Source organism: Gemmatimonadota bacterium (genome assembly GCA_016719105.1).
GTDB lineage: Bacteria > Gemmatimonadota > Gemmatimonadetes > Gemmatimonadales > Gemmatimonadaceae > SCN-70-22.
Genome location: JADKAQ010000003.1, coordinates 1 through 57,671 on the forward strand (window position 1 = coordinate 1; position 57,671 = coordinate 57,671).

The following is a 57,671-nucleotide window of genomic DNA, read 5'->3' on the forward strand; positions in this document are numbered from 1 at the left end:
TCAGCAGCCAAGGCGTCATATAATGCGGCCGCAGGCCTGCAGTCCGACGATGCCTTGGTCTGCTGCAACGCATGTTAGGCGACATAATTTCACATGCTCAATCCGGGTGAACCGCGGGAACTGTCGGCGGGTCTCCGCTCTGCACGCTTACCACCACGCGTGACGCCACTGGAGTCCGACGTCGAGGTGCCCCCGCGTGGTGCCCAATCGCCGCGCAAACATACCGTTCCGCACCTCGACGGCCCACGCCCCGCGTCGGATCCCCCCGCCGGTCGCGAGCACCCAGGTACCTCCGCGCGCGGGTACCGGCCCAGGCTGACCCGCCACCTGAAACCACTCGGGGCCCGCGAACAGGTAGGCCGGCCCGTGCGACACCAGCGCGTGCGTGGCGAGCGAGAGACCGTTCTCTGTGGACCCGGCGCGCGGCGGATACGAAGCGTCGTACCCATACGGCCCCCGCCTGCCGAGCCGGAGCGTCGTCAGTGCACGCACGGTGCCACAAGCGGTCACGCGGCGACGAACTGAGCCCCTCAGTACCCCGAGGGTCCCTGCAACGAGGGCTCGCGAAGCGTTCCGCTTGCGCAACGCACCTGTCAGTGTCGCCTAACGAAGATTCGACCGCCCGCAATACTCCCATCAGGTCGGTCAGTATCCGGTCCGTTCGACAGCACGCGTAGTCGCGTCGCACCGGTCAGCATAAGTCCTTCGGTACTGCCCAGCCGAACGTATACCTCGCTCACCTTACCACCGCTTCCCCGCGCTCGCCAGCCACACCGGCCACGCTGGGGCCCTTCGGGGGGGCCCTATGGGACGGCTCTGGGGACCGCACGGGCCCCGCCCGCAAAACCAACCACGCTACTCGCGCGCCCCCTCCGTCAGCTTCACCAATTCCAACGGACTGCGCACCGCCCCAGGCCCCCGCGCCAACACATGCGTGTAGATCATGGTCGTACTCACGTCCGAATGCCCCAGCAACTCCTGCACCGTGCGGATATCGTATCCCTGCTCGAGCAGGTGCGTCGCGAAGGAGTGCCGAAACGTGTGGCAACTGGCTCGCTTTGCGATGCCCGCCAGTGCAACCGCCACCTTCACGTCCCGCTGTACCGCCGTCTCGTGCAGATGGTGCCGCCGGTACTCCCCGGTCAGCCGATCCCGATAGTGGCTCGTCGCCGGAAAGACCCACTGCCACTCCCACGCGCGCGCCGCATTCGGGAGTTTGCGCCCGAGGGCATCTGGCAGGACCACACATCCCAGGCCGCGCGCCAGGTCACGATCATGCACGCGCTTCACGCGCTGCAGATGCGCCTGCAACGGGCCATGCAGGGCGGGCGGCAGGACGGTGGCGCGGTCCTTGTCCCCCTTGCCCCTCCGCACGATCAGCGTGCTTCGCTCGAAGTCGAGGTCCTTGACCCGCAGCCGCAGCGCCTCCAGCAACCGGAGCCCGGACCCGTACAGCAACATCGCCACAAGCTGCTTGGCCCCACGCAATCGCTCGAGTACGGCCGCGACTTCGGTGCCGGAGAGCACCACGGGGAGGCGCGGTGGGCGATGCACGGGAGACACCTCCACCCACGACAACGGTACGCCGAGCCCGTGGTCGAAGGCGAATCGCAGCGCCGCCAACGCCTGCTGCTGCGTCCCGCCACTCACTCGACGCCGCTCAACCAGGTACGAGAGAAACTGTCGTACGGCCTCTGCGCCACCAGCCGCGGGTGCACGCGCCTTCCGGAACGCGAGAAAGCGCCGTAGCCAGCCCAGATACGCCTCCTCGGTACGCGCACTGTAGTGCCGCAACCGCAGCGCGCTTCGTGTGGCCGCCAACCATTCCGACGGGGTCTTCGCACGCCCCGGCTGCACGCACTCCCTCGCCGCCGCATGCATCGCCGTACCCGACGGCGGCGCGAGGGAGGCGGCACCCTCTTGGCGGCGCTCAGGTGGGTCGGGCGATTCGACCCGTTGTTGCCACCGCTTTGCTGGAGTCATGGCACGAACGCTGGCCACTGGCCCAAGCGACGGCCTCACCATTTCCGTGCATCGCGGACCATTCTCGCGCACGCGATGTGGCGCGCCTCGTCGGATTCATGGGAACACTGGTCGACGGAAGGCGCTCGCCCCCGTGTCGAATCCGGATCGTTGGTCACTGGGCGACCGGCCGAACACGTTCTGTTCGAGACGAGGCGATGGCGCCTCCCCGGAATTCTCGATGCGCGGAGGAGAAGGGGACGATCTGCGACCGGCCGCCCCCCTCTCTCGTCTTCCCGTCTTCCCGTCTTCCCGTCTTCCCGTCTTCCCGTCTTCCTGAACCTAGTGTCGAAACATCCGCTGCCCCGTGAAGACCATCGCGATCCCCTTCTCGTCGGCCGCCGCAATCACCTCGGCGTCACGCACCGAACCCCCAGGCTGCACGATCGCCGTCACCCCGGCCTCGGCCACCTGGTCGATCGAGTCGCGGAAGGGGAAGAAGGCGTCGGAGCCCAGGGCGCACCCCTCGGTGGCGTGGCCGATGGTGCGCGCCTTGTGGACCGCCATGAACGAGGCATCGACGCGCGACATCTGGCCGGCGCCGATCCCGATCGTGGCGCCGTCACGGGCGAGGACGATCGCGTTCGACTTGACCGAACTCACCGAACGCCAGGCGAACAGGAGGTCGGTCTGTTCCTTCTCGGTCGGCGCGCGCTTGGTGACGACCTTCCATTCGCCGGCGCCTAACGACGTGGGCGGGCGGTCCTGCAGCAGGAAGCCGCCGCGCACCCGCTTGAAGTCGAGCGCCCCGGGGCGCCACGTGGCCGTCCCTTCGAGCACGCGCAGGTTCTTCTTGCGCCCGAGGATCTCCACCGCCTCCTCGCTGAACGACGGGGCCACGATGCACTCCACGAAGAGCGAGGCGATGGCTTCGGCCGTTTCACCGTCCACCGGCACGGTGAACGAGATCACGCTCCCGAATGCTGAGACCGGGTCGCAGGCGAGCGCCTTCTTGTAGGCGTCGAGGGCGCTCGTTCCGGTGGCCAGCCCGCACGGCGTGGTGTGCTTGATGATCGCGCACGCCGGCTCGCCGGCGAACGGGTCGGTCGCCAGCAGCGCCCCCTCGAGATCGAGGAAGTTGTTGAACGAGAGTTCCTTTCCCCCCTTCTGCACGAGCCCGGAGAGTCCTTCACCAGCGCGCTCGAGATAGAAGGCCGCTTCCTGCCCGGGATTCTCGCCGTAGCGCAGCGACTGTCCGCGCGTGAGGGCGACGGGAATGGTGTCGGGAAAGCGGTCGCCGCGTTGCTGGGCGAACCAGGTGGTGATGGCCGCGTCGTATGCGGCGGTGTGCGCGTAGACCTTCTCCGCCAGCCGGCGGCGCAGCGTCGGGTCATCGTCGCCAGACGCAATCGCGGTGAGCACCGGTGCATAATCGGCAGGGTCGACCACGACCCAGACGGCGGCGAAGTTCTTGGCGGCCGAACGCAGCATCGACGGTCCGCCGATGTCGATGTTCTCGATGACCTCCTCGGGATGCACGCCGGGCTTTGCCGCCGTCTCGCGGAAGGGATAGAGGTTCACGCAGACGAGGTCGATCGGGCTGATCTTATGCTCGGCGATCGCCGCCATGTGCTCGGGGAGGTCGCGCCGGGCCAGGAGCCCGCCGTGCACCGCCGGGTGCAACGTCTTGACGCGCCCGTCGAGCATCTCGGGGAACTGGGTCACATCCGACACGTCGCGGACGGTGAGCCCGGCATCGCGCAGGGCGCGGGAGGTGCCGCCGGTGGAGACCAGGTCCCACCCCGCGGCCACGAGGGCGCGGGCAAAGTCGACCAGGCCGGACTTGTCGGAGACGGAGAGCAGGGCGGTAGGCATGGGAGAAACGACGGGAGAGTCGTGGATGAAATCAGCGTGATATGGTGCGGGCTAGCCGAGGAGGGCGTTGATCCCTTCGGCGGCCGCGCCGGGATCGGCGCGCAGGGCGAAGTGGGTGGGGGCGAGGTGGCCGGGGGCCCCGTGGACGCGCCCATCGTCACCTAACGAGATGACGCCCGCCGCCAGCTGCTGCACCACCCGCGGGTAGAGGGCATGCTCCACCGCCAGCACGCGCCGAGCGAGCGTGACGGCGTCGTCGAACGGAAAGACCGGCACCGGCCATTGCGCGATGATCGGCCCGCGGTCGTAGACCTCGTCCACGAAGTGCACCGTCGCCCCGCTGAGGCGCGCGCCGTGGGCGATGACTGCCTCGTGCACATGGTGCCCGTACATGCCGCTCCCCCCAAAGGCGGGGAGCAGGGCGGGGTGCACATTCACGATGCGCCCGCGAAAGCTGCGCGTGACCTCGGCCGGGACCATGCGCAGGTAGCCCGCCAGGACGACGAGGTCGATGGCGTGATGCGCGAGCAGGGCGAGCATGCCGCTGGTGCGCTGCTCGCGGTCCATCGCCACGGCCGCGATACCGTGCCCCGCCGCCCGCTCGAGCGCCCCGGCCGACGGGCGGTCTGCCGCGACGAGGACGATCTCGCCCGGGCAGTCGACACCCAGCGACGTGAGGTGCGCCTGGATGGACTGGAAGTTCGACCCGCCCCCCGAGGCGAGTACCGCGATCTGCTTGCGCATGGCGCCGCATTGTACCCAGTCGGCGCCCGCGGAGTAAGGTGGCGTGTCAGCCGTCGATCGCGGCAATCCAGCGATTGATCGCCTCGGCCAGCGAATGTGCCACACCCGCATGCGTCCGCGCCCAGTGCACCTCGTTGGGTGGGGTCGCGGGCGAGGGGACGAGGATGCCGATGCCGCCCAGCTCCAGCGCCGGCTCGACGTCGCGCCGCCGATCCCCGACGAAGAGCGAGCGCTGCAGGTCGATGGCATGCTCGCGCGCGGCCTGCAGGTACATTCCCGTCCCCGGCTTGCGACAATCGCAGGCGCCGGAGACGCTGGGATGGTGCGGGCAGTGATAGGTGGCGTCGATGCGCGCCCCCGCCTCGGCCAGGAGCTGCGCCAGGCGCCGACGCGTGGCGTCGTACTGCGCCTCGGTCACCAACCCCTGCGCGATCCCGCTCTGGTTGGTGATGACGATGGCCAGCAGGTCGCGCTCGTTGAGCGCGATGATCGACGGGGCGACGTCCGGGAGGACATGCACGCGCGCCGGATCGGCGAGGTAGTGCGCGTCCTCGATGAGCGTGCCGTCGCGATCGAGGAAGGCGGCTGGACGCTTCGTCTTCATGCGAGGGACGGCGCCAGGGTCCTGAGCAGTGCCCCCCCGAAAGTCGTCGTCCCGCATCGCCGGGATCGACCGCAGGTCCAGCAGCAAGCGCTCGTGCTCGATGCGCCCCACGATCGCCGCCTCCCCGTGACGCAACCGCTCGTCGAGCCGGCTGGCGCTCCCCGCCAGCGCCACCGCGGTCGACGGGATGCGCGCCGACGGAAAGGCGCCGCCGCCGACCGTGGCCTCGCTCGCCACGACGTCATGCGCGATCCCCGCGGTCGCGAGCGCCGCGCCTAACGACTCGGCCCGTTCGCGCACCGCGGAGGGCGGGGCGGTGAGCATGGCGAGCGCCGGCACCTCGCGCAACGCGCGCGCAGGGTCGCGGTACAGCGCCAGGGTCGCTTCGAGCGCGGCGAGCGTGAGCTTGTCCACGCGCAGCGCGCGGCACAGCGGGTTGCGCCGACAGGCGGCGACGGCGGCGGCCGTCCCGACGATGATCCCGGCCTGCGGCCCGCCGAGCAGCTTGTCACCGCTCATGAGGGTCAGCGTCGCCCCGTCGCGCACCGCGTCCCGCGCCAGCGGCTCCCCGCGCAATCCGAATTCGCCCAGGTCGACGAGGAGCCCGCTGCCGAAGTCGTAGAGCAGCGGGATCGCCTGCTCGGCGGCGATCGGGGCGAGGTCGCGCAGCGTCGCCTCGGCGACGAAGCCGGTGATCTCGAAGTTGGAGCGGTGCACCTTGACGAGCGCTCCGCTCTGCGCGCCTAACGCCGCACGATAGTCGTCGGCGTGTGTCCGGTTGGTCGTCCCCACCTCGCGCAGGACCGCCCCGCTGCGGGCCATGATCTCGGGGACGCGGAAGCTCCCGCCGATCTCGACCAGCTCGCCGCGGGAGATCACCGCCTCGCGGTCGCGACTGAAGGTGTTGAGGGCGAGGACGAGCGCGGCCGCGCAGTTGTTCACCACGATCGCGTCTTCCGCCCCGGTGAGCTCGCGCAGGAGGGCAACGCAGTGTCCGTAGCGCGATCCCCGTGCCCCCGCCTCGATGTCGTACTCGAGGTTGCACGCACCGCTCGCGGTGCGGACGATCGCGTCGAGGGCGGCGGGAGCGAGTGGGGCGCGCCCGAGGTTGGTATGCAGGACGACCCCCGTCGCGTTGAAGACAGGGCGCAGCGACGGCCGTTCGAGGGCCGCCAGCGCGGCGGCCACGCGCGCATCCCACTCGGCGTCGTCGCGCGGGAGCGCGGCATGCCCGTCGCGCACGGCGGCGACCACGCGACGTGCCGCTTCGGTCACCAGGGGGCGCGGCGACGACGCACTCAGCGCCTTGACCCCGTCGCGCGCGAGCAGGGTCCCGATGGCCGGTAGCGTGCGGCGCGTGTCGGGCATGCGCCTAACGCGAGGGCGCTCGGGCCACGGCCAGCCACCGCACCCGGTCGTCGGCGATCGGCGTCACGGGCTGCGGCCTGGCGGTTGGCGCTTCGGGGTGCGTCGCGGTCGATGCGCCGACGGAGGCATCGCGCCCGGTGGCGCTCGTGTCTCGGCGGGTCGTGTCGCGTCGCGCGCTGCTATCGCGCGCGGCGCTGGTGTCGCGTCGCGCGCTGCTGTCACGCGCCGCGCTGGTGTCGCGCCGGGCGCGCGAGGAGTCCTTCGCGGTCGAGTCGGCCGCCTTTCGGGGCTTGGGGGTGTTGAAGACGCGCTCGCTCGTTCGCGTGCGCTTGAGCAGCGTGCGCATGTCGATCGCCCGCAGTCGGTAGCTGGTCGACGGCTGCAGCGGCGTCGCCAGGCGCAAGATGATCTCGTTGACCGGGGCCGGAATGCTCGGCTTGGGTGGCGGCTCCTTCCTGGCCGTGTCGCGCCCCGTGAGGCGCGCGACGACCGAGTCCACCGAACGCCGAGTCGGCGGGGGGAGGGCGCGGCGCGTCGTCGGGGGCGGGGCGGGGCGCGGCGCGCGGGCCGTATCGCCCTTGGCGCTGTCGGCCTTTGCACTGTCGGCCTTGGCCGCCTTCTGGACCGAGTCCTGGATCGCCTTGGTGCGCAGCGAGTCCTCACGGCGCGCATCGTCGGCGCGGCGCGACAGGGCGCGCGCGATGCGCACCAGGGTCGAGTCCTTGGCCCGGAGCGTGAAGTGCGTCGTGTCGATCACGAACGTCGTGTCGAGGGCGCGATCCATCTGGACGCGCAGCGTGAGCGAATCGACGATGGTGACCGTCTGGATGCCGGCGCCGATGGTGTCGTGCACGTACGTCAGGATCTCGCGCCGCAGCGAGTCGGCGAGCGTGACCGTCATCGTGTCGTACAGTTCGCGCGGATCGAGGTAACGGTTCTTGTTCTGGTCCACCGAGGCGCGAAGGACGTAGCGGCCCGCGGGGACGTTGCCGAGGTCGAAGCGCCCCATCGAGTCGGCCTGTGCGATGTAGCGCGTGGAATCGCGGTCGGTGGGGAGGGGGAAGGCCTCGATGAACGCTTGTGGCGCGACCTTTTCCGCCATCCAGTCGAAGACGATCCCGCGCAGGTTCCCCCGTGCGATCGTGGCCCCTGTGGAGAAGACGATCACCGACCCGGTCGAGTCGACGTTTCCTTCCAGGTCCGCGAGCCCGCTGAGCATGCGCACGCGATACGTGGTGTTGGGGCGGAAGCCACCCTTGGGGCTCACGGAAATCGTCGTCCGTCGCCACGACACGTTAGGCGCCCCGTGGCTCGGCGAGATGAGGAAGAGCGCCCCGAGGTCGGCCGCGCCGACCGGACGCTCGCTCACCACCTTGTCGAAGCTGTACGTCACCCCTCCGGCGCGCACGTTCACCGCATTGGTGTCGGGGCGTGCACGCAGGACCTTGGGGGGATCGTACGTCTCCGGCCCTCCCGGGGGGATGCTGGCCGACGCGCAGCTCCACGCGGCGGCCACCACGGCGAGGCGGGCTAGTGGCCGCACAGCGCGGCTACCTTGGCGGCGAGCTGCTCGCGCCGCGCCGTCCATTCCTGTTCCTTGCGACGCTCCGTCTCCACCACGTCGGGCTTGGCGCGGGCGATGAAGTTCTCGTTCTGCAGCCGGCCGCGCAGTCCCGTGAGCTGCTTCTCCAGTCCTTCCAGCTCTCCCTTGAGTCGCGCGCATTCCTTGTCGAGGTCGATGGCTCCCGCCAGTGGGAGCACGATCTCTGTACCATCCGAGAGCACCTGATGTGCCGCCGCCCCGCTCGGCGCGGCGTCGGCGCGGGTCAGGGCGCACCGCGTGAGGCGCTCGATCAACGCCCCTTCACCGGCGTAGATCGCCTGTGAGGCCGGGGCCGGGATGACGATCCCCGACAGCTGCTTGCCGGGGGTGATCCCGTACTCGCCACGCAGCTGCCGGATGGCCGACACCGCCTCGATGACACGGGCGAACTCGTCGGGACGCCCGGGGTAGTTTCGCCGAGTCGGCCAGCTGGCCGTCGCGACGAAGGTCCCGTCGACGTGCACGGGGAGCTTCTGCCACAGCGCCTCGGTCACGAACGGGACGATCGGGTGCAGCAGTCGCAGCGCCTGGTCGAAGGCATACACCAGCACCGCGCGCGCCACGTTGCGATCGTCGCCCGGCGTGGAGAGGCGCCCCTTCACCGACTCGAGGTACCAGTCGGCGAGTTCGTTCCAGACGAAGTTGCGCGCCGCCTCGGTGTACTCGTTGAGGCGGAGCCCGGCGTAGCGCTCCTCGTCGCGCCACCGGGTCCCGTTAGGCCGCGTGGGACCAAGCGCGGTGTTGCAGGCCTCGATCGCCGCGTTCAGGCGCCCAAGGATCCAGGCGTCGGCCCGTGTGAAGTCGTTCACCGGGATGTTGTCTAGCGCCAGCACGTGGTCGTCGCCGACGTTGGTGAGCAGGAAGCGCCCGATGTTCCACAGCTTGGTGACGAAGTTGCGCCCCGGGGCAAACGAGCGCTCCAGGTCCTTCGGGTCGAGGATCGTGTCGGCCCCGAGTCCCATGCCGGCGACCACGGTGTAGCGCAGCGCGTCGGCGCCGTAGAGTCCGACCACGTCGAGGGGATCGATCCCGTTCCCCAGCGACTTGGACATCTTCACGTGGTTGGTGTCGCGCACCGTCCCGTGCAGGTAGACCGTGTGGAACGGCGCCTCGCCCATGAAGGCAAAACCGGTCATGATCATGCGCGCCACCCAGAAGAAGAGGATCTCCGGGGCGGTGACCAGCAGGTCGGTCGGGTAGAACGCCTTGAGGTCGGCGGTGTCGTCGGGCCAGCCTAACGTGGAGAACGGCCACAGCCCGGACGAGAACCAGGTGTCGAGCACGTCCTCGTCCTGCCGCACCGCCCCCGAACAGGCGGGGCAGTGCTGCACGTCCTCGCGCGAGGCCGTCACCTTGCCGCAGGCGTCGCAATACCAGACCGGGACGCGATGCCCCCACCAGAGCTGGCGCGAGATGTTCCAGTCGCGGATCCCTTCGAGCCAGTTGATGTAGACCGCCTCCCATCGCTCGGGGAGGATGCGGATCTCCTTCTCGCGCACCGCCCGCAGCGCCGGCTCGGCGAGCGGCTTCATCTTCACGAACCACTGCTCCGACAGGCGCGGCTCCACCACGGTGTCGCAGCGATAGCAGCGGCGGATGGAGTGCGCGTGCGGCTCGATCTTCTCGAGGCGCCCCAGCGCCTGCAGCCGCTTCACGATCTCCTCGCGCGCGGCAAACCGGTCCATCCCGGTCAGGTCCTCGGGGACGCGACCGCCCGCATCCATCACCTCACGCAACTCACCCGTGGGGGTGAGGATCACCGGCATCGCCAGGTTGTGGCGCTGCCCGACGTCGAAGTCGTTGGCGTCGTGCGCCGGCGTGATCTTCACCGCCCCCGAGCCGAAGGCCGGATCGGTGTAGTCGTCGGCAATGATCGGGATCTCCATGTTCGCGATCGGGAGCATCACCGTGCGCCCGATGAGATCCTGATAGCGTTCATCGTTCGGGTTCACCGCCACCGCCACGTCGCCCAGCATCGTCTCGGGGCGCGTGGTGGCCACGACGATGTAGCGTCGCTCCTCGCTCGCATTCACCTGCGTGATGGGATAGCTGATGTGGTACAGCTTCCCGTTCGCGTCATGATGCTCCGCCTCTTCATCCGACAGCGACGTGAGGCATCGGGGGCACCAATGAATCACGCGGTGGCCGCGGTAGATGAGCCCGCGCTCGAACAGGCGCACGAACGCCTCGCGCACGGCGCGCGACAGCGCCGGGGAGAGCGTGTACGCGGTGCGTGTCCAGTCGGCCGACGCCCCGATGGCGCGCAGCTGCGAGAGGATCGTCCCCCCCGTCTCGTTCACGTGCTGCGCCGTGCGCGCCACGAAGGCCTCACGCCCCAGGTCGAAGCGCGTCTTCCCCTCCTTGGCCAGCGCCTTCTCCACCACGTTTTGCGTGGCGATGCCGGCGTGGTCGGTCCCGGGGACCCAGAGCGCCTCGTCGCCGCTCATGCGGCGCCAGCGGATCACGACGTCCTGCACCGTGTTGTTGAGCCCGTGCCCCATGTGGAGCACCGCGGTCACGTTAGGCGGCGGGATGACGATGGTATACGGATCACGATCGCCCGCGGCGCGGCGGGAACGATCGGCATGGGCGGTAAAGACTCCCGCCTCCTGCCAGCGCGCGTACAGGTCGCGCTCGGTGGCGGCGTGGTCGTATTGCGGGGGAAGTTCGGAGGTCGACATGGCGCGAAATCTAACGTGGAAGCAGCAAGGGCCGCCCACCCGGGGCGGCCCTTCGCGAACGGCGTGCGCGGGAACCCCTAGGGCGCGTCTGACCCCGTGCGGGCGCCGGCGCGTACCGCCCCGCGTCCCGCGTCACGGACCGCGACATCGACGACCACCCGCTCCACTCCCTCCACTCGGCTGGCGACCCGGCGCGCGATGCGAAGTTCGCGCTCCGTGCGCACCCGGCCGGTCAGCTCGAGCACACCGTCGTCGTCGACGGCGATCTCCAGCGCCCGCTGTCGCAGCACCGCGTGGCGCCTAAAGGCGGCGAGCACCGCCTCCTCGATCGCCTCCGGCGACTCCGGGTCGACGATGTCGTCCTCCGCGTCCTCGTCCTCGTCGTCCTCGTCCGGAAACGCGTCGTCACCGACGTGCGCCCGCGCGGGCGGGGCCGACTCCTCGTCGTCGTCATCCAGACCCGCAGCCGCGCGCTCGATGTCGTCCACCTCGTACTCATCCAGGTCGCGCGTCCGCTGCCGCCGGCGCTTCTTGGCCGCTACCGGTCGGCGCTCGGCGGGCACGGTGCCGAGCAGGGCACCGATGATTTGCTCGATCCCCACCGCATCGATGACCGCACCCAGCGCCCCCGAGGGGAGCGCCCCGCGCACGAGCTTGAGCAATGGCGCGCGCTGCTTGCCCAGCAGGCGACGCATGCCGCGCCACCCGCCCATGCGCTGCGCCACGACCGCCCCCGCCAGCAGGCCCGCGACCACACCCGCCGCGACCAGCAGCGTGTGTCCCGAATCCGATTCGTCCTCGATGTATCGCGCCATGCGCACCGGAGAGAGCGTGGGGAGCGAGCGCGGTCGCCCCGTAGCATCAACTTGCTGTCGTACGATAACTTGCGCGTCGTGAATATGCGATCCGCGCCCCCGGACCCCCCACCCGCCAACGCCACGAAACTCATCCCGTGGCTCGTGTTGGCGCTCGCCATCGCGGCGGGGGTGATGCTGGCCTTCCGCTACGGCTCGCGTGTCACGCCGCTCATCGACGGTATCCGTTAGGCTCCTCCCGTTGGGCAGGCGCGGGCGCTCCCGCGCCCCCACCGCTTCGCACCGGCTCGACTCCACCATCGTCCCGTCCCACCCGACATGTCTGCTCCGCTGACCCTCACGCTCCCCAACGGCGATACTCGCCAGGTCGATGCCGGCACGCTGCCGCGCGACGTGGTCGCCTCGATCGGCCCGCGACTGCTCAACGCAGCGATCGCGGTCACCGTGGACGGTGAGGTGCAGGACCTCATGACGCCGCTCCGCCGGGGCGGGGCGTTCAAGGTGCTGACGGACAAGGACGCCGAGTCGCTGGCCGTGCTCCGCCACTCGGGGGCGCACATCCTGGCCACCGCGGTGCGCCGCCTGCGCCCCGACGCCAAGATCGGCTTCGGCCCCGCCATCGATGACGGCTTCTACTACGACTTCGAGGTCGAGAAGCCCTTCACCCCCGAGGACCTCGAGTCGTTCGAGGCGGAGATGAAGAAGGTCATCGCCGAGAAGTACCCGTTCCAGCGCGAGGAGGTCGACCGCGACGAGGCCAACGTGCGCTTCGCCGACGACCCGCTCAAGCTCGAGCGCATCGCCGACCTCCCCGAGGGGGAGATCATCTCGACGTACACTGACGGTCCGTTCATCGACCTGTGCCGCGGCCCGCACGTCCCCGACACGTCGTACCTCAAGCACTTCAAGCTCCTGCACACCGCCGGGGCGTACTGGCGCGGTGACGAGCGCCGCCAGATGCTGCAGCGCATCTACGCCACGGCCTTCTGGAAGAAGGAAGACCTCGAGCAGCACCTCTTCCGCATCGAGGAGGCCAAGCGCCGCGACCATCGCGTGGTGGGCAAGGCGCTCGACCTCTTCATGTTCCACCCGTACGCGCCCGGCGCCGCCTTCTGGACCGAGCGCGGGACGACGATCGTCAACACGATCAACGACTTCCTCCGCGAGCTGCAACGCGACGACTACAAGGAAGTGCGCACGCCGCTGCTCTTCAACAAGGCGCTATGGGAGCAGTCGGGCCACTGGGGGAAGTATCGCGAGAACATGTTCCTCGTGCTCAACTCCGAGACGGAGGAGCACGACATGTCGCTCAAGCCGATGAACTGCCCCTCGCATTACCTCCTGTTCAACGCCAAGAAGCACTCGTACCGCGAACTCCCGCTGCGCTACAACACGTACGACGTGCTGCACCGCAACGAGATCACCGGCGCCCTCTCCGGGCTCACCCGCGTGCGCCAGTTCCAGCAGGACGACTGCCACATCTTCCTGATGGAGTCGCAGATTGCCGAGGAAGTCCATCGCCTCATGCAGTTCATCCTCGGCTACTATCGCACCTTCGGGCTCACGGCGACGGTGAAGTTCGCCACGCGCCCGCCGACGCGCGTGGGAACCGACGAGATGTGGGACCGCGCCGAGGCGGCGCTCAAGGCCGCGCTCGAGGCGACGGGGATGCCGTACGAACTCAAGCCGGGCGACGGCGCCTTCTACGGCCCCAAGATCGACTTCGACGTCACCGACTCGTTAGGGCGGGCCTGGCAGCTCGGCACCATCCAGCTCGACTACGCCGCCCCGGAACGGTTCGACATGAGCTACACCGGCGAGGACAACACCACGCATCGCCCGGTGGTCATCCATCGTGCCGTGTCGGGGTCGTTCGAACGCTTCATGGCGATCCTCATCGAGCACTTCGCCGGCGCCTTCCCGGTCTGGCTCGCCCCGGAACAGGTGCGCATCCTCCCCATCACCGACGACCTCGCCCCGCAAGCCGAGTTGGTGACGAAGCAGCTGCGCGCCGCCGGGATCCGCGCCACCATGGATGCGCATAACGACACGCTCAACTACCGCATCCGCGAGGCCGAGTTGCAGAAGGTCCCGTACATGGCGGTGCTGGGCAAGCGCGAGGCGGAGCAGGGGACGCTGGCCGTGCGCATGCGCGGGCAGGGGAAGAAGCAGGACATCGTCCCGGTCGACGAGTTCGTGGCCCGCGTGCAGGAGCAGATCCGCACGCGCGCGCTCGACCTCGTCTAGCCGATGGTCGGTACGCGCGGTTCCCTGCTGCGTGTACTTGGCGTCGGCTTCGGCATCGCGGTGGCGGTCGGCGGTGGGGTCGGGGTCGGCATCCTCCGTACCCCTGGCGCTATCGCCGAGGCGCTCCCGCATCCGGGGCTCATCCTCCTCGTCTGGGTGTTAGGCGGGGCCTACGCGCTGTTGCAGGCCAACAACCTGTCGGAACTGGCGGCGGCCCACCCGCGATCGGGGGGGCCGTACGTCTTTGCGCGGCGCGCCTTCGGTCCCTACGGGGGATTCGTCGTCGGCTGGGCCGACTGGCTCTCGCTCGTGGTAGCCACCGCGTACCTCCCGCTGGCGCTGGGCGAATTCGTCGCCCGCCTCGTGCCCGCGTGGCTGGGGTTGGAGCCGCTCATTGCCTTTCTCGCCCTGGCGACGTTGCTCGGCGTGCAGATGCGCGGGGTGAAGGCGGGGAGTCGCGTGCAGGAAGTCGTCGCCCTGCTCAAGGCGCTCGCCCTCCTCGCCTTCGTGGCCCTCTGCTTCGTGGCGGCTCCGGCCGCGCGCGAGGTGGCGGCACCGGCGGCTGCGCTTGTCCCGCAACGACCGGTCACGGTGCTCGCCTTCGCCGGCGCGTTGCAGCTGGTGATCGGCGCCTACGGCGGCTGGTACGCCGCCGCCTTCTTCGGCGAGGAGCAGAAGGACCCGGGACGCGCCGTCCCGCGGGCGCTCCTCAGCTCCGTGCTCGTCATGCTCGTCCTCTACGTGTCGGTCAACCTCGCCTACCTGCGCATCCTCCCGATGGGAGAGTTCATGGCGAGCAAGCTCCCGGCCGCCAGTGCGATGCAGCGGGTCTTTGGCGGTGCCAGCGACCAGGTGGTAACTGGGCTGTCGGTCCTCCTCATGATCGGGATCGTCAACGCGCTGGTGATGATCGCCCCGCGTGCCCTCTACGCCCTGGCGTGCGACGGGCTCTTCGTGCGCCAGGCGGTGTCGGTGAACACGGGGGGGACCCCCGTGGGGGCCACGATCGTGACCGTCGCGGTCGCCGTCACTCTCGCCGCGACGGGGACCTTCGAGCGGCTGTTCGCCCTCACCGCCTTCCTCATGATCGTGGTCGACGCGTCCAACAACGTCGGGCTCCTCCTGCTGCGCGTGCGCGAGCCGGAGATGGCGCGACCGTATCGGGCCATCGGCGCCCCCGCCACCACGATCGTGTCGCTCTGCGTCGCGCTCGCCCTCCTCGCCGGCTTCACGGCGAGCGACCCGCGCACCGCCGCCATCGGCGTCGCCTTCATCGCCTGCAGCTATCCGCTCTTCCGCTTCGCCTCGCGCGGCGCCGCCGCACGGACGACCCCCTCGACTGCCTAACGCACCGCCCACGGGGAGCCCGCCATGCCCGTCGTCAACCTCGCCGACAAGTTCTCCCGCTTCGCCGACTACTGGCACCCGCGCATCGTGGGGGAGCTCAACGGCCAGCACGTGAAGGTCGCCAAGCTGCTCGGCGAGTTCGACTGGCACTTCCATGCGGACGAGGACGAGCTCTTCCTCGTGATCCAGGGGACGCTCACCATGCAGCTGCGCGACGGCGACGTGACCATCGGCGAGGGGGAGTTCTTCATCGTCCCCCGCGGCGTCGAGCACCGCCCGGTCGCCGAGGAAGAGGTGCACGTCGTGCTCTTCGAGCCGGCATCGACCTTCCACACCGGGAACGTGGTGACGGAGAAGACGCGCGAGTCGCTGGAGTGGATCTGACGGACTGAGGGGGCGCCCCACTGGCCCGTCGTCGCGACGCACCCCGGCGAGCACCCGGGCGACGCCGTCCGGCGACCATCGAGGCGACGCATTGGGGCGAGGCGCCGGACACACCTTTTGGCGCATGCGGCTGTCGGAGTACGTTGACCGCACTCTGACCTCCCGACGATGCCCTCCAATCGCTGGACGAGTCGAACCGTTCGTGCCGCCACACGGCGTCATGTGCACCTGGGGGTGCTCGTCCCCCTCGCGGCCGGGCTGCTCGGCTGCCTCGCCGCTCCGCTCAAGCTCTCGCGTGACGACTCCGGCACCGTCCTCGCGCGCCAGTCCCTCACGGCCCCCGATCCGTCGCAGCGCGGGACGTACGCGATTCGCACCCTCTACTATGGCAGCGGCACCGACAAGCGCCGCGCCGAGTATCGCGACTCGGTCACGCTCAAGACGGCCAGCGTCGACGGGAGCAAGCTCGCCGGTCCGCCAAACCCGTCGCAGGGAAAGGTCCGCAAGGACTACTGGGGCTTCGACTTCACCAAGCTCCCCGTGAACGGGCGCGTCTGGTATCCCGACGGCGCCGGTCCGTTCCCCCTCGTGCTCATCGTGCACGGCAATCACAACATGAAGGAGTTCTCCGACCCGGGCTATCGCTACCTCGGTGAGCTGCTCGCCTCCCGCGGCTTCATCCTCGCCTCGGTGGACGAGAACTTCCTGAACGGCTTCATGAGCAACGAGAACGACGCCCGCGGATGGATGCTGCTGAAGCACCTGCAGGCGTGGCGGCAGTTCAACGACTCCGCCGGATCGCCCTTGCACGGACGGGTCGACATGACGCGTATCGCGCTGATGGGGCACTCGCGGGGCGGTGAAGCGGTCGCGGTCGCCGGGGCGTTCAATCGCCTGTCGCACTATCCCGACGATGCCACTGTCCGCTTCGACTTCAACTTCGACATCCGCTCGCTCGTGGCGATTGCACCGGTCGACGGACAGTATCGCCCCGCCGAAAAGCCGACACCGCTGACCAACTACAACTACCTGCTCATCCACGGCTCGCATGACGGCGACGTCTCCACCTTCGATGGGCTCGCGCAGTACGAACGCGTGCGCTATCCCGATCGCGGGCCGTGGTTCAAGTCGGCGATGTACGTCTATCGCGCCAACCACGGACAATGGAACACCGCCTGGGGGAGCCTCGACGGTGGCCCGCGCAGCGCCCGCTATCTCGATGTGCGCGGCCTCGTCTCGCAGGCCGATCAGCGCCGCTTCGCCGAGGTGACGATCACCGCCTTTCTCGAGGCCACGCTGCGCGATCGACGCGATTACCTCCCGCTCTTCCGCGATCATCGGGTCGCTGGCGCCTGGCTCCCGAAGACGATGTACATCACGCGCTTCCAGGACGCCTCGTTCCGCGCCGCGGCGACGTTCGAGGAAGACGTGGACGTTTCGCGCGGCACGGTGGCCGGCATCACGCTCGAGGGCGATTCGCTGGGCACCTGGAAGGAGGCGACGCTCCCGTTTCGCTACCGCGGGAGCAACCAGGGGCACAACGCCGTGCTGCTGGGATGGAACAACCGGATCGCCGGTGACGACACGACACGACGCGGGCGACCGGCGTCTTACACATTGTCGTTAGGCGATTCGGTGCGCGCGGCCTGGGGGATCGATGACGCGACGACGCTCGTCTTCTCCCTCGCACCGACGAAGGCGACGCCGGGGCCGCGCGCCCCCGCCCGGGATTCGGCGGCGTCGGGTGATTCCGCCGGAAAGAAGCGGGCGGCGCCCAAGTCCAGGTCCAAGCCTCCTGCGACGCGGGCGGTGGACGATACCGTGCCGATGGACCTCACCATCGAGGCGATCGACGCCGAGGGGCACACCGCGCGCGTCCCGCTCTCCGCCTACGGTGTGCCGAGGCGACCGCTGGAGATCGGGGTGTATCGGCGCGCCGGGCGCGACCGGCGGCGCTTCGCCAATCCCTACGAGATCGTCTTGCAGACGTACACCATCCCGCTGGCCGACTTTGCGCGGGCCACGCCGGGCTTCGACCCGCGCCGACTCTCCAGCGTGCGGTGGCGCTTCGACCGCACCGTGGCCGGCACCGTCTGGCTCGACCACATCGGATTCGCACGGCTCTCCCCCGACTTCAACGCTCCGTCTGTTGGAGGTGCGCGATGAGCCGTGCACTCGCGCTGTTTGCCTCGATCGGCCTGCTCGTCGTGCCCGTTGCGGCGCGGGCGCAGCGGGAACGTCACGCGCCGATCCTGTTGCAGCTCCCGGTGACCGCACGCACGATGGCGATGGGGGGGCTGACGGCGGGTTCGCGTGACGTGGAGGCGGTCTTCGGCAATCCGGCGTTGGTCGGGGGGAGCAGCGCCTTCTCGCTCTCGCTCGGGCGCTACGCCAGTGGTGCCAGCACCGGGCATGCGGCGACCACGATGTCGATCGGGTCCATCGGGCTCGGATTTGGCGTCGCCCTGCTCGATGCGCCGCAGGTGGTCGCGCAATCGCCCATGCGCAGCGACGTCCTCACCGACGAGGGACGCGTCGCGGCCGCCGGCCTCGCGGCGAGCGTCGCCGCCTCGCTCAACTGGAAAGGACTGCGATGGGGGGCCTCGGCGCGCTACCTGGACGCGCGCACGGGGATGACGCACTCCGCGAGCCCTGCCTTCGACGTTGGGGTGGCCAAGGACCTCATGAACGGCTTCCTCTCCGCTGGCGTCGTGCTCCAGCACCTGGGGCGCGCCCTCCCCGGCACCGGCGAGGGACGGGCCCTGCCCACACGCATCGCGTTAGGCGCTTCGGGGGGCGGGTACGGCGTCAGCAAGTGGTTCGACGTCGGCGCCTCCGCCAACGTTGCGGTGCGCGAGGACGGCGCGCTCTTTCCGGCCGTCGGCGGCGAGTGGGCCCTCGTGCCGCTCGAGGGGATCGCCTTCGCGCTGCGCGGCGGGGTGCGGCGCCCTGAATTGCGTGCGCAGCGCGCCCTCACCGGCGGCGTCGGGGTGCAGTTCGATCGTCTCTCGCTCGACTATGGGTGGGAGGATATGCGGGGAAAGGGCGGGGCGCACCGCGTAACCTTTCGTCTGCGCTAGGCGAGCCGTTCGCCGTCGGTGGTCGCCGTCCGTAGTCGCGGCCCGTGGTCGCCGATGCGGCCGTCGCGCGGGCGGGATAGGCGCCGGCCGGGGCTCCCTCCGGCGGTGTAAACGATACCGGTGGCGCGTTGTGCCCGCGGCGCACGCAAGTCGTCGTTCGCCGGGCATCGCGCGGGTCGCTGCGCGAGCATCTCGCGAGGGAATGTCGCACGCCGCCGTCCGTTGTTCCCTCGCGCGGCCCCGGGTTAGCTTTGACCCGCTCCCTCCCCATTCGGGCAGGGCATCACTCCGGCCGTTTCTGAAATGTCCGATACATCGCGCACTCCCGTCATCGTCAGCGCGGCACGCACGCCGATCGGGAAGTACCTCGGCGCCCTCGCCTCGCTCAGCGCCCCTGACCTCGGCGCCATCGCCATCCGTGAAGCGCTCCGGCGCTCCGGCATCGCCGGCGACCAGGTCAACGAAGTAATCCTCGGTCACGTGCTGCAGGGCGGGACCGGCCAGGCGCCGGCTCGGCAGGCGCTGATCAAGTCCGGCATTCCGTCATCGGTCTCGGCGCTGACCATCAACAAGGTCTGCGGCTCCGGACTCAAGGCGGTGATGCTCGCCGCCCAGTCCATCAAGGCGGGTGACGCGCAGGTGGTCGTGGCTGGGGGACAGGAATCGATGTCGAACGCCCCGCACTACCTCTACAACATGCGCGGAGGGGTGAAGATCGGCGACCAGACGCTGGTCGATGGCATGATCAAGGACGGGCTGTGGTGCGCCTTCTGCGACGTGCACATGGGGAATCACGCCGAGTACACGGCCAACAAGGGGCAGGTCTCGCGGCAGCGACAGGACGAGTTCTCCGTGCAGTCGCACCTCAAGGCGGCGGCGGCGCAGGAGGCGGGGAAGTTCGCCGCCGAGATCGTCCCGGTGGAGATTCCGGGGCGCAAGGGACCGACGGTGGTGAGTGCCGATGAAGGGCCGCGCAAGGACTCGAGCGTCGAGGCGTTAGGCAAGCTGCGCCCCGCCTTCCCGTCCAAGGAAGCGACCGACCTGAGCGTCACGGCGGGGAACGCCTCGTCGCTCAACGATGGCGGTGCCGCCCTCGTGGTGACATCGGAGGCGTACGCCCGTGCCCACGGCCTGACGATCCTCGCCCGCATCGATGCGTACGCGACGGGTGCCGTCGACCCCAAGGACCTCTTCTTTGCCCCCGTCAACGCGGTGGGGAACCTGATGAAGAAGCAGGGGACGACGATCGGCGACTACGACCTCATCGAGGCCAACGAGGCATTCGCCGCGCAGGCCATCGCCGACGGCGACGCACTGGGCTGGGACTGGGACCGGGTGAACGTGAATGGCGGCGCGATCGCCCTCGGCCATCCGATCGGGGCGAGCGGGGCGCGCGTGCTCGTGACGCTCCTGCACGCCCTCGCCGATCGCGGCAAGGCCCGCGGCCTGGCCACGCTGTGCCTCGGGGGCGGTGACGCAGTGGCACTCTCGGTCAGCCGGGTAGCCTAACGAACGCCGGCGCGGCGCGAACGCTCATGTCCTCGACCGAGGCGGGAGGGCGTCTCGCGACGCCGACCGGCGGCGGGGCAGGGGAGCGTCCGCGCGTGACGCCGCTGTGGCGCTTTGCGGTGTTTGTCCTCGCCTCGTCGGTGGGAGTGCTCGGCTGCCGCGCGGTCATTCCGATGTTCGCCGCCGTCCTGGAGGACCGGACGGGGGTGCGGCTGCCGAGCTTTGTCCTCACCCTCTCGGCGGGGATGCTCATCGGCCACTGGTGGACCTTTCGTCAGGCGGAGCCGCACGGGTGGCGCCTGGTGATGCTCGATCGCTCGGCCCTGTCGCTCCGGGCGGTGCTGAGCGGGGCGGCCTTCGGCGCGGCGGCGGTCGGTGTGCCATCGCTGCTGTTGCTGGCCATCGGGTGGTTGCGGCTGGAGCCCATGCCCGAGGGAGACCTCCTGACGTCTGCGCTCCTGACGCTCGGGCTCCTCATCCCGGCGGCGCTGTGGGAGGAGCTGGTGGCGCGCGGGTATGCGCTGGCGCTCCTGCGCGAGCGCTTTGGGGCCCGCACGGCTGTCGCGATCACCAGCGTCGCCTTCGGCCTCATGCACCTGGAGAACCAGGGGGCGACGTTCCAGTCCATCGCCCTCGTCACGCTCGCGGGGATCTTCCTCGGCAGCATCGTGATGGCCATGCGCAGCCTGTACGCCGCGTGGTCGGCACACGTGGCGTGGAATTTCGTGATGGCCGGCGTGATGCACACGTCGGTGAGCGGGATGGGGATGGGAACACCGAACTATCGCACCATCGACGCGGGTCCCGACTGGGCCACCGGTGGGATGTGGGGGCCGGAGGCCGGGATCTTCGCCGGCGCGGGGATGGTGCTGGGGATGTACCTCCTGTTGCGGCGTGGTGCACGACCGGCCGCGCCCGACGAGACCTGAACTCGACGCACTCACGCTGAACACGGCGCAACGCGCGCCCAAGGAGCGGAACGACGATGTCCGATGCGATTGCGGTGATTGGAGCGGGGCAGATGGGGAACGGCATTGCCCATGTCTTTGCCCAGGCGGGCTTCCCGGTGACGATGATCGACGTCTCCGCCGACGCCCTCGCGCGTGGGCGGTCGACGATCGAGAAGAACCTCGATCGCCAGGTGAAGAAGGGGACCATCGATGCGGCGGCCAAGGACGCGACGCTGGCGCGCCTGTCGACCAGCACCGACATCGCGGCCATCGCCGGCGCCACGCTGGTCGTGGAAGCCGCGACCGAAAACGTCGACCTCAAGCATCGCATCTTTGGCGACATGGACCGCCTGGCGGCCCCCGGGGCGATCCTCGCGACCAACACCAGCTCGATCTCCATCACCGACATCGCCGCACGGACAAAGCGTCCGGAGCAGGTGATCGGGATGCACTTCATGAATCCCGTGCCGGTCATGCAGCTCGTCGAGGTCATCCGAGGGCTGGCCACCAGCGACGCGACCACTCAGCGCGTCCTCGAGCTGTCGAAGGCGGTCGGCAAGACGCCGGTCGAGGTCAATGACTTTCCGGGGTTCGTCGCCAACCGCATCCTCCTCCCGATGATCAACGAGGCGGTCTTCGCGTTGATGGAAGGGGTGGGGACGGTGGAGGCGATCGACACCGTGATGAAGCTCGGCATGAATCATCCCATGGGCCCGCTCGCCCTGGCCGATCTCATTGGCCTCGATACGTGCCTGGCCATCCTCGAGGTGCTGCATGAGGGCCTCGGCGACTCGAAGTATCGCCCCTGTCCCTTGCTCCGGAAGTACGTCGCCGCCGGCTGGTATGGCCGCAAGAGTGGCCGCGGCTTCTACAACTACGCCGCGTAATGCGCACCCATCCGCTCTCGTCTTCTCGTCTTCCCGTCTCCCCGTCCTCCGTTCTATGAGCTGGGCCCTGATCCCCCTCACCGAAGAACAGCGCGCCATCCAGCAGGCGGCGCGCGACTTCGCCCACGCCGAACTCGCGCCGCACAGCGAGCGATGGGATCGCGAGTCGTTCTTCGATCGCAGCATCGTCGGGAAGCTGGGCGCGTTAGGCTTCCTCGGCATGCTCATCCCCGAGGCGTACGACGGCCTGGGGCTCGACACCTGCACGTATCTCGTCGCGCTCGAGGAGATCGCCGCGGTCGATGCGTCGGTGGCGGTCCTGATGAGCGTGCACAACTCGCTCCCCACGCAGATGCTCCTGCGCTATGGCAGCGAGGCGCAGAAGCAGCGGTACCTCAAGCCGATGGCACGCGGCGAGTCGCTCGGTGCCTTCGCCCTCTCCGAGCCGGATGCCGGCTCCGACGCGGCGTCTCTGCGTACGCAGGCCGTGCGGGATGGCGACCACTACGTCCTCTCCGGCGTCAAGGCGTGGGTCAGCGCCGGGGGACACGCCGATGTCATCCTCGCGATGGCCCGCACCGATACTCCCAATGACAGAAAGGGGGCCCGGGGGATCTCCACCTTCATTGTCACACCGGACATGCCCGGCTTCTCCGTGGGCAAGAAGGAGGACAAGATGGGGCTCCGGGGCTCCGAGACGACGCAACTCGTCTTTGACGAACTGCGTGTCCCCGCCGCCAATCTCCTGGGGCAGGAGGGGATGGGCTTCGTCTACGCCATGCAGTCGCTCGACAACGGGCGCCTGGGCATCGCCGCGCAGTCCATCGGCATCGCCCGCGCGGCGCTCGAGCACTCGGTGCGCTATGCCGCCGAGCGCAAGCAGTTCGGCAAGGCGATCAAGGAATTCCAGGCCATCCAGTTCAAGCTGGCCGACATGTCCACGCGCGTCGCCGCGTCGCGCGCCTTGCTCTACGCGGCCGCAGCGGCCAAGGACCGCGGCCAACCCATCACCCAGTTCGGGTCCATGAGCAAGCTCATGGCCTCGGAAACGGCCATGTGGGTCACCACCCAGGCCATCCAGATCTTCGGCGGCTACGGCTACGTGAAGGACTATCCCGTCGAGCGCCTCTTCCGCGATGCCAAGGTGACCGAAATCTACGAAGGCACGTCTGAGATCCAGCGAATCGTGATCGCCCGTGAACTGTACGCGAAGTCCTAGGCCGTCACTCGTCTTCCCGTCTTCTCGTCTTCTCGTCTTCCCAAGAGCAACGCCATGAACTTGTTCGATACCATCGCCGGCATGGGCCATGAGCAACTCGTCGTCTGTCACGACAAGTCCTCGGGCTACCGCGGCATCATCGCCATCCACGATACCACACTCGGTCCCGCCCTCGGCGGGACGCGGTTCTGGCAGTATCGCAGCGATGAGGAGGCCATCATCGATGCCCTGCGCCTCGCGCGCGGCATGACCTACAAGAACGCGGTCGCCGGCCTCAACCTCGGCGGCGGCAAGGCCGTCATCATCGGCGACAATCGCACGGCCAAGCGCGAGATGATCTTCCGCGCCCACGGGCGCTTCGTCGAGTCGTTAGGTGGTCGCTACGTCACCGCCGAGGACGTGGGGACGAGCACCGCCGACATGGACTTCGTCCACATGGAGACCGACTACGTCGCCGGCCTCGCCACCAAGTCGGGCGACCCGTCACCCGTGACGGCACGCGGCGTCTTTCGCGCCATCCAGGCCTCGGCCAAGCATCGCTGGGGCTCCGAGTCGGTCGCCGGCAAGACCATCGCCGTGCAGGGACTCGGCAACGTCGGTCACTACCTGTGCAAGGAGCTGCACGCGCACGAGGCCAAGCTCGTGGTCACTGACATCGACGCCACGCGCGTGAAGCGCGTTGTCGACGAATTCGGCGCGCGCGCCGTCGACCTCGACGCCATCTACAGCACGGCGGCCGATATCTTCGCCCCCTGCGCCCTGGGCGGCATCATCAACGACGACACGCTTCCCAAGCTCCGCGTCGAGATCATCGCCGGTGCCGCCAACAACCAGCTCCTCCTCGCCGAGAAGCACGGCGGCGAGTTGGAGAAGAAGGGGATCCTGTACGCCCCCGACTTCGTCGCCAACGCGGGCGGCGTGATCAACGTGTACAGCGAACTCGCCGGCTGGACGGCGCAGCGTGCGCTGCGCAAGGCAGACGAGATCTACGACACCACGCTCGGCGTCTTCGAGATCGCCCGCGAGCAGGGCATCCCGACCTACGAAGCGGCGGATCGCCTGGCCGAGCGCCGCTTGCACGCCGTGGGTGGCCTCGTGCGCACCTGGCCGCAGTGGCCGCGGAAGAGCTGAAGACGGGAAGACGGGAAGACGGGAGGACGAGTGAACGACAGAGGGGCGGGGGCGCTGAACCGGGCGCGTCCGCCCCTCTGTCATAGCCCCCGCCAGTGCTAGAATTCTCCGGGTCGCATCTCGTCTTCCCGTCCTCTGAACTTCCGATGTCCGAGACCATTCCCATCGCATCCGACCACGCTGGCTTCGACATGAAGCAGAAGATGGTCGAGCGCCTCCGCGCCTTGGGGTATGACGCGCAGGACCTTGGCACGAACTCTCCCGCCTCGACCGACTACCCCGACTTCGCCCACCTCGTGGCCGCGCGAGTCGAGCATGGAGAGGCGCGGCGCGGCATCCTGCTCTGTGGCACCGGGCTCGGGATGTCGTACGCCGCCAACCGGCATGCACATGTGCGGGCGGCGGTCGCGTGGACGCCGGAGATCGCCGAGCTCTCGCGCCTGCATAACGATTCCAACATCCTCGTCCTCCCGGCGCGCTTCGTGTCCGAGGACGATGCTGCTGCCATCCTCGAGACCTGGCTCACGACCCCGTTCGAAGGGGGACGCCATGAACGCCGGGTCGAGAAAATCGAACCTACGCCGGAGTCGACATGAGCGAGTGGAAGTCGTGGGACCGCTGTCCCCCAGGAAAGGCCCTGCGTGAGGCCGATCCCGAGATCGCGCGCCTCATCGAGCGCGAGATCGAGCGCCAGTCCGACGGGATCGAGCTGATCGCCAGCGAGAACTTCGTCTCTCCTGCCGTGCTCGAGGCGATGGGTTCGCCGCTCACCAACAAGTACGCCGAGGGACTCCCGGGCAAGCGGTACTACGGTGGCTGCGAGGTCGTCGACACCGTCGAGCAACTCGCCATCGATCGCGTCAAGCAGCTGTTCGGCGCCGAGCACGCCAACGTGCAGCCGCACTCGGGCGCCTCGGCCAACAGCGCCGTCTGCCTCGCCTTCCTCAAGCCGGGCGACACGTTGCTCGGACAGGACCTCTCGCAGGGCGGTCACCTGACGCACGGCTCGCCAGTCAACTTCTCCGGGCTCCTCTATCGCGCCGTGCACTACGGCGTGACCGACGCCGGCGTGATCGACTACGACATGCTGCGCGACGTGGCGCGTCGCGAGCGCCCCCGGATGATCATCGCGGGGGCGAGCGCCTATCCGCGCGTGATCGACTTCGCCGCGTTCGCCGAGATTGCCACGGAAGTCGGGGCGATCCTCATGGTCGACATGGCCCACATCGCCGGGCTCGTCGCCACCGGGCATCACCCGTCCCCCATCCCCTTCGCCGACGTCGTCACGTCGACGACGCACAAGACGCTGCGCGGACCGCGCGGTGGCCTCATCCTGTGCAAGGGCGAACACGCCAAGGCCATCGACAAGGCGGTCTTCCCCGGCTCGCAGGGCGGACCGCTGGAGCATGTGATCGCCGCCAAGGCCGTGGCATTCCGAGAGGCGCTGCTGCCGTCGTTCACGGACTACTGCGGACAGATCGTGACGAACGCCCAGGTGCTCGCCCACGCGCTGACACAGCGGGGATACAACCTCGTCTCGGGCGGTACCGACAATCACCTGATGCTGCTCGACCTGCGCAACAAGGGGATCACCGGAAAGGCCGCCGAGCAGTCGCTCGACAAGGCGGGGATCACGGTGAACAAGAACACCGTGCCGCGCGAGACGCAGTCGCCGTTCGTCACGAGCGGCATTCGCATCGGGACGCCGGCCGTCACGACACGCGGGATGAAGGCGGCCGAGATGCACCGCATCGCGGCCCTCATCGACACCGTGCTCACGGCGCCCGCCGACGATACGCAGGTGCACGCCAGCGTGAAGGCGCAGGTCAAGGCGCTCACCGATGACTTCCCGCTGTATCCGTCGCCGCTGGCCGCCGCCGTGGAATGACGCGGCGTCACGGGACCCGGTGATGGGTCGCGGTGGCGAAGGGGGGGGGGGGGGGGGGGGGCGCCGCCGCCCCCCGGGCCCTGGGGGCGGGGGGCGGGGGGGTTGCGGGGGGTGGCTTTGTTTGGGGGGGGGGAGGGGGGCTCGCCGCCCCCCTCCCCCCCCGCTTTCACCCGCCCGGGCCCGCCCGGCGGGCGCCCGGCGGGGCCGGCCCGCCGGGGTCCCCCGCCCCCACCTCCCCGGGGCCCCCCAGGGGGGGGGGGGAGGGGGGGGGGGGGGGGGCTCTGGGGGATCCCAATGACTTCCCGCCCCGCGGGCGGGCGCGCGGCGGGGGGGGGGGGGGGGGGCCCGGGGGGCCCCCCGGGGGGTACCCGGGGGCCCGGGGGGGGGGGGGGGGGGGGGGGGGGGGGGGGGGGGGGGGGGGGACGGGGGGGGGGGGGGGGGGGGGGGGGGGCGCCCGGGGGGGGGCCGCCCCCCGGCGGGGGGGGGGGGGGGGGCCCCGGGGGGGGCCCCCCCCGGGGGGGGGACAAGCCCCGCGCGGCGGCGGCCTTCCCCCCCGGGGGCGCCCCCCCCGGGCGGGCCCCGCCCCCCCCGGCGGGGGGGACCGGGCCGGCCCCCCCCGGGGGGCGGGGGGGGGGGGGGGGGGGGGGGGGCGGGCGCCCCGCTCGGGTTTGGGGGGGGGGCCCCCGCCGGGGGGGGGGGGGGGGGGGGCGGCGCCGGGGGGGGGGGGGGGTTCCCCCCATCGTCACCCGTCTCCGACGACGAGGCGGTCACGCGCTTTCCCAAGGGCTTCGTGACGAAGAAGCCGTACCTCCGCGTCACCCCCCAGCCCAACACCTGACGGCGGCGCACCATCCGACGACTCACTCGAACACGGCCGGGCCTTCGGGTCCGGCCGTGTTCGTTCACCGGCGGGATCTACCGGCGCGCCAGGAGGCGATCGACGGCGGCGCCGCGGCAGGCCGCGGGGAGCGGACCCGCCGGCGCTCCGCGCGGCGCCGGCTCCTCGTCGCGTCCCCCGGCCGTCGGTCGACGATCGAATCGCATCAGCACGACCTCGCGCATTGTTCCGTCGGCGGCGACATGCCGTTCCGTGTACGTCGCGCGCCGTTCCCCGAACGTGTCGGCGGCCCGTACGATGACGTCAGGCCCCTGCAGTTCGCCCGCCGCGACGAACAGGATCCACGTCCGCGCCGCATCGTGCAGCTGGCGAACCTCTGCCTCGTAGCCTGCGAGTGCCGTATCGTGGCAGCTGCCGACGAGCACCGGCACGGCCCCCAGCCCCGTGCGCGGGGCGTAGTACCACCACGCCTGCCACCCGCCGTATGGGACGTACACGCGATCGCCGGGACGGTACTCTCGTTGAAGCCGTTCGAAGAGCGGACGCGTGTGCTGCAACGTGTACGGCGGCGGCGATCGCACGGCTGACACCAGCGGCGGGGTGATCAGGAGCAACGCCATGGCCGCCGTCGCCCACCGCGGGCCCTTCGCCAGCGTGGCCACCGCCGCGATCCCCGCCGACACGAGCAGCACCGCGATCGGCGCCAGGAAGAAGGCCAGGCGCCCCTCCAGCGGATACCGCCCCAGCGCCGCAGCCGCCATGGCCCCGACAATCGGCGCCGCGAGCGTCAGCGCGACCGGGCGCGAACGCCGCCACACCGCCCACCCACCAACGACGGCCAGCGCGAAGTACGCGTAGCTCCAGCGCCAGTCGGTGACCTCGGCAATGATGACCCGGAGCGTGTACGCGGGCCACTTGAGCTCATCCCACGTGCGCGGTGGGAAGGGGAGAAAGCCGCTCGACCAGTAGTCGCGCATGAACTGCATCGTCCCCGTCGAGACGCGCCCCTGGGCCGAGGCGAGCGCGAGCAGGCCGGAGATCCCCCAGGCACCCACCGTGGCGACCGTGCCGAGCGAGAGTCGGCGCGCGTGACGCCAGTCTCCCCACAGGAGGGCCCCCCCGGCCGCCGCGAGCGCGAATAGCGCGGGCTGCGACATCCACGGAGCCGTGATCCCCACCAGCACCATTCCCCACCGCCGCCAGCGGCTGGGATCCCTGTCCTGTGACACGACGCCGATGAGGAGGAGCGCCGCGGTCAGCGCCAGATCGCCCGAGTACTGCTTCGCCTGTGACGACAGCCAGACGTGCTCGGCGGAGATCCCCAGGAGGAGCGGTGGCAGCGCCGCCCACGATCCGTCCAGCAGGCGGCGGGCGAGCGCCCACGTCAGGAGCAGCGCGAGCACCCCCATCGCGAACGGATAGGCCCGCATGGAGAACTCGCCCGCGCCCACGAGTGCGAAGATCCCCTTCTGGATCAGGAGGAAGATCGACGGCGCGACCTGGTCGTAGTCGAGCGGCTGGGTGAGCAGTTCGCCCAACGAGCGCGCGTCGAGATTGTGCACGACGGCGATCTCGTCGACCCACAGCGATCGGCGGGAGGCGAACTGGATCGACATCGCCGCCACGCCGATCGCGACGGCGATCACCTCCCACCAACTCGGCCTCGGGCGCGCGCGATCGCCCTCCGCGGAGTCGGGCCGTCGCGTTCCCTCGCTCACATGAACGCGCTACGCACCACGAACCAGACGTTGGCCGGACGCTCGGCGAGACGGCGCATGTACCAGGGGAACCAGTTGTTGCCGTAGCTGATAAGGCAGCGCACCGCGTGTCCCTGCGCGGCGAGCGCACGCTGCTCGGCCGAGCGAATGCCGTAGAGCATGTGGATCTCGAACTTCCCCGGGGCGACGCCAAGCTCGGCCGCCGTGGCGACCAGCTGCTGGATCAGCGACATGTCGTGCGTCCCGAAGACCGGGAAGGCGCCGCCCTGCTTCGCGGCCTTCAGCAGCGTCACACCTAACGACAGGTACTGCGCGTCGGTGTCGCTCTTGGCCGGGAAGGCCACCGACGCGGGCTCGGCGTAGGCGCCCTTCACCATGCGGATCGCCGGCTTGATCGCCAGGAGCCTCTGCAGGTCCTTGGGGGTGCGGAACAGGTAGGACTGCAGGCAGAGTCCCACCTTGTCGTTCGCGGCCTTGAGCTTCTCGTACAGCTCCAGCGTGCGGTCGACGTACGACGAGTCCTCCATGTCGATCCACAGGAGCTGCCCCTCGGCGGCGGCCGCCGCGGCGATGGGGGCAATCTGTCGCACGCATTCGTCCACCGAGAGGTCGAGCCCGAGCTGCGTCGGCTTGACCGACACCTGCGTCGGGAGCTTGCGCCGGACGATCTCGCCTAACGCCGAGAGGTAGTGATCGCGCACTTCGTCGGTATTGCGCTCGCCGGTGAGCGTCTCGCCCAATCGGGTGATGATCGTCCCGATCCGTGCGGGTGATAGGGTCTGCGCCGCATCGAGGGCGTCGGACAGCTTCTCGCCGGGCATGAAGCGCTTGACGGCGCGACGGGCAAACGCCCGCTGCGTCATCTGCGAGGCGAGCCATTGGGACTTCGAGGCGCGGAGCAGGGCGTTGCGCGCGAGTGACATGTCGCGAATGGGGCGATGGTGAGAGGGGCGTTATCGGTCGCGGAGTGGCCGGAGCTGCGCCCCTAAGATACGCCACGCCGGTGGTCGACGCGCAGCATCAGGGCGGGGGGGGGGGGGGGGGGGGGGGGGGGGGGGGGGGGGGGGGGGGGGGGTCCACGCGCCGCCGCACCGGCCGCCTCTCGCTTCGGCCGGGGGGCCACGCCCCTTAACCGGCGCCGGTGTCTGGATCGGCCCTCAGGACTCCGCGCAGCGCCAGGTCAGCACGATGCGGCCGAGCCCGCGCAGCGCCCGCGGAATGGGTCCGCCGCGTGGCACGGGGTGCGATGTGGCATCGGAGGAGCCCGGTGCCCACTCCATCGCCATGGTCGCGTCGCCCTGCGCGTCCCAGGTGTAGCCCGCCTGCCCACCCGTGGGGAGTCGCCGGACGAACTCCACGCGCGAGAGCACGCCGTCGCGCGTGGCGCGCGCGAAGACCACCAGACTGAGTCCGTCGCGCAGCCGACCCTGCAGCCGTTGACGCCGGCTTCCGTCGGCGGTGGTGCTCAGCGGCACGCACACCACGGCCGGGTCGCCGCCAAAGGCGCGGATGTGCTGGCGAACATCGAGGACCTTACGAACCTGTGCCGGCAGCGTGTTGAATGCCGCGTTGTCGCCGGCGACCGAATCGGCGGGAATGGGGAGGGGCGGAAGCACCAGCGCCTGGCGTTGATCGGGAGGTGCAACGCGCGTCGCGGGCGGTCGTGCCGGACGCTGCGCGCTCGCCACGCGGGTGCCCACGGCGGGCCAGAAGGCGAGGGCGAGCGCGAGGGCGAGCCACGAGACGAGCGCGACGCGACGCGACGGTTTCGGGTCGAGGGCCAGCGGCATCACCTGCGAACCGCTCTCCCGCTCGCAGCAGGGGACGAGGCGTCCCGGCCCCGATCGGAGCTCCGCGACTCCCGACATCGCTAGGCGTCGCGAGCGGCGGAGAACGATTCGGTGAGGAGGGCGGCGCTCAGCGCGCTCAGCACCACGGCGGCGATCGCGAAGGCGTGGCCGGCGCCGCCGAGCGCGGGGGGGGCATCGGCGAGCGCCGCCAGTCCCGTGCGTGCCCCGCGCGACATGACGGCGATGGCCCCACCCGAGAGGATGCAGGCGGCGAGGGGAACCGCCACCTGCAACGGGCGCTGGCGCGGCACGCGCAGTGCCTGCAGGAAGACGCTGGCCACCGACAACCAGAGGGCGACTTGCAGCAGGGGATACGCGAAGCGGAGTCTCGCGTGGGCCACGGCTCCGTCAGGCGCAGCGCGGCAGAGCGTGGCGTCGCCATAGCGCGGCCACCACCGGCAGTCGCTACGCACGACACCTGGCGGCGACGCGAGGCGCGAGAGCCCCACCGCCGTGAGTTCGTACGTGGTACCGTCAGGTGCTGCAGCGCGCCCCCACGGCAGGGTACAGGCGCGCTGCAGCGCGATGGCGGTGAGGAAGATCGCCACGGCGCTCGCGATGCGGCGGCCGCGACGACCTCTCACCGCCATCATCTCTTACTTGACGTGCCGGAACGTGAGCTTTCGCAGCGCTCTGGACATCGTCGATGCATGCACGCCGAACTTGTCGGCGAGTTCGTGCAGTGGCATTCCGCGCTTGTGCATCTGGCGGGCTTTGCTGACATCCTTCTCCGTCAGCTTCGACGCGAAGTTGTCACTGCCCTTGCGATTGGCGGCGCCCGCATAACGAGCCGGCTGGCGCCGCGACGAGAACCGCGTGTCGCGCTTTCGTCCAGGCATACGGCACTCCAAGGCTGGGAGTGAAGGTGACGCCCTTGAGGGGTTGGTGGCGTCAGGGACAATGTAATGCGTGGTACCAACGGCGAGGAACCGAAAGTCGCGAATTGTCCCCTGAAACGCTCGCGACCCCAAAGGGCCCGATGCGGGCCCCACCTCACACCCAAACTACAACTGGCACGCCGATACGTCCCCTGCCCGCATCCGGCGGGTACGCAATCGGGCCCCTTTCGTGGCCCCCAGCAGGTTCGTCTCGCTGCACGCGTAGGCAATCACCAACTCCGGCTCGCGCCCCGCCGGACGCGCCGTCCCACGAAACTGGAACGCCAGCCACAACCCGCGCACCGGAACCCCCGGCGGGAGGGGAAGCGCCAGCGTCTCGCCGGTCAACGTGCGCCGCTCACCGACACGCAGCACGTCGGCCACCTGCAACGCCCCGCTCACCCCCTGCGGGATCCCGCGACCAGCGGAGTCAGACGCCACGACCGCGCGAACCGTCACGTCCTCCAGCGGCGTGCTGTCCGAGGCGGCGAGCCCGAGATACTGCACCGATGCACTATCGAGACGCAGCGACAGTAGCTCACCGTCCAGCGAGACCACACCCCGCAGGTCGCCCCAGACGCGCACCGGCGCGGCCGCAGAAACGGCTCGCAGCTGGACCGGGGTGCGGGAGGCGCACCCCGCCAGCAGCAGGACCGCGAGCCACAAGCCGATGCCGCGCGTCGGTGTCGACCTAACGATCCCGCGGCGGGCCCCATTCCCCACGCACCGGGACTCGGCGTGCCCGCCATCCGGTGTCGCGGAGGCGGCACCGGCGCCGCGCCCCACGCCGTCGCACGCGGAAGGGGTGTGACGCGCCGTCGGGTGATCCGGGAGACCGCTCATGAGGGTGTCCATTCGATACAGGGGGGAGCAGCGGCGAGGAAGCGTGGGGGCACGGGCGTCCTGGGCGGTTCGGGCGTCGGCCCGAACGCGCCGGACGGCGTCGGTCCGCCCGGCAAGGATGGGGATGCGCGCAGCCGTCGGGATAGCTGTTCGGCCCCCCCTGCAACGGCTCCTTGGGGCACCGGCACAGCCCCACCCCGCGCACGAAGGCGCGCGGTGCGACACCGAGGCCCCCCCCCCGATACGCTAGTCGTGGGCCGCAGGACGCTCAAGGACGAGCGAGCCATGCCGAGACGTCTGGCACCGCCTCCCACCCCCGCGACACGCGACCGCTCAGGTCGTTGCGGCTGCAACGGGCGCACGTGCCCAGCTCGGTGCGCATCGGGTGCCCGTACGGGACGATGTGCGCGCGCGTCGTCGTGCCGAACGCTGCGCGTCCCCTAGGACGACCACGTAGCGGTCGATAAGTTCGTTGGGGTAGGCGATAACCGTCCGACCGACCTCGAGCGGATCCGTTCCGCCGGGGAATCCCGCCAGCTTGCGGCTGGCGGACAGCCCATCCGCACATGCCCGCATCCCACGACGCCGGCGAATCGCGTCCGGCGCAGACGCCGACCGAAGACGAGGGGACCTTCAGCGTCACCCTCACGCTCGAGCAGGGCTACCGATTCGCGGTCGATCCCGAGCTCGCTGGAGCGGAAGGTTTCCACGTCGACGAGACGCCGCCGCTCGGGGAGGGGAGTGCACCCAACCCGTCGCGCGTCCTCGCCACCGCCATGGCCTCCTGCCTCGCCTCATCACTCGCCTTCTGCCTGCGCAAGGCGCGCATCGAACTGCGCGGGCTCCGTGTGACGGCGAAGGGGACACTCGTGCGCAACGAGCGCAAGCGCCTGCGCGTCGGGAGCCTCCACATCGAGCTCTTTCCGGAGGTGTCGGAAGCCGACGAGCCCCGCATGCAGCGATGCCTCGAGATCTTCGAGGACTTCTGCGTGGTCACGGAAAGCGTGCGCCACGGGATCCCGGTCGTCGTCGGCGTCGAGACGCACACGAGCTGACACCGTCGATCGCGCCCGCGCGCGAAGGGCCGGCGCTCTCGTACGGCCCCCGCTGATGCGCACGGGAACGTGGCGACCAGCTAGGACCGCACCTCGCTCATCAGTCCGACCACGTTCCCTTCCGAGTCGTTGAGGAACGCCATCCAGAGCGCATGATCCGGCATCGTCGCGATGCATTGCGGCGCGTGCAGGAACGCGACCCCGCGTGCCACGAGCGCCTCGTGCGCCGCGGGAAGGTCCTCGACGAGGTAGTACAGGATGGATCCGGGCTGGAACGCGGTCCCGCCCTCCGGCTCGGAGAGCATCAGGCGTACCCCGCCGCAGTCGAAGAACGCCAGCTTGGGTGGCGCCTCGAACAGCAGGCGAAGCCCGAGCGTATCCCGGTAGAAGGCGATCGCGCGCGCGATGTCCTGCGCCGGGATGGCGACCTGCCCCAGGCGCGAAATGGCGACGGACGGACTGCTCATGGTTCCTCCGGACGAGTCGGCAAGGGGGGAGGGGGCGCCGTAGCGTGCTTAATAGTTAGCTTTGCTAACGAATATGCGAACCCTCGAAGCCCATGGCAAGAGATCCTGACGACACGTGTACACCGGCTCGGGTGGCCGACCGCCTCCACTCGACCGCGATTCATCTCCTGCGACGCCTGCGCGCCGAGGACCGCAGGACCGGTCTGAGCGGCCCCCGCGCCTCGGCGCTCTCGGTCGTCGTCTTCGGCGGCCCCATCACCCTGGGAGACCTTGCGGCGGCCGAGCAGGTCAAGCCCCCCACGATGACGCGACTCGTCACGGCACTCGAGGCGCACGGACTGGTCAAGCGCGAGGGCGATGCGGACGACGCCCGCGTCGTGCGGGTGCGGGCGACGCCCAAGGGGATCCGCCTGCTGCAAGAGGGGAGGGCGCGTCGCATCGCCCGGCTGCAAGCCGCGCTGCAGGAGTTGCCGGAGGCGGACGTGGTGGTGCTCGGCCGCGCCACGGCGATCCTCGGCGAGGTCCTGGCGCGGCTGTGACCGCGCCCCGCGAACGCGCCGCGCCTAACGACGGATGCGCGCGCGCTGTTCGGCTGCCTTCTCCACGAGGCGGCGCAGCTCCTTGATCGGCTCCGGGGCGTCGTCCACCTGCAACCGGAGCACGACGTCGTTGTGGAGCCACACGCCCGCGCCCTGCTTCACGATCACCATCGCGGCCGACTGCATCCCGCGCGTATCGCCTCCCGCCGCCTGCCCGGCCTCCAGGGCAGCCTGCAGCCGCAACGACAGGTGGCCAGTGGTGCGCTCGAAGGCCTCCACCATCGACGTGACCACGGCTTCTCCCGCCAGGATGTTGCCCTGGGCCGAGCAATAGCGCCCCTGTCGATCGCCCGCCCAGGTCGACGCCTTGGGCCCGGTGAAGGCCGCGACCTCGCCGCGGGCATTCATCACGGCGAACTGTCGCCCCTGCTTGGTCCAGTCCGTGGGACGGGGGTCGGGATCGTCGCCCCAGACCTTCTGCACGACGTCCTTAGGGTTCATCCCGCCACGCAGGAGCGCGAGCGCTTGCGGGCCGTAGCTCACGTCCACGATCGCCTGCGTGGCGACCACGCCCACGCCGGCCTCCGCCCAGAGGACACCGTTCCCCACGGAAAAGACGCGCGACTGCACGGCGCCTCCCACTTCGCCCGTCGCCGGGTCGTAGCCCAGGATCGAGAAGGTCGCGACCGGCGGCCAGGGACGCGACGGTGCGTCATGCGCCTGCGCGCCAGCGACCGGGGCGATGAGGATGAGCGCGAGCAGGGCTCGAGACAGCAGGGCAAGCGAGCGAGGCACGAGGAACCTCTCGAGGACGGTTGGGAAGATGAACGGGCGTCATCATGATGCGGCCCCCGCGCCCCCGGCGCGAGGGGGACTCGATGGGCCGAGGCTGGGCGGGGCCGCCTAACGGCGCGGTGGCGTCGGGACACCACGTGACGGCGCCGGCCGTTCGCAAGGGGTCGCGCCAGCCGGCGATCCTTCGCCGGACCACGTGCTGGAATCGATTCCTGCCGCCGCCGTCGCGCGAGCGTCGGGGCGTCCGTTGCAGCCGTATCGCAGGAACGTCGGGGGCGCCAGCGGACCCAGCGACCGCCGCACGATGCGGACACACGCGCCCGTCGTGTGACGACGCGCACGGTCCATCAAGTGCGGGCCGGCGCGGGCCGAAACTTCACAAGCATCACGGTATGTCGTCACGTGGGTTGTGTCCCTCCCGACCCGACCGCATTTTTATCGATCTGCTCGATCCTTGAATGACGGGGCATTCGCCCCGCAGGAGGAATCGCGAGGGTGGCGGAGTTGGCTTTTCGAGACGGGATCTGGGATCAGATCCGCTTGCGGGAGACTCGGTTCGACGAGCACGCGTATCTGTTCGTGCTCGCGGCGCTGGAGTTCCAGCAAGGGCGGATGACGGAGCGTCGACACATCGACGGGCGTGAGCTCGCGTCGGCGGTCCGTGATCTCGCGCTCGAGAAGTTCGGGGTGATGGCGCGGTTGGTGCTCGAGCACTGGGGCGTGCGGGCGACGGCGGATGTCGGTGACATCGTGTTTACGATGGTGGATTTGGGGCTCCTCATGAGCCAGCCTACCGATTCGCGCCTCGACTTTGTCGACGTGTACGAGTTCGATCAGGCGTTCGAGCAGGCGTATCCGTGGAGCGCCGCTCACTTGGCCTGACGACGCATCGCGAACAGCGATGTGTTCCTTCCTCGCGCTTGGAGGCGCAGTGACACAACCCATGGATTTCCCGCATTGCCAGAAGTGCGAAAAGGGCGTACTTCTCCCGCTCAGCGACTACGGACGCGATGGTGCGCCGATTACCTACAAGGCCTGGGTGTGCAGCAATCCCGAGTGCGGCTTCAACATCCGCATTGATAACGGAGAGATCAGCTTCGGCCGTACCGTCGGTCAGTCTCACAAGTAGTCTCATCGCGCTCCCCCAGTCGCGACCAGCCCCATGACGGCCCGCGTCGTGACATCCGATCAGGCTGCCGCTCGAGACGCCGCAGCGATCGCCGCGGGGATCCCATCGCTCCAACTGATGCGTCGCGCCGGTGCAGGCGCGGCGCGCGTCATCCTCGACCGCTTCGCACCGGCACGGGGCCGCCGTGCCCTCGTCTGCTGCGGTCCAGGGAACAACGGGGGCGACGGCTGGATCGTCGCCGCCGAACTCGCCCGCGCCGGCATGCTCGTGCATGTCGAGCAGGTCCTTGAGCCGCGCACCACCGACGCCACCACCGCGCGCGAGGACGCTCTCCCGTTCGTCGCGTTAGGCACGCCGGCGTCACCCCCGGACGTCGTCGTCGACGCCCTCCTAGGCACTGGCGCACAGGGTCCGCTGCGCGGGGCGGTCGCCGAATCGGCGACGCGCATCAACGAAGCGCGCCGGCACGGCGCGATCGTCGTCGCCCTCGACCTTCCATCCGGCGTCGACGCCAGCACCGGCGAACTCGCGCCGGGCGCCGTGCGCGCCGACCTCACGATCACCTTCGGGACCGTCAAGCGTGGACAGCTCCTGTCTCGCTCGGCGTGCGGTGAGATCGTCGCCCTCGACATCGGGCTGGGGGAACACGCCGACCTCGCCGATGGTGCCCCGGTGCTAATCGACCGACCGTGGGTTGCCGCACGCGTCCCGCCGATCGCCGCCGAGGCGCACAAGGGGACCCGGCGACGCCTGCTCATCGTCGGGGGCGACCGCGGAATGGCCGGCGCGGTCTCGCTCGCCGCTCGCGGGGCCCTCCACGCAGGAATCGGCATGGTCAAGGTCTGCGTGCACGAGGCGAGCGTCGCCCCGCTTCAGGCCTCCGTCGCCGAGGCGACGGCCGCCCCCTGGCCCGACGGTCCTCCCGACGAGGCGCTCGTGGCCTGGCCACACGTCCTGCTCATCGGCCCGGGGCTCGGCGCAGGAGCGGGCGGTCGCGAACGCGTCACCCGGTGGCTCACCTCCTGGTCGGGCCCGGTGATGCTCGACGCCGATGCGCTCAACGCCTTCGCCGGCGACGAGACCGCGCTCGGCGACCTGCTCGACGGGCGCAATGCCATCGTCACACCACATCCCCTGGAATTTGCCCGGCTCATTGGCGTCGACCTCGATACTGTCCTCGATGAACGCTTCGAGGTGGGGGCTCGGCTCGCACGCGCGCTGCACGCGACGGTGATTCTGAAAGGCGTCCCCACCGTCGTGACGGCTCCCGACGGTGAATCGGTGGTGTGCGCGGCGGGAACCCCCGTGTTGGGGACGGCGGGGAGTGGCGACCTGCTGGCGGGCATCGCGGCCACGCTGCTCGCGCAGGGCGGCGACCCGTTCGCCGCGGCGGCGTGCGCGGCGTGGATCCACGGCAAGGCTGGGGAGCTGGCCAACGCCGGCCGCCCGGTTCGCGGCGTGACGCTCGACGATGTGCTTCGTTCCCTGAACGAGGCGTGGCGACTCGAGCCAGCCCCTTCCGACGACTATTTGGCCCGCCTGCCGCGGGTCGGCGACACGTAACTTCCCCCCGTGACCGTTCCGCACATCAGCCTTGCCTCGGGCAAGGAGTTCGATCTTGTCCGCGCCATGATCGCACGCTGGGGCACGGCGGCGTCGGGCATCGGCGATGACGCCGCGGTGCTCGATCTCCCACCCGGCGAACGCGTCGTGGTGAGCACCGACGCGTCGGTCGAAGGCGTCCACTTTCGACGCGACTGGCTCACGGCGACCGAAATCGGCTATCGCGCCACGGCGGCCGCACTCAGCGACCTCGCGGCGATGGCCGCCGCCCCCCGCGGCTTGGTCGTCGCCCTTGGCATCCCCGAACGCTGGCTCCCGGAGGTCGAGGCGCTCGCAGACGGGATCGGCGAAGCCGCGAGGCTCTCGGGGACGCCGATCGTCGGGGGGGACGTTACCCGCGCCTCCGAGCTGTCGGTCACCTGCACGGTCATCGGCTCCACGGCCACACCGACGCATCGCCACGCGGTCCTCCCGGGCGACCTGATCTACGTCACGGGCGTACTCGGCGGCCCCACGGCGGCGCTGCGTTCGCTGATGCGCGGCGAGGCCGTCGACCCCATGGCGCGCGAGCGATTCGCCCACCCGCGTCCGCGCCTGCAGGAAGCCCTGTGGCTGGCACAGCACGGCGTGCGGGCCATGATCGACATCTCCGATGGACTCGCGTCCGAGCTTCGGCATCTCGCCGTCGCCAGTGGACTCGAGATGCGGATCGACGCTGACCGAATTCCGATCATGCGCGGTTGCACCTTGCAGGACGCGATTCGCGGAGGCGAGGAGTATGAACTCATCCTCACCTCACCGCAGGCGCTCGATGCCAACGACTTCGCGCGCACGTTCGCCCTGCCGCTCAGTGAGATCGGGCGGGCGCGCGTCTCCGAGGAGCCGTCGGTGATTGCCGTACGCTCTGGGGGCGCGGAGCGCGTTGACCTCAGTGTGGGGTACGATCACTTTTCGCCGTGATGCGCGCGCTTCTTGTTGGCCTGACGTTCCTGCTGGTGACCCCCACGATTGGGGGGCTGGTCTTTGTCGCGGCGATGCTGCGCCTGCCCGACCGCCGTGGCTCCATCTACGATTGGGGCCCGCGCCTCTGGGCCAAGGCGATCCTGTGGGCGGGGGGCGTGCGACTGCACCTCCACAACGCCGAACGCATCTCGCGCGACGGCGCGCGCATCTACGTGGCGAATCACATCTCGTTGTTCGACGTCTTTGCGCTCGCTGGCGTCCTGCCGCGTTCCAAGTGGATCGCCAAGGCAGAGCTGCTGCGCATTCCGATTTTCGGCCCGGCGGCCAAGGCCGCGGGGATGATCTTCATCGAGCGGAACAACCGGAAAGCGGCCTTCGCGCAGTACGAGAAGGCGGCGCGCACCATCCAAGCCGGCGCATCGGTGATCGTCTGCCCCGAAGGGACGCGCGGCGACGGCTACGCCCTGCGCCCCTTCAAGAAGGGTCCCTTCGTCCTCGCGATCGCTGCGGGCGTCCCCATCGTCCCGACCATCGTCTATGGGACGATCGCCGTACACCCCAAGGGGGCCCGGCGCGTGCGGGCGGGCGACGTGCACCTGCACTTTCTGGATGAGATTCCCACCGACGGCTACGGCTACGACCAGCGCGGCGAGCTCGCCCAGCTCACGTGGGACCGCATGGCCGAAGCGCTGCACGACGTTTACGGCGTCGCGAGCGCCGCGGTCCCCGATCGCGATCCGGCCGGCGTCGCCGAGTGACGCCGGGAGTCGGACTTCGGTAGTTTGCAGTCGGACCACGTCGGTTTCGCCGGTAGAGCCAGACCTGTACGACTTCCCGTTTCCCGTCTTCTCCAAGGATTATGTCCACCATCCTCGACATCCACGCGCGCGAGATCCTCGACAGCCGCGGCAATCCCACCATCGAGGTCGACGTGACGCTGCAGAGCGGCGCTGCCGGTCGCGCGGCGGTCCCGTCCGGCGCCTCCACCGGCGAGCATGAAGCGCTCGAACTGCGCGACGGCGATGCCAAGCGCTACTTGGGCAAGGGCGTGCAGACGGCGGTGCAGAACGTCATCGAGTCGATTGGCCCGGCGCTGCGCGGCATGGACGCCACGGAGCAGGTCGAAATCGACCGCACGATGATCGACCTGGACGGAACGCCAAACAAGGGAAAGCTGGGCGCGAACGCGATCCTGGGCGTCTCGATGGCGGTGGCGCGTGCAGCGGCCGTGGAAAGCGGCCTCCCGCTGTATCGGTACCTCGGCGGCCCGCTGTCGCGCACCATGCCCGTGCCGCTCATGAACATCCTCAACGGCGGCGCGCACTCGACCAACACGGTCGACTTCCAGGAATACATGATCGTCCCGGTGGGCGCCGAGTCGTTTGCAGAGGCGCTGCGCATGGGGGCGGAGGTCTTCCACTCGCTCAAGAAGGTCCTCGTCAAGCGCAAGCTCAGCACCGGCGTCGGTGATGAAGGGGGCTTTGCCCCGGACCTCAAGAGCGACGAGGACGCGCTGAAGGTCGTCATCGAGGCGATCGAGGCGGCGGGCTACGCGCCGGGCAAGGAGATCGCGCTCGCGCTCGATTGCGCCGCGTCGGAGCTGTTCGAGAAGAAGGGGAAGAAGTACACGTTCAAGAAGAGCGGCGGCGGCACGCGCGACGCGAAGGGGATGGTCGAGCTCTACGCCAAGTGGCTGGATGAGTATCCCATCGTCTCCATCGAGGACGGACTCGCCGAGGACGATTGGGATGGATGGGCGCAGCTGACGGCCACGTTAGGCGATCGTTGCCAGCTCGTCGGCGACGACCTCTTCGTGACCAACACCGAGCGCCTGGCCAAGGGGATCGAAGGCGGGATCGCCAACGCGATCCTCATCAAGGTCAACCAGATCGGCACGCTCACCGAGACGCTGGAGTCGATCGAGATGGCGCGCGCCGCCGGCTATCTCTCGATCATCTCGCACCGCAGTGGCGAGACCGAGGACACGTTCATCGCCGACCTTGCCGTCGGGACCGGGGCAGGGCAGATCAAGACCGGGAGCGCCTCGCGTACCGACCGCGTGGCGAAGTACAACCAGCTGCTCCGCATCGAGGAACAACTCGGCGACATCGCGGAGTATCCGGGTGGGGCGATCTACGGCCTGTGATGCGCCCCGTCGCCCGCGTGCCCGCCACGCGATCCCTGCGCTGAGATGAAACGATTCGCCGTCGCCCTCGGGCTCGTGCTCGTCGTGTACTTCGCGGTGCAGGGAGGCGAATACTCGACCACGGACCTGTTTCGGCAGCGCTCACGCGACGCGGTGTTGCGGCGCACGATCGACTCGCTCCAGCATGATGTCGATTCGCTCACGCGCCTGAAGCGGCGTCTTGCGACCGATCCCGTGTTGCAGGAGCGAATCGCGCGCGAGGAGAACGGGATGGTGCGCAGCGACAAGGAGTTGATCTACCGCTTCACCGAGGCAGAGAAGCCAGCGAAGGGGACGAAATAGCGAACACCGCTGTTCCCTTGACTTCATCCACCCCCCGTCTAGATTCCGCCTTCCTGACGCGGGGTGGAGCAGCCTGGTAGCTCGTCGGGCTCATAACCCGAAGGTCGCGGGTTCAAATCCCGCCCCCGCTACTCGTTCGACGAATAACAGCGCGGTCGGTGCCCTCGGGCGCCGACCGCGTTTTCGTTTCAGAGTCGCCGACTGGTGTGGACGTAGCCCGCGCCGTGACACTGCGCGGCGCGACGCCGACCGTTCAATAGTTGTTGCCGAACCCCGCGAGCAAGAACGTGGTCTGCGAGCCGGAGATCAAGTAGGGAATGCCCACCTTCGCGGCAGAGCGCAGAGCGCTCGTCAACAGCGTGTCGGGGGTGTCGATCGAGAGAGCGATGAGCGGCGAGGCGGAGTTCACAGCGCTGGAGGAGCTGCTGCCGGCGCCGGGCCATACCTCCCAGTCCATGGTGTAGTTGGCGCGGCGAAAGGGGAATCCGTCGGGCAACAGCGGGGCCAGTTCGGGCGGCACGCTACCGGCTGCCGCTTCGGCCGGCCAGGACTGTCGCTCGGTGTTGTAGTTGTAGGCGGCCACGCGAACCGCTTGTACGTCGCCGATGATGGCGCGCGCCTCGGCCTGGCGCCGCAGCTCGCTGTAGCGCGGGAATCCGAGGCGCACGAGGATGCCCATGATCGTCATGACGACCAACAGCTCAGGAATCGAGAAACCGCGGCGGTTGCGCATCAGTGCCCCGTCTGCGAGATGACTTCTTCGGCCTGCCCCAGGAACGACTGTAGCGGGACGCTCGAGTCGTAGCTCACGCTCTGGCCGCGGACGTGCGTGCTCAGGGTGAAGGACCCGTCGAGCCCGGGATTGAAGACGATCAGGGCGCTCTCGACGCCGGCCTCGGCGAGGCTCGTCGGGAGCCGGCCGCGGACTGCGCGGAAGTGCGTCACACTTTGCGCGGCGAGAAAGAGCGTCATGCGACTGCTCGCACGCTCGACTTTGGGATCGACGGGCGCAGGGGCGGTTGCCGCGGGATACGGCGCGATCCAGGCCGCGATGCAGACCGCGGCGAGCAGCCCGACGAGGATGTGTCGCCCCATCCCCGAACTCCTGGCCTTCGCTTCAGCCTCGACCTCGCGCCGCTTGTCCTGTATGAACTCGGACACCAGCGCCTGAACCTTGGGATCGTTCGCGGCTGCGGTCCTTTCCGGGGCGACGCGCGGTGACATGTCGGGTGCGGACGATATGGAGTGCATGGTGCGCCCCGAGCCGCGGACGCCCCCTCTCCTAGTGATCATCGACCGCCGCGCGCCGCGGCTTGAGGGTTCCGGCCACAGGGCGGGGGCCGCGGCAATGGGCGGCCCCTATGACGCGCGCCTCGAGGTCGTTAGAATTCCCGTCCCGCGGTTTGACGGCGGGGAGCGTACGGATGGCTGGGTAGCTCAGGTGGTTAGAGCACGGCACTCATAATGCCGGGGTCGCCGGTTCGAATCCGGCCCCAGCTACTGGTGGCGATGGGTCAGCCCCATCGGCCGCAGAGTTCGAAGAAGCGCCCGCATTCGCGAATGCGGGCGCTTTTTCGCGTCGTGACAGGCCGCGCTCGGCGCGCGATCGACCAATCGCGCAACGCGCTTTCCGTCATTTCAGCGAACGGGCAGGGTGACGGCGCTGGCGCTGGCAACGATCGGGGCAGTGGCGTGGGGGGTGCGTGGCGCGCGCAACCGCCTGGCGCTGTGGACGCTGCTCCTCTTTTGGGGGGCGCACCAGAGCGCGAAGCTCAACCTGTTCGTGGGGGTGGTGAACTCGGGGGCGGAAATCTTTCCGCCGTATCTCGAGCACCTCGTGCGCTACTTCGGGCCCGAGCGCAATGCGCCGCTCCTGTGGGTGACGATCGCGGCGTACGGCGTGTTCGCGCTGTGGATGCTCATTCCCCGTTCGGCAGATGACAACGGGGGGCGGATGCGGCGCCTGGTGATCGGGGCGTTGGCATCGCTGGCGGCCGTCGAGCACGGCTTCCTGGCGACGCGCCTGCCGATCATGCTGTGGGAACTCTTTCTGCGGGTGGGCCGCGGCTGACGCCGTCGCCGATCCTCGAGGGTAGACGAATGCTTGACCGACTCCAGTTGCCGGCGGACCTGCGCGCGCTCACCCCGGGTGAGCTGCAAGCCGTGGCGGACGCCGTGCGCGCGCGCCTCATCGACGTGTGTTCGCGCACGGGGGGGCACATCGGGGCGGGACTGGGGGTCGTCGAGTTGAGCGTGGCGCTGCACGCGGCGTTCGAGACGCCGCGTGACCAGCTGGTGTGGGACGTGGGGCACCAGGGCTACCCGCACAAGGTGCTCACCGGGCGCAATGACCGGATGGAGACGATCCGGCAGGAGGGGGGGCTGTCGGGCTTCCTCAAGCGCGGCGAGAGCGCGTACGACGCCTTCGGCGCCGGGCACGCGGCCACCTCGATTTCGGCGGCGTTAGGCATCGCGGCGGGGCGCGACCTGCAGGGGGATGACTACAAGGTGGTCGCGATCATCGGCGATGGCTCGCTCACCAGCGGGCTGGCGTACGAGGCGCTCAACAATGCCGGGCACAGCGACCGCGATGTCATCGTGGTGCTCAACGACAACGAGATGTCGATTGCCCCGAACGTGGGGGCGATGTCGAAGTACCTCAACCAGGTGCAACGCAACCCGATCTACAACCGCATCCGCGGGAAGATCGGCGAACTGGTGGAGAGCAATCGCGCGCTCGAGCTGCTGGTGCGCAAGTGGGAGGAGAGCGTCAAGTCGTTCCTCACCCCCGGCGTGCTCTTCGAAGAGTTAGGGTTCCGCTACTTCGGCCCCATTGACGGGCACGACATGGGGGCGCTGCTGGAGACGTTCACCGCCGTGCGCGCCATGACGGGGCCGCGCCTGGTGCATGTGGCCACGCAGAAAGGGCGGGGCTTTCCCGCCGGGGAACACGGGGAGAAGTGGCACGCCCTGCCCCCCGGCCACGATCCGGCCACCGGAAAGGTCCTGCGTGTCTCGACCGCCAACCCGGCGTACACGGCGGTCTTCGGACGCGGCCTGGCCGACCTGATGACGGAGCGTGCCGATGTCGTCGCGATCACCGCGGCGATGCCGAGTGGGACTGGGACGGGGACCGTGGCCGCCGCGCACCCGTCGCGCTTCTTCGACGTCGGGATCGCCGAGGGGCACGCCGTGACCTTTGCCGCGGGGATGGCGACGCGCGGCATCCGCCCCGTGGTCGCGATCTACTCGACGTTCCTCCAGCGCGCGTACGACAACGTCATCCACGACGTGGCGTTGCAGCGGCTCCCGGTCACGTTCGCGATGGACCGTGCCGGCTTCGTCGGCGAAGACGGCGAGACGCACATGGGGCTGTACGACATCTCGTACATGCTCACGGTGCCGAACATGACGCTGGCGGTCCCCAAGGATTCGACCGAGATGCTGGGGATGCTGCGCACGGCGGTGTCGCACGACGGGCCGTTTGCCTTCCGCTTTCCGCGCGATGCGGCCCCCGACGTGGCGCCACCGATCGCCGAGGTCGCCCCGGTGCCGGTGGGGACGTGGGAAGTCCTCCGGCAGGGGCGCGACATCGCCGTGCTCGCGATGGGACCCATGGTGCAGCAGGCGCTGCGAGCGGCGGAGACCCTGGCGGCGGAGGGGATCGACCTGACGGTAGTGAACTGTCGCTACCTCAAGCCGTACGATGAGATCACGCTGCACGCACTCTCGGCGCACCATCGCGTGCTGCTGACAGTGGAGGAAGGGAGCGTGGTGAACGGCTTCGGCGCGATGCTCGCGGCGGTGGTGGCGCGCGTGGAGCCTAACGTGCGGGTGGTAGCGCACGGCGTCCCGGATCGCATCATCTACGCGGCCTCACGGTCGCGGCAGCTCGCAAGCTGCGGACTCGACGCGCCGGGGATCGCCGCGCGGGTGCGCGCGCTGCTCACGAGCGAGGCGGTCGCCGGGTGAATGTGGTATCGTTGTCGCATGCGCCCCTCGCACCGCCGATGACCGCGTCCGCCGCGGACACTCCGCCCGTGATCCTCGTCGACGAGGAGGATCGCGCGCTGGGCCTCGCCGAGAAGCTCAGCGTGCACGAGACGGGGCGGCTGCATCGCGCTGTGTCGGTCTTTGCCTTCGATGTATCGGGCGCGATGCTCATTCAGCGACGTGCGGCGGGGAAGTACCACTCCGGCGGACTCTGGTCGAATAGCGCATGCAGCCACCCGCGCGAGGGCGAGACTCCCGCCGACGCGGCGCGACGATGCCTGCGTGAGGAAATGGGACTCGAGTGTGCGACGCTGGAGCCGGCGCTGGCCTTCATCTATCGCGCGCCGGTCTCGCCCACGCTCATCGAGCATGAGTACGACCACGTCTTCGTAGCGCGCGTGACCGGCGAACCGCGACCCGATACGCGCGAGGTGGAGTCGTGGCGCCGGGTCTCGCTCCCGGATGTCCTCGAGGAACTGGCGCGCGATGCGTCGCGCTTCTCGGCCTGGTTCCCGCTGGCGCTCTCGCGCTTGCAGGGGCTCGAGGTGCTGGCGCGCGCCACGCAGCCGCTGGACGGGACGACCGCCAATGCCTGAGCGCCCCGGCGTGGCGGTGACTCGCGCCGAGGAGGACGCGGCGCCACTGGTGGCGGCGCTGGAGGCGGTCGGGCTCCGTGCGGTGTGCACGCCGCTGCTTCAGTTCGCGCCGTCGTCGCCCGATCCGCTGGTCGGTGAACTGGCCGATGCCCTGACCGCGCTGCGGGCGGATGGGGCGTCGACCGAGTGGCTTGTCTGCACCAGCCGACACGCGGTGACGGCGCTGGCGCACAGCTGCGGCGCGTTAGGGATCGCGCCGGCATCGCTCAACTTCGCACAGGTGGGGGCCGTGGGACGCCGGACCGCGGAGGCGCTGGAGGCGATCGGGTTGCCGGTGACGCTCGTGCCCGACGTCTCCGACGCGGCGCACCTCGCGGCCGCCATGCTGTCGCGGTCCGGCGGCGTTCCAGCGCGCGTGCTCTTCCCCAGGGCGCGCGAGGCGCGCGAGGCGCTGCCGACGGCGCTACGCGACGCGGGGTGGGAGGTGAACGACGTGACCTGCTACGAGACGCTCCCCTCTGCCGACGGTGCCACTCGGCTCGCCGCGGCGTTGTCGCGGGGCGAACTGGGGGCCGTGACGTTGGCCTCGGGGTCGGCGGCCCGCGCCTTTTCGCAGTGTGTTCCGGCCGCGCTGTGGGGTCGCGCGCGCCTCGTCTCCATTGGCGCAACGACGACCGCAGATGCGACGGCGTGCGCCCTTCCGATCGCGGCGCAGGCCACCGAGCCGACCGTGGCCGCGCTCGCGGACGCCACGCGCCGCATCCTTTCCGAGTCCTTCGCGCATGCCTAACGATCTCCCGACGCCGGCTCCGACCGGCGCGCGTCCCATCCGCATCGGCTCCCGCCGGTCGGCGCTCGCCCTCAAGCAGACGCACATGGTGCGCGATGCCCTCGAGGCCCTCGGGCACCCGACCGAGGTGGTCACCTTCTCGACCGTCGGCGACGAACGGCTCGACGTCCCGCTGCCGGCAATCGGGGGGAAGGGGGTCTTCACTGCGGAGCTCGAGGCGGCGCTCCTGGGTGGCGGCGTCGACCTCTGCGTGCACTCGCTGAAGGACTTGCCGACCGAGTCGCCGGCGGGGCTCGACGTAGGGGCGGTGCTGCCGCGCGAGGATCCGCGCGACGCGCTCCTGATCCGCGCCGACGTGCAGGCCACGGCCAAGACGCTGCAGGAACTCCCGGCGGGTGCGCGGGTGGGGACCAGTTCGCTGCGCCGCACCGCGTTGCTCCGTCAGCTGCGTCCCGATTTGCAGCTGGTCGACCTGCGCGGGAACGTGCCGACGCGGGTCAAGAAGCTCGATGACGGCAACATGGAAGCGATCATCCTGGCGGGGGCGGGGCTCAAGCGCCTCGAACTGGATGGCCGCATCACGCAATGGCTCGAGCCGCCTTCGTGGCTCCCGGCGCCGGCGCAGGGGGTCATCGCCATCCAGATCCGGCGCGACGATACGTTCATCCGCGACCTGCTGTCGCACGTGCACGACGAGGCGTCGTGGCAGGCGGCGGTCTCGGAGCGCGCATTCCTCAACACGCTCGAGGGCGGCTGTCAGGTCCCGGTAGGGGCGCTGGCCGTCGCGAGGGATGGGGCACTCTGGCTGGACGGCGTGATCCTCGACGTCGATGGCGGTGGCGCCTCACGCGGTGGCATCCGGATCGACGGCGCCGGGGCGACGTCGGCGCAGGCGGCGGGGGCGAAGCTGGCCGCCTCGCTGCTCGAGTCGGGGGGGGCGGCGCTCCTCGCGCGCGCCCGTGCGGTGGCCCCCACCCACAAGTCCTAACGAGCGAACCATGGCTGACGCGATGACGACCTTTCCCACGATGCGGCTGCGGCGGTTGCGGCAGAGCGCCGGGCTCCGCGCGCTGGTGCGCGAGACGCGCCTGCACGCCTCGCAGCTCATTGTCCCGCTCTTCGTGCGCCCGGGCACCGGACTCCGTCGCCCCATCGGGTCGATGCCGGGGGTGGCGCAAACGTCCGTCGACGAGATGCTGCGCGATGCCGACCGGGCGGCGACGTTAGGCGTCGGGGGGATCATCCTCTTCGGGATCCCGGACACGAAGGACGAGGAGGGGACTGGCGCGTGGGACGAACACGGCCCGGTGGCGGCGGGCGTCCGCGCACTCAAGCGCGAGTTCCCCCACCTGGTCACGATCACCGACGTCTGCATGTGCGAGTACACGTCGCACGGCCACTGCGGCATCATCCGTGGCGAGACGGTAGACAACGACGCGACGCTGGCGCTGCTGGCGCGCGAGGCGGTGTGTCATGCGCAGGCGGGCGCGGATGTGGTGGCGCCGAGCGACATGATGGACGGACGCGTGGCAGCGATTCGCGTGGCGCTCGACGGCGCCGGGTACGCGCACGTTCCGATCCTCTCGTACGCCGCCAAGTACGCGTCGGCGTTCTACGGGCCGTTTCGCGAGGCGGCCGAGTCGACGCCGCAGTTCGGGGACCGGCGCGGCTACCAGATGGACATCGGCAACACCAACGAGGCCTTGCGTGAGGTGCGCGCCGATATCGCCGAGGGCGCGGACGCCGTGATGGTCAAGCCCGCGGGGCCGTGCCTCGACATCATCCGGCGCGTGCGCGACGAGACCGACTATCCGGTCTCGGCGTACCAGGTGTCGGGTGAGTACGCGATGATCAAGGCGGCGGCGGCCAACGGGTGGCTCGACGAGAAGCGCGCGATGATGGAGTCGCTCATCGCCATTCGCCGTGCCGGCGCCGATTTCATCCTGACCTACTTTGCCTACGACGCCGCGCAGGCGCTGCGCGACAGCGACTAGGCGTTCGCTTATCGCAGGAGTTCGAGCACCATGACGAGATCGGCGGAGTTGATGGCGCGTGCGCGCGACCTCTTTCCCGGGGGGGTGAACTCCCCAGTGCGCGCCTTCCGCGGCGTGGACGGCGAGCCCTTCGTGGTGGCCCGCGGGTCGGGGGCGCGCATATGGGACGTCGATGGCAAGGAATACATCGACTACATCCTGTCGTGGGGGCCGCTGGTGCTGGGGCACGCCCCGGCGGTCGTCTTGGACGCGCTGCGCGACGTGATGGCGCGCGGGACGAGCTTCGGGATTCCCACCGAGCTGGAGGTGTTGTTAGGCGAACGGGTGCGCGAGATGATGCCGCACGTCGAGCGCCTGCGCTTCGTCTCCAGCGGGACCGAGGCGACGATGAGCGCGATACGCGTGGCACGCGCGGCGACCGGACGGGATGCGATCCTGAAGTTCGACGGATGCTATCACGGGCATGCCGACTCGTTCCTGGTCAAGGCCGGCTCCGGCGTAGCCACGCTCGGGCTCCCCAACTCTCCCGGCGTTCCAGCCTCGCTGGCGGCGCTGACGCTCACCGCGACGTTCAACGACGTCGCCGAGACGACCGCGATGGTGCGGGCCAATGCGGAGAACCTGGCGGCGATCATCGTGGAGCCGGTGGTGGGGAACTCCGGGCTCATCCCGCCGGATCCCGGCTTCCTGCAGGCGCTGCGCGCGCTGGCCACGGAGACCGGGGCGGTGCTGATCTTCGACGAAGTGATGACCGGCTTCCGCGTGGCGCTGGGCGGGGCGCGCGAGGTCTACGGGGTGACGCCGGATCTCACGACGTTAGGCAAAGTGATCGGTGGCGGGCTCCCGGTGGCGGCGTACGGCGGGCGCCCCGACCTCATGGATCGCGTGGCACCGAGCGGGCCGGTGTACCAGGCCGGGACGCTGTCGGGCAATCCGCTGGCGATGGCTGGGGGGCTCGCCACGCTCAAGGCGCTTACGCCGGAGGTGCACGCGACGATGGTGGCCCGCACCGCGCGACTGGCGGCCGGCGTCGCGACGATCGCGCGCGAGTGCGACGTGCCGTGCACCGCGGGGTCGGTTGGGAGCATGTGGGGCTTCTTCCTGCGCGATACGCCGGTGCACTCGTTTGCCGATGCGCGGACGGCAGACGTGGCACTGTTCAAGCGCTTCTTTCATGAGGCGTTGCAGCGCGGGGTGTACCTCGCTCCGTCGGCGTTCGAGGCGGGATTCATGTCGGCAGCGCACGACGACGCGGTGATCGACGAGACGCTCGACAAGCTCCGCAGCGCGATGCAGGCCGCGGCGGCGTCGCGCGCCGCGGGGGCGTGAGTGCCTGACGAGGGCGCGTGATGCGTGCGTGACGCGCGCGCGTCGCTCGCAGTGTCGCCCGCAGCGTCGCCCGCATGCGACGAAAATGAAACGGCCGCCCGCGCATGTCGCGGGCGGCCGTTTCGTTGCTGCGGTGGTCGTCGCGCTTACGGCACGACGATCGTCTTGGTGATGGAGTTGGTCAACCCACCGGCATCGGTGACGGTGAGCGTGACGTTGTAGGTCCCGGCGAGGCCCATCCACAGCGTCTTGATGGCGCCGGTCTTGGGCTTCTCGCCCACGTGGGCCACCCAAGCGTAGGAGACCACACCGACGTCGTCGGTGGACGAGGTGCCGTTGAAGGTGCACTGCCAGTAGGCGCCCGACTGGATCTTGCAGCTCGACTTCACGAAGTTGGCGACGGGAGCCTGGTTGGTCGGCGGCGGCGGGGGCGGCGAGCCACCACCGATGTTGCCGACGTAGAGCAGCCGGTTGGCCGAGCCCGTGCCGGGGTTGGTGATCTTCCCGGTGGTGGCATCGGCCTTCATCGCGGCCTCGACCTGCGCCGGCGTGAGGGCCGGGTTGTTGCCGAGGTACAGGGCCGCCGCGCCGGCGACGTGCGGGGACGCCATCGACGTGCCGCTGATCGTGCTCGTGGCGGTCGTGGAGCCGATCCACGCGCTCTTGATGCTGACGCCCGGGGCGAAGATGTCGCCGCAGGTGCCGTAGTTGGAGAACGAGGCGCGCGCGTCGGTGTTGCTGCTGGCCATGGTGCTGATGACGCCGTTCGTCACGCCACGGCGGGCCGGCGAGGCGGTGCAGGCGTCGCTGTTGTCGTTACCGGCGGCAATGGCGAAGGTGACGCCGGCCGCGGCGAGCGCGTCGGTCGCGTTATCGGCGGAGGTGTTGATGCTCCCACCGAGCGAGGCATTGGCGACCGCCGGCAGCTTCTTGTTGGCGATGACCCAGTTGATGGCCGAGACGTACCACGACCAGGAGCCCGAGCCGCTGGAGTTGAGGACGCGCACCGGGTGCAGCGTGACGGACTTGGCGAGGCCGTAGGTGGTGCCGCCAATGGTGCCGGCGACGTGCGTGCCGTGGCCGTTGCCGTCGTTCGTGGTGCCGCTGCCGGTGAAGTCGGCGCCATTGCCGATGCGACCGGTGAACTCGGTGTGCGTCGGGTTGATCCCGGTGTCGATGATGTAGGCGTGAACGCCGGCACCCGCGTTGGGATACGTGTAGCTGTTGTTGAGCGGGAGGTTGCGCTGGTCTACGCGGTCCTGTCCCCACGAACCGACCGGGGACTGCGTGCCGGTGGCGTGGATGAGGCCGTCCTGCTCGACGTAGAGGACGTCGGGGCGACGGCGCAGCTCGGTGACGGCGGTCGGCGAGAGGCGAGCGGCGAAGCCGTTCATGGCGCGATCCCAACGCGCGGTGACCACGCCGCCGCGGGCGTTGGCCTCGGCGACGGCATCGCCCTGCGCCGCAAGGTCACCCGGCGTGCGCAGCACGACGAGGTATTCGTTCGGGATCACCTGCGTGGTGAGGTCCCCCTGCGGGACGAGTAACGGGGCCAGCCGAGCCGCGCCCGATGGGGCGCTGGGGTCGGCACAGGCGGTGACCACGAGTCCGGCGGCTGCAACAAGTCCGAGCGTCCGCTTCACATTTCCTCCAGGTATTGGGGAGCACGACCGTGATGTAGCCCCGCAGGTCCGGCCTAGGCATCGTCCGCATCGTGGCGGTCGGATGTCGTTAGGCTCTCAGGCGCCGATTGGCGCAGGGCGGCCGTGGCCGCGACGTCCCGGGGGAGAGGCGCGCTATCCTACGTGCATCTGGACGCGCCGTCAATGCGGAGGTTTCGAATCGCGGAGCGAACCGGTGGAGAGACGAACATTTGCGACATGCGTCACAAGAAACCTGATGCGGTGGCGCCACGAAGCGGTCAAATCTGCAGGGCATCTTTGTGTCGCGGATATGCTCGGCGTGTGGAAAGAATCGCCCGCCACGCGCCGATACTTCCCGGGGAGACGCAGGCTCTGGCGACACCATCGGTGTCGTCCCGCGAAGTCCCCGCACCCGTCCCTCCATGCTCGGCGACCTCTTCAAGCGGTTCCGCTCGTCCGAACGGCCGGCTGTTGCAGCTGCCGGAGCCTCCACGGCGCGCCCGACCACGGCGGAGCGCACGCCGCCCTCGGCCGTGCCGACGGTGGCCCCGACGACGCTCCCCCCCGTGCCGCCTGACGCGGATGCACGCGAGATGCAGGGGTGGCTCGAGCTCGACGTGCGCACCCGCGTGGCCGAGTTGCACAACGTGCTCTCCCGCGAGGACCGTGAGACCGACGCGCCGCGCTTCCTGGACGCGCTGCTGGAGTCCTTTGACGCCGTGGTGCGCCAGCCGCCGCTGGCGGCGCAGCGCGCGCTCAGCGTCACGCGCGATACGAGCGCCCCGACGTCGCGCCTGGTCTCGCTGGTCGAAGGGGACCCCGGACTCGGCCAGGCGCTCCTGCGATACGCCAACTCGGCGTACTACGCCACCGGTGGGGGGCGCGTCGTGTCGCTGCACGGCGCCGTACAGCGTGTCGGGACCTCCGGCGTGCACAACGTCGTCCTCAAGACGATGGTCGACGGGCTCCTCTGCCGCCCGGGGAGCGCGTACCAGGACATGGTGAACCTGTCGTGGCAGCACATGGTGCGCGTCGCGCCGATCACGCGTGGGCTGGCGCCGGCGTTCCGCGCCGTGCCTGACGAGGCCTACGCGCTCGGGCTGCTGCACGACGTCGGGAAGCTCGTCGTCTTCGATCGCCTGGGCGAGCTGCGGAAGACACTGCGACGCGACGTCGCATTCCCGCTGCCCGTCATTGGCGTGGTGCTGCGCATGCTGCACGAGCCCCTGGGGGGGCTGGCGGCGCTGCAGTGGGGGCTGGGAGCCGGGGTCGCCCACGCCATCGCCACGCACCACCGCGCGCCGGTCCCCGAGATGTACGATCCGCGCTGCGAACTGTTGTTCTTCGCCGAACGACTCGACCTGGCGCGCTCGCGGGGACGACCGGTCGACCTGGAGCGCTGGTGGAAGGACGGCCTGATCGTCACGCCGTTCGATATCGTCGAGCGCGCCGTGGCCAACATCCCTGAGGACGCGGAGGAAGGGGCACCCGCCTGACGGCTCGCCGTCAGGGCCGGCGGTGGCCGGCTCGTCCGGTCTCCCGCGCCCCGTCTCCCGATCAGCTCAGGAGGATGGGGCGCGGTGGCGTCGGGGCTTCGCCGTCGGCGTGGACGGTGCGGTCGCGTGCCCACGTGCGCAGCGACCCTAACGACTCGGCCATCGTACGGGACAGCGGTCGCGTGGCCGACAGCTCGTGGGCGATCCGCGCCTGCGTGAGCGTACCCGCGTCGCTGAAGGCGTGATACTGCGCCGCGACGATGGCCTGCTCGATCTCGGCGCCGCTGAATCCGTCGGAGGCGGCGACCAGCGGATCGAGGGCGACTCCCTTGGGGTCGGTGCCGCGCTTGCGCAGGTGAATCTCGAAAATTGCCCGGCGAGAGGCGGCGCGCGGCAGGTCGACGAAGAAGACCTCGTCGAAGCGTCCCTTGCGGATGAACTCGGGGGGGAGCGTCGAGACGTCGTTGGCGGTGGCGACGACGAAGACGTCGCCGCGGCGGTCCTGCAACCACGAGAGAAACGAGCCGAAGACGCGCCGCGAGACGCCACCATCCTGCTCCCCGCCGGACGAGGCGAAGGCCTTCTCGATCTCGTCGATCCACAAGACGATGGGGGCCATGCGCTCGGCCGTGCGGAGGGCGCGCTTGAAGTTCTTCTCGCTGTCCCCGATGTACTTGTCGTACAGGAGCCCAGGGTCGAGGCGCAGCAGCGGGAGCGACCACTCGTTGGCCACCGACTTGGCGCAGAGGCTCTTGCCGCATCCGGGGACGCCGAGCAGGAGGATGCCCTTGGGGAACGGGAGGCCGAAGGCGGCGGCCCGTTCGGGGTCGAGGACCGCAGCGCGACGGCGGGCGAGCCACTCCTTGAGCCCCTCGAGCCCGGCCACCTGCGACATCCCCCCCTCGGTGGGCCAATACTCGAGGAGTCCATCCTGCTCGACGGCCTGCCGTTTGGCCTCCGTGACGCGCGGGATGTCGGCGGCGGTGAGGGCGCCGTCGGTCATGATCAAGCGGGTGAGGATCTTCTCGGCCTCGGTGAGCGACAGCCCGGCCAGGTTATGGAGTAGGCGGGCGCGATCGGAGGGGGTGAGGTCGACGCGGACCGGCATGCGGGCGGCGTGATCCCTCGTGACGCGCTCCATCAAGGCGCGGTAGTCCTCACCCTCGGGGGCGGGGACGGAGATGACGATTGCGTGCTGCCGCAGCGATTCGGGGAGGGTGACATCGCCCCCCGAGATAACGAGCGTCCCTCGGCGCGTGGCGAAGCGGTCGACCACGTCGTGCAGATGGGCGACGACGAGGGGATCCTCGAAATGGGCGCTGAGCGCGGGGAAGTGGTAGATCCCCGTCCCCTCGCGCTCGACGTGGCGTAGCGCGTCGGTCGGGAGGGCGGTGTCGTCGATGAAGGGGTCGGTCAATCCGCCGCCACGCCGAATCCCCTTGGACCGGCGCCATTCGAAGTAGTGCAGGGAGAGGCGGGAGGCGACGTGTCGCAGTGCCTCCTCCGCTCGCTCGTACTCCCAGGTGTCGAGTACCACGAGGGAGTAGCGTGAGCGAACGAGGAGTTCGAGTTCGTCGAGGAAGGCGGCGCGTGTCATGGGCGGTTCGTGACCTGATTCCCCTTATGACTGTCCGACGTGAGGGGCGTCACCCCGCCGACGGGGCGGGGGAGGCTTCCCAAAGCCCGATCGCCCGGTGTTAAACTTCCCGTCCCACATCTCTGGCCAACGTCGCATGCCGAAGTCGAGTCGTACCGCTGCCATCACCGGTGACCACGCCGCCATCGAAACGCCGCGCACGCAGGCCGATCGAATGTTTCGCGCGGCGCAGGAGTGCATCCGCCAGCGTCAACGTTATGCGCGTCTCGTCGAGCGTGCGGCGCACGAGGAGGAACAGCAGGGGGCGCTGCGCATCGCCTGCATCTGCGACGACGTGCTGATCGCGAGCGTCAAGGCCTACGAGACGACGACGGCCACGGGCTCGGCGCACCGCGAGGAGGACTGGTGGCACAAGGCGAACAGCCTCTGGCACGCCTCGCGCGAGTACAGCCGCCGTCACGAAGGGTGCGACAAGGACAGCCGCAAGTTCACCGACCACTCCCCGGCGCGGCTCGCCGAGCTGACGATGGAGTACGATCTGGAGGCCTCGGCGCTGCTCGCGTTGCAGCATGCGGTGCAGGCGTATCGCAAAGCGGCGCCGGACGCCGAGCTCGAGTCGAACGGCGCCGCTCGCGTCGCGTAGGACGGCGGTCGACATCGCTCCACGGTCGCGCGACACCGCGCGGCCGTTGCGGGACATCGCGGAACGACGGCGCTGTCCCGTCCGTTTGCCCAGTGAGTCAACCCTGGGCCCATGCCAACGCACGTTCTCCGCGCTTCGCTTCACCTCCCGCTCCCCATCGAGCAGGTCTTCCCCTTCTTTGCCAAGGCCGAGAACCTCGGGCTGATCACGCCGCCCGAGATGGGGTTCGAGATCAAGACGCCGCTCCCGGTCGACATGCGGGAGGGGGCGCTGATCGACTACACGATCCGCCTGCACGGCATCCCCATGGGGTGGCGGACGCTGATCTCCACCTGGAATCCGCCGCACGAGTTCGTCGACGAGCAGCTCAAGGGGCCGTACGCGATCTGGCACCATACGCATCGCTTCCGCGCCGATGGCAATGGCGGGACGTTCATCGAGGACGAGGTGCGGTATCGGCTGCCGTTGTCGCCGCTGGGAGACCTGGCCCTCCCATTCGTGAAGCGGCAGCTCGACCGGATCTTCGCCTACCGGACCGAGGCTGTGCGGCGCATCCTCCTGGGGGAGCGAGCGGCTTCCGCCGCCTAACGCCGACGCCCGGGGAGGTCGCCGAGCCCGAACCGTTCCATCGACCGCAGGCGCTCGTCGTGTGGCGCGCCACCACGGATCGTCCCCGTGGCGCTGCGCGGATGGGGGCGGGGAGGCAGCTTGGGCGGCCCGGGGAGCGGGGGATCGGCTCCCTCGGCGGGAGCGCCGCGTGACTCGGGGAATCGCGGCATCTGGCGCCGCCGCGCGCGCCAGCGGAACGTAGGCGCAGTTCGTACGTACACCGTGCTGGAGGGGACCGCAGCGACGGGACCGCGACACCGACGACGAGGGGGGCGGGCTTGGATCGTCTGGTCGAGCTGTTGTTCAAGTACCGCCCGTTCGCCTTCGCGAAGGGGACGCTCGCCTTTGCCTCCGCGATCCCCCCCTGGATCATCGCCGTCGGGGCGGTCGTGGCGTCGGGGGTGGCGGTGGCCACCTACCTGCGACACGCGGGGGAATTGTCCCGTCGGATGCGACTCGCGCTCGCGGGACTTCGCGTCGCAGCGATTGCCGTGCTCGCGCTGGCGCTGGCACGTCCCGTCCTGGTGCTGAGCACCTCGATCCAGCAGCGCAACGTCGTGGCGGTCGTCGTCGACGATTCGCGGAGCATGCAGGTGCGCGATGTGGACGACGGGAGTCGCGGCGACGTCGTCTCCCGCCTGGCCGGTGGGGCTGATTCGGCGCTGCTGCGGGCGCTCGCCGAGCGATACCAGCTGCGGGTCTTCCGGCTGGGGGCGGGCGGGCGCCTGCCCGATGCCTCGTCCATTCGATACGACGGGACGCGCACGCGGCTCGCCGCGTCGATCCTGCGCATCGAGGACGACCTCACCGGGGTGCCGACCGCGGGGGTGGTGTTGTTGAGCGACGGCGCCGATAACGCGTCGGCGACACCCGGTGAAGAGGGGCTTGCCGAGCAACTGCTCTCGCTGCGCGCCCGCCAGGTCCCGGTGTACACGGTGGGGATCGGGAGCGAGCGCTTCGATCGCGACGTGGAGGTGGCGCGCGTGGACGCGCCGCGCACGTTGCTGCGCAACGCTTCGCTCTTCGTGCAGGTGGTCCTCGTGCAGCGGGGTTACGGTGGGACGCGCGTCCCGGTGGTGGTCGAGGATTCGGGGCGCATCGTGGGGACGGCGACGGCGTTGCTCCCGCGCGATGGCGAGGCGGTGTCGGTGCGCATCCGGGTTCCGGCCACGGAGACGGGGGCCCGCCTGCTGACGGTGAAGGTCCCGCTGCAGGCGCGGGAGATGATCGCCGAGAACAATGCGCGCACGACGCTGGTGGTGGTGCGCGATCGGCGCGAGAAGATCCTGTACATGGAAGGGGAGCCGCGGTTCGAGCTCAAGTTTCTGCGGCGCGCGGTGGAGGCGGACGGCAACATCCAGTTGGTCACGCTGCTGCGCTCGTCGAAGGACAAGTTCCTGCGACTTGGCGTCGACGACTCGTTGGAGCTGGCGGCGGGCTTTCCGCGCACCCGTGAGGAGCTGTTCTCGTATCGCGCGGTGGTCCTGGGGAGCGTGGAAGCCTCGTTCTTCACGGCGGACCAGTTGCGCATGCTGGGGGACTTCGTGAGCGAGCGGGGCGG

General features: G+C 69.8%; 50 protein-coding genes, 2 tRNA genes and 1 pseudogene (1 of these 53 running past the window's edge). 34 read left to right on the top strand and 19 right to left on the bottom strand.

Features of this window, described 5'->3' with window-relative positions; translation table 11 throughout:
* Window positions 1-855: 855 nt before the first annotated feature.
* From IPN47_06745 to IPN47_06775, 7 genes and pseudogenes are all read right to left on the bottom strand, one after another.
* Complete coding sequence (locus tag IPN47_06745) at window positions 856-1,881, bottom strand: integron integrase (protein MBK9407740.1); 1,026 nt, start codon at window positions 1,879-1,881, stop codon at window positions 856-858.
* Window positions 1,882-2,304: 423 nt separating this feature from the next.
* On the bottom strand, window positions 2,305-3,837 hold the full coding sequence (gene purH, locus IPN47_06750; GenBank protein MBK9407741.1) for a bifunctional phosphoribosylaminoimidazolecarboxamide formyltransferase/IMP cyclohydrolase: 1,533 nt from the start codon (window positions 3,835-3,837) through the stop codon (window positions 2,305-2,307).
* A 165-nt stretch (window positions 3,838-4,002) separates the two neighbouring features.
* Window positions 4,003-4,581: pseudogene (gene purN, locus IPN47_06755) on the bottom strand (phosphoribosylglycinamide formyltransferase).
* A gap of 46 nt (window positions 4,582-4,627) precedes the next feature.
* Window positions 4,628-6,553: an L-seryl-tRNA(Sec) selenium transferase gene (gene selA / locus IPN47_06760; GenBank protein ID MBK9407742.1), complete on the bottom strand. Its 1,926-nt coding sequence runs from the start codon at window positions 6,551-6,553 to the stop codon at window positions 4,628-4,630.
* A gap of 4 nt (window positions 6,554-6,557) precedes the next feature.
* Entirely contained in the window at window positions 6,558-8,096 is a 1,539-nt protein-coding gene (locus tag IPN47_06765; GenBank protein ID MBK9407743.1) for an Ig-like domain-containing protein, read from the bottom strand.
* Complete coding sequence (locus IPN47_06770; GenBank protein ID MBK9407744.1) at window positions 8,084-10,837, bottom strand: valine--tRNA ligase; 2,754 nt, start codon at window positions 10,835-10,837, stop codon at window positions 8,084-8,086. Before IPN47_06770 ends, IPN47_06765 begins: the two co-directional genes overlap by 13 nt.
* A 77-nt stretch (window positions 10,838-10,914) precedes the next feature.
* Window positions 10,915-11,652 (bottom strand): BON domain-containing protein, encoded by a 738-nt coding sequence (locus tag IPN47_06775; GenBank protein ID MBK9407745.1) that lies wholly within the window; start codon window positions 11,650-11,652, stop codon window positions 10,915-10,917.
* An 84-nt stretch (window positions 11,653-11,736) separates the two neighbouring features.
* On the opposite strand from IPN47_06775, the gene IPN47_06780 reads away from it, so the two are divergent.
* The 13 genes from IPN47_06780 (at window position 11,737) to IPN47_06840 (ending at window position 26,294) form a co-directional block, all read left to right on the top strand.
* Window positions 11,737-11,883 (top strand): hypothetical protein, encoded by a 147-nt coding sequence (locus IPN47_06780; GenBank protein MBK9407746.1) that lies wholly within the window; start codon window positions 11,737-11,739, stop codon window positions 11,881-11,883.
* A gap of 87 nt (window positions 11,884-11,970) precedes the next feature.
* Window positions 11,971-13,899, top strand: coding sequence for a threonine--tRNA ligase (thrS, locus tag IPN47_06785; GenBank protein MBK9407747.1), 1,929 nt, complete (start codon window positions 11,971-11,973; stop codon window positions 13,897-13,899).
* A gap of 3 nt (window positions 13,900-13,902) precedes the next feature.
* The gene (locus IPN47_06790) at window positions 13,903-15,246 is read left to right on the top strand and encodes an APC family permease (GenBank protein MBK9407748.1); all 1,344 of its coding nucleotides are present in this window, start codon (window positions 13,903-13,905) and stop codon (window positions 15,244-15,246) included.
* Between the two features lie 24 nt (window positions 15,247-15,270).
* A complete protein-coding gene (locus IPN47_06795) occupies window positions 15,271-15,630 on the top strand; it encodes a cupin domain-containing protein (GenBank protein ID MBK9407749.1) in 360 nt (119 codons plus the stop codon).
* A gap of 234 nt (window positions 15,631-15,864) precedes the next feature.
* On the top strand, window positions 15,865-17,796 hold the full coding sequence (locus IPN47_06800; GenBank protein MBK9407750.1) for a hypothetical protein: 1,932 nt from the start codon (window positions 15,865-15,867) through the stop codon (window positions 17,794-17,796).
* Window positions 17,793-18,710, top strand: coding sequence for a hypothetical protein (locus IPN47_06805; protein MBK9407751.1), 918 nt, complete (start codon window positions 17,793-17,795; stop codon window positions 18,708-18,710). Before IPN47_06800 ends, IPN47_06805 begins: the two co-directional genes overlap by 4 nt.
* Before the next feature lie 303 nt (window positions 18,711-19,013).
* Window positions 19,014-20,219 carry an acetyl-CoA C-acetyltransferase gene (locus IPN47_06810; GenBank protein ID MBK9407752.1) on the top strand — a complete coding sequence of 402 codons (1,206 nt, stop codon included), beginning with the start codon at window positions 19,014-19,016 and terminating at the stop codon, window positions 20,217-20,219.
* A gap of 26 nt (window positions 20,220-20,245) precedes the next feature.
* Window positions 20,246-21,148: a CPBP family intramembrane metalloprotease gene (locus tag IPN47_06815; GenBank protein MBK9407753.1), complete on the top strand. Its 903-nt coding sequence runs from the start codon at window positions 20,246-20,248 to the stop codon at window positions 21,146-21,148.
* A gap of 56 nt (window positions 21,149-21,204) precedes the next feature.
* Window positions 21,205-22,056, top strand: coding sequence for a 3-hydroxybutyryl-CoA dehydrogenase (locus tag IPN47_06820; protein MBK9407754.1), 852 nt, complete (start codon window positions 21,205-21,207; stop codon window positions 22,054-22,056).
* A gap of 55 nt (window positions 22,057-22,111) precedes the next feature.
* Window positions 22,112-23,275, top strand: a complete 1,164-nt coding sequence (locus tag IPN47_06825; GenBank protein ID MBK9407755.1) for an acyl-CoA dehydrogenase family protein — start codon at window positions 22,112-22,114, stop codon at window positions 23,273-23,275.
* Window positions 23,276-23,329: 54 nt separating this feature from the next.
* The gene (locus IPN47_06830) at window positions 23,330-24,406 is read left to right on the top strand and encodes a Glu/Leu/Phe/Val dehydrogenase (GenBank protein MBK9407756.1); all 1,077 of its coding nucleotides are present in this window, start codon (window positions 23,330-23,332) and stop codon (window positions 24,404-24,406) included.
* Between the two features lie 146 nt (window positions 24,407-24,552).
* Window positions 24,553-25,002, top strand: a complete 450-nt coding sequence (rpiB, locus tag IPN47_06835; protein ID MBK9407757.1) for a ribose 5-phosphate isomerase B — start codon at window positions 24,553-24,555, stop codon at window positions 25,000-25,002.
* On the top strand, window positions 24,999-26,294 hold the full coding sequence (locus IPN47_06840) for a serine hydroxymethyltransferase (GenBank protein ID MBK9407758.1): 1,296 nt from the start codon (window positions 24,999-25,001) through the stop codon (window positions 26,292-26,294). Before rpiB ends, IPN47_06840 begins: the two co-directional genes overlap by 4 nt.
* A gap of 915 nt (window positions 26,295-27,209) precedes the next feature.
* Here the strand turns inward: IPN47_06840 and IPN47_06845 are convergent.
* The 6 genes from IPN47_06845 to IPN47_06870 all read right to left on the bottom strand — a co-directional run bounded on the left by IPN47_06845 (window position 27,210) and on the right by IPN47_06870 (window position 32,421).
* Window positions 27,210-28,778, bottom strand: a complete 1,569-nt coding sequence (locus IPN47_06845; GenBank protein ID MBK9407759.1) for a glycosyltransferase family 39 protein — start codon at window positions 28,776-28,778, stop codon at window positions 27,210-27,212.
* A 68-nt stretch (window positions 28,779-28,846) separates the two neighbouring features.
* The gene (locus tag IPN47_06850) at window positions 28,847-29,773 is read right to left on the bottom strand and encodes a proline dehydrogenase family protein (protein MBK9407760.1); all 927 of its coding nucleotides are present in this window, start codon (window positions 29,771-29,773) and stop codon (window positions 28,847-28,849) included.
* Window positions 29,774-30,007: 234 nt separating this feature from the next.
* Entirely contained in the window at window positions 30,008-30,718 is a 711-nt protein-coding gene (locus IPN47_06855) for a hypothetical protein (protein ID MBK9407761.1), read from the bottom strand.
* A 2-nt stretch (window positions 30,719-30,720) separates the two neighbouring features.
* Complete coding sequence (locus tag IPN47_06860) at window positions 30,721-31,293, bottom strand: hypothetical protein (protein ID MBK9407762.1); 573 nt, start codon at window positions 31,291-31,293, stop codon at window positions 30,721-30,723.
* Between the two features lie 3 nt (window positions 31,294-31,296).
* On the bottom strand, window positions 31,297-31,539 hold the full coding sequence (locus tag IPN47_06865) for a hypothetical protein (protein ID MBK9407763.1): 243 nt from the start codon (window positions 31,537-31,539) through the stop codon (window positions 31,297-31,299).
* Window positions 31,540-31,704: 165 nt separating this feature from the next.
* Window positions 31,705-32,421, bottom strand: coding sequence for a hypothetical protein (locus IPN47_06870; protein ID MBK9407764.1), 717 nt, complete (start codon window positions 32,419-32,421; stop codon window positions 31,705-31,707).
* A 566-nt stretch (window positions 32,422-32,987) separates the two neighbouring features.
* Between IPN47_06870 and IPN47_06875 the strand changes: the two genes are divergently transcribed.
* Window positions 32,988-33,476 (top strand): OsmC family protein, encoded by a 489-nt coding sequence (locus IPN47_06875; protein MBK9407765.1) that lies wholly within the window; start codon window positions 32,988-32,990, stop codon window positions 33,474-33,476.
* Window positions 33,477-33,556: 80 nt separating this feature from the next.
* Here IPN47_06875 and IPN47_06880 read toward each other — a convergent pair whose 3' ends face one another.
* Window positions 33,557-33,943, bottom strand: coding sequence for a VOC family protein (locus IPN47_06880; GenBank protein MBK9407766.1), 387 nt, complete (start codon window positions 33,941-33,943; stop codon window positions 33,557-33,559).
* Between the two features lie 92 nt (window positions 33,944-34,035).
* On the opposite strand from IPN47_06880, the gene IPN47_06885 reads away from it, so the two are divergent.
* Window positions 34,036-34,482: a MarR family transcriptional regulator gene (locus IPN47_06885; GenBank protein ID MBK9407767.1), complete on the top strand. Its 447-nt coding sequence runs from the start codon at window positions 34,036-34,038 to the stop codon at window positions 34,480-34,482.
* A 24-nt stretch (window positions 34,483-34,506) separates the two neighbouring features.
* Here IPN47_06885 and IPN47_06890 read toward each other — a convergent pair whose 3' ends face one another.
* Window positions 34,507-35,277: a DUF1028 domain-containing protein gene (locus IPN47_06890; GenBank protein MBK9407768.1), complete on the bottom strand. Its 771-nt coding sequence runs from the start codon at window positions 35,275-35,277 to the stop codon at window positions 34,507-34,509.
* Window positions 35,278-35,817: 540 nt separating this feature from the next.
* Between IPN47_06890 and IPN47_06895 the strand changes: the two genes are divergently transcribed.
* The 7 genes from IPN47_06895 (at window position 35,818) to IPN47_06925 (ending at window position 41,551) form a co-directional block, all read left to right on the top strand.
* Window positions 35,818-36,159: a hypothetical protein gene (locus tag IPN47_06895; GenBank protein ID MBK9407769.1), complete on the top strand. Its 342-nt coding sequence runs from the start codon at window positions 35,818-35,820 to the stop codon at window positions 36,157-36,159.
* Between the two features lie 280 nt (window positions 36,160-36,439).
* The gene (locus tag IPN47_06900; protein MBK9407770.1) at window positions 36,440-37,969 is read left to right on the top strand and encodes an NAD(P)H-hydrate dehydratase; all 1,530 of its coding nucleotides are present in this window, start codon (window positions 36,440-36,442) and stop codon (window positions 37,967-37,969) included.
* A 66-nt stretch (window positions 37,970-38,035) separates the two neighbouring features.
* A complete protein-coding gene (gene thiL / locus IPN47_06905; protein MBK9407771.1) occupies window positions 38,036-38,929 on the top strand; it encodes a thiamine-phosphate kinase in 894 nt (297 codons plus the stop codon).
* Window positions 38,929-39,690, top strand: coding sequence for a 1-acyl-sn-glycerol-3-phosphate acyltransferase (locus IPN47_06910; GenBank protein MBK9407772.1), 762 nt, complete (start codon window positions 38,929-38,931; stop codon window positions 39,688-39,690). Before thiL ends, IPN47_06910 begins: the two co-directional genes overlap by 1 nt.
* A 101-nt stretch (window positions 39,691-39,791) precedes the next feature.
* Window positions 39,792-41,078, top strand: a complete 1,287-nt coding sequence (gene eno / locus IPN47_06915) for a phosphopyruvate hydratase (GenBank protein ID MBK9407773.1) — start codon at window positions 39,792-39,794, stop codon at window positions 41,076-41,078.
* A gap of 45 nt (window positions 41,079-41,123) precedes the next feature.
* Entirely contained in the window at window positions 41,124-41,420 is a 297-nt protein-coding gene (locus IPN47_06920; protein MBK9407774.1) for a septum formation initiator family protein, read from the top strand.
* A gap of 57 nt (window positions 41,421-41,477) precedes the next feature.
* Window positions 41,478-41,551 (top strand) — tRNA-Met (locus IPN47_06925).
* 122 nt (window positions 41,552-41,673) lie between these two features.
* Here IPN47_06925 and IPN47_06930 read toward each other — a convergent pair.
* Both IPN47_06930 and IPN47_06935 read right to left on the bottom strand, forming a co-directional pair.
* Window positions 41,674-42,153 carry a type II secretion system protein gene (locus IPN47_06930; GenBank protein MBK9407775.1) on the bottom strand — a complete coding sequence of 160 codons (480 nt, stop codon included), beginning with the start codon at window positions 42,151-42,153 and terminating at the stop codon, window positions 41,674-41,676.
* Complete coding sequence (locus IPN47_06935; protein MBK9407776.1) at window positions 42,153-42,581, bottom strand: hypothetical protein; 429 nt, start codon at window positions 42,579-42,581, stop codon at window positions 42,153-42,155. The genes IPN47_06930 and IPN47_06935 overlap by 1 nt, the downstream gene beginning before the upstream one ends.
* Before the next feature lie 265 nt (window positions 42,582-42,846).
* Here IPN47_06935 and IPN47_06940 point away from each other — a divergent pair.
* From IPN47_06940 to hemL, 8 genes are all read left to right on the top strand, one after another.
* A tRNA-Met gene (locus IPN47_06940) sits at window positions 42,847-42,920 on the top strand.
* 154 nt (window positions 42,921-43,074) lie between these two features.
* On the top strand, window positions 43,075-43,491 hold the full coding sequence (locus IPN47_06945) for a DUF3623 family protein (GenBank protein ID MBK9407777.1): 417 nt from the start codon (window positions 43,075-43,077) through the stop codon (window positions 43,489-43,491).
* Window positions 43,492-43,520: 29 nt separating this feature from the next.
* Window positions 43,521-45,392, top strand: coding sequence for a 1-deoxy-D-xylulose-5-phosphate synthase (locus IPN47_06950; GenBank protein ID MBK9407778.1), 1,872 nt, complete (start codon window positions 43,521-43,523; stop codon window positions 45,390-45,392).
* 38 nt (window positions 45,393-45,430) lie between these two features.
* The gene (idi, locus tag IPN47_06955) at window positions 45,431-46,009 is read left to right on the top strand and encodes an isopentenyl-diphosphate Delta-isomerase (GenBank protein ID MBK9407779.1); all 579 of its coding nucleotides are present in this window, start codon (window positions 45,431-45,433) and stop codon (window positions 46,007-46,009) included.
* Window positions 46,002-46,799 carry a uroporphyrinogen-III synthase gene (locus IPN47_06960; protein MBK9407780.1) on the top strand — a complete coding sequence of 266 codons (798 nt, stop codon included), beginning with the start codon at window positions 46,002-46,004 and terminating at the stop codon, window positions 46,797-46,799. Before idi ends, IPN47_06960 begins: the two co-directional genes overlap by 8 nt.
* Window positions 46,792-47,787: a hydroxymethylbilane synthase gene (gene hemC / locus IPN47_06965; protein MBK9407781.1), complete on the top strand. Its 996-nt coding sequence runs from the start codon at window positions 46,792-46,794 to the stop codon at window positions 47,785-47,787. The genes IPN47_06960 and hemC overlap by 8 nt, the downstream gene beginning before the upstream one ends.
* Before the next feature lie 22 nt (window positions 47,788-47,809).
* Window positions 47,810-48,793, top strand: coding sequence for a porphobilinogen synthase (gene hemB, locus IPN47_06970; GenBank protein ID MBK9407782.1), 984 nt, complete (start codon window positions 47,810-47,812; stop codon window positions 48,791-48,793).
* Between the two features lie 30 nt (window positions 48,794-48,823).
* Complete coding sequence (hemL, locus tag IPN47_06975; protein ID MBK9407783.1) at window positions 48,824-50,122, top strand: glutamate-1-semialdehyde 2,1-aminomutase; 1,299 nt, start codon at window positions 48,824-48,826, stop codon at window positions 50,120-50,122.
* A 146-nt stretch (window positions 50,123-50,268) separates the two neighbouring features.
* Here the strand turns inward: hemL and IPN47_06980 are convergent, their stop codons facing one another.
* Window positions 50,269-51,765 (bottom strand): S8 family serine peptidase, encoded by a 1,497-nt coding sequence (locus IPN47_06980; GenBank protein MBK9407784.1) that lies wholly within the window; start codon window positions 51,763-51,765, stop codon window positions 50,269-50,271.
* A 422-nt stretch (window positions 51,766-52,187) separates the two neighbouring features.
* Between IPN47_06980 and IPN47_06985 the strand changes: the two genes are divergently transcribed.
* The gene (locus IPN47_06985; protein ID MBK9407785.1) at window positions 52,188-53,261 is read left to right on the top strand and encodes an HDOD domain-containing protein; all 1,074 of its coding nucleotides are present in this window, start codon (window positions 52,188-52,190) and stop codon (window positions 53,259-53,261) included.
* 61 nt (window positions 53,262-53,322) lie between these two features.
* Here the strand turns inward: IPN47_06985 and IPN47_06990 are convergent, their stop codons facing one another.
* Window positions 53,323-54,858, bottom strand: a complete 1,536-nt coding sequence (locus tag IPN47_06990) for an AAA family ATPase (protein ID MBK9407786.1) — start codon at window positions 54,856-54,858, stop codon at window positions 53,323-53,325.
* 136 nt (window positions 54,859-54,994) lie between these two features.
* Between IPN47_06990 and IPN47_06995 the strand changes: the two genes are divergently transcribed.
* The 3 genes from IPN47_06995 to IPN47_07005 all read left to right on the top strand — a co-directional run.
* Window positions 54,995-55,501, top strand: coding sequence for a hypothetical protein (locus tag IPN47_06995; GenBank protein MBK9407787.1), 507 nt, complete (start codon window positions 54,995-54,997; stop codon window positions 55,499-55,501).
* A gap of 111 nt (window positions 55,502-55,612) precedes the next feature.
* Window positions 55,613-56,089 carry an SRPBCC family protein gene (locus IPN47_07000; protein MBK9407788.1) on the top strand — a complete coding sequence of 159 codons (477 nt, stop codon included), beginning with the start codon at window positions 55,613-55,615 and terminating at the stop codon, window positions 56,087-56,089.
* Between the two features lie 299 nt (window positions 56,090-56,388).
* Window positions 56,389-57,671 carry the 5' portion of a hypothetical protein gene (locus IPN47_07005; GenBank protein MBK9407789.1) on the top strand. The gene runs 1,009 nt beyond the window's last position, so the window shows 1,283 of its 2,292 coding nt (coding positions 1-1,283); its start codon is at window positions 56,389-56,391; its stop codon lies off the right edge, out of view.

Coding starts and splice junctions, on each gene's coding strand:
- IPN47_06745 (MBK9407740.1), bottom strand. CDS start 1,881: ATGCATGCGGCGGCGAGGGAGTGCGTGCAGCCGGGGCGTGCGAAGACC.
- purH (MBK9407741.1), bottom strand. CDS start 3,837: ATGCCTACCGCCCTGCTCTCCGTCTCCGACAAGTCCGGCCTGGTCGAC.
- selA (MBK9407742.1), bottom strand. CDS start 6,553: ATGCCCGACACGCGCCGCACGCTACCGGCCATCGGGACCCTGCTCGCG.
- IPN47_06770 (MBK9407744.1), bottom strand. CDS start 10,837: ATGTCGACCTCCGAACTTCCCCCGCAATACGACCACGCCGCCACCGAG.
- IPN47_06775 (MBK9407745.1), bottom strand. CDS start 11,652: ATGGCGCGATACATCGAGGACGAATCGGATTCGGGACACACGCTGCTG.
- IPN47_06780 (MBK9407746.1), top strand. CDS start 11,737: ATGCGATCCGCGCCCCCGGACCCCCCACCCGCCAACGCCACGAAACTC.
- thrS (MBK9407747.1), top strand. CDS start 11,971: ATGTCTGCTCCGCTGACCCTCACGCTCCCCAACGGCGATACTCGCCAG.
- IPN47_06790 (MBK9407748.1), top strand. CDS start 13,903: ATGGTCGGTACGCGCGGTTCCCTGCTGCGTGTACTTGGCGTCGGCTTC.
- IPN47_06795 (MBK9407749.1), top strand. CDS start 15,271: ATGCCCGTCGTCAACCTCGCCGACAAGTTCTCCCGCTTCGCCGACTAC.
- IPN47_06805 (MBK9407751.1), top strand. CDS start 17,793: ATGAGCCGTGCACTCGCGCTGTTTGCCTCGATCGGCCTGCTCGTCGTG.
- IPN47_06810 (MBK9407752.1), top strand. CDS start 19,014: ATGTCCGATACATCGCGCACTCCCGTCATCGTCAGCGCGGCACGCACG.
- IPN47_06815 (MBK9407753.1), top strand. CDS start 20,246: ATGTCCTCGACCGAGGCGGGAGGGCGTCTCGCGACGCCGACCGGCGGC.
- IPN47_06820 (MBK9407754.1), top strand. CDS start 21,205: ATGTCCGATGCGATTGCGGTGATTGGAGCGGGGCAGATGGGGAACGGC.
- IPN47_06825 (MBK9407755.1), top strand. CDS start 22,112: ATGAGCTGGGCCCTGATCCCCCTCACCGAAGAACAGCGCGCCATCCAG.
- IPN47_06830 (MBK9407756.1), top strand. CDS start 23,330: ATGAACTTGTTCGATACCATCGCCGGCATGGGCCATGAGCAACTCGTC.
- rpiB (MBK9407757.1), top strand. CDS start 24,553: ATGTCCGAGACCATTCCCATCGCATCCGACCACGCTGGCTTCGACATG.
- IPN47_06840 (MBK9407758.1), top strand. CDS start 24,999: ATGAGCGAGTGGAAGTCGTGGGACCGCTGTCCCCCAGGAAAGGCCCTG.
- IPN47_06850 (MBK9407760.1), bottom strand. CDS start 29,773: ATGTCACTCGCGCGCAACGCCCTGCTCCGCGCCTCGAAGTCCCAATGG.
- IPN47_06855 (MBK9407761.1), bottom strand. CDS start 30,718: ATGTCGGGAGTCGCGGAGCTCCGATCGGGGCCGGGACGCCTCGTCCCC.
- IPN47_06860 (MBK9407762.1), bottom strand. CDS start 31,293: ATGATGGCGGTGAGAGGTCGTCGCGGCCGCCGCATCGCGAGCGCCGTG.
- IPN47_06865 (MBK9407763.1), bottom strand. CDS start 31,539: ATGCCTGGACGAAAGCGCGACACGCGGTTCTCGTCGCGGCGCCAGCCG.
- IPN47_06870 (MBK9407764.1), bottom strand. CDS start 32,421: ATGAGCGGTCTCCCGGATCACCCGACGGCGCGTCACACCCCTTCCGCG.
- IPN47_06875 (MBK9407765.1), top strand. CDS start 32,988: ATGCCCGCATCCCACGACGCCGGCGAATCGCGTCCGGCGCAGACGCCG.
- IPN47_06880 (MBK9407766.1), bottom strand. CDS start 33,943: ATGAGCAGTCCGTCCGTCGCCATTTCGCGCCTGGGGCAGGTCGCCATC.
- IPN47_06885 (MBK9407767.1), top strand. CDS start 34,036: ATGGCAAGAGATCCTGACGACACGTGTACACCGGCTCGGGTGGCCGAC.
- IPN47_06900 (MBK9407770.1), top strand. CDS start 36,440: ATGACGGCCCGCGTCGTGACATCCGATCAGGCTGCCGCTCGAGACGCC.
- thiL (MBK9407771.1), top strand. CDS start 38,036: ATGATCGCACGCTGGGGCACGGCGGCGTCGGGCATCGGCGATGACGCC.
- IPN47_06910 (MBK9407772.1), top strand. CDS start 38,929: ATGCGCGCGCTTCTTGTTGGCCTGACGTTCCTGCTGGTGACCCCCACG.
- eno (MBK9407773.1), top strand. CDS start 39,792: ATGTCCACCATCCTCGACATCCACGCGCGCGAGATCCTCGACAGCCGC.
- IPN47_06920 (MBK9407774.1), top strand. CDS start 41,124: ATGAAACGATTCGCCGTCGCCCTCGGGCTCGTGCTCGTCGTGTACTTC.
- IPN47_06930 (MBK9407775.1), bottom strand. CDS start 42,153: ATGCGCAACCGCCGCGGTTTCTCGATTCCTGAGCTGTTGGTCGTCATG.
- IPN47_06950 (MBK9407778.1), top strand. CDS start 43,521: ATGCTTGACCGACTCCAGTTGCCGGCGGACCTGCGCGCGCTCACCCCG.
- idi (MBK9407779.1), top strand. CDS start 45,431: ATGACCGCGTCCGCCGCGGACACTCCGCCCGTGATCCTCGTCGACGAG.
- IPN47_06960 (MBK9407780.1), top strand. CDS start 46,002: ATGCCTGAGCGCCCCGGCGTGGCGGTGACTCGCGCCGAGGAGGACGCG.
- hemC (MBK9407781.1), top strand. CDS start 46,792: ATGCCTAACGATCTCCCGACGCCGGCTCCGACCGGCGCGCGTCCCATC.
- hemB (MBK9407782.1), top strand. CDS start 47,810: ATGACGACCTTTCCCACGATGCGGCTGCGGCGGTTGCGGCAGAGCGCC.
- hemL (MBK9407783.1), top strand. CDS start 48,824: ATGACGAGATCGGCGGAGTTGATGGCGCGTGCGCGCGACCTCTTTCCC.
- IPN47_06985 (MBK9407785.1), top strand. CDS start 52,188: ATGCTCGGCGACCTCTTCAAGCGGTTCCGCTCGTCCGAACGGCCGGCT.
- IPN47_06990 (MBK9407786.1), bottom strand. CDS start 54,858: ATGACACGCGCCGCCTTCCTCGACGAACTCGAACTCCTCGTTCGCTCA.
- IPN47_06995 (MBK9407787.1), top strand. CDS start 54,995: ATGCCGAAGTCGAGTCGTACCGCTGCCATCACCGGTGACCACGCCGCC.
- IPN47_07000 (MBK9407788.1), top strand. CDS start 55,613: ATGCCAACGCACGTTCTCCGCGCTTCGCTTCACCTCCCGCTCCCCATC.